Genomic DNA, 55,587 nt, shown 5'->3' with positions numbered 1-55,587 from the left:
GGGGGCCGCCTCGGCCCGGCTGCCGAGCCTGGCCTGGACCACCGCGCGGGACGCGCTCCGTGCCGACCTGCCGGTGCTGGTGCAGGTGCCCCGCCGCGGCTACCTGCCCTCGGTGGCCTGCGCCGAGTGCCGGGCCCCGGCCCGCTGCCCGCACTGCGCCGGGCCGCTGGCCCTGCCGTCGGCCGACGGGGTGCCCGCCTGCCGCTGGTGCGGGCGCGTCGCCGCCGCGTACGCCTGCCCCGAGTGCGGCGGGCGGCGGCTGCGGGCGTCGGTCACCGGCGCCCGGCGGACCGCCGAGGAGCTGGGCCGGGCGTTTCCCGGGGTGCCGGTGCGCACCTCGGGCCGGGAGGAGGTGCTCGCGGCCGTGCCGGCCGGCGCCGGTCTGGTGATCGCCACCCCGGGCGCGGAGCCGGTGGCCGAGGGCGGCTACGGGGCGGTGCTGCTGCTCGACTCGTGGGCCCTGCTCACCCGGGCCGACCTGCGGGCCGGGGAGGAGGCGCTGCGCCGCTGGCTGGCCGCCGCCGCGCTGGCCCGGCCCGGCCCGGCCGGCGGCCGGGTGGTGGTGGTCGCCGACGGCGCGCTCGCGCCCGTGCAGGCGCTGCTGCGCTGGGACTCGGCCTGGTTCGCCACCCGCGAACTGGCCGAGCGCCGCGAGCTGGGCTTCCCGCCGGCCGTGCGGATGGCCAGCGTCACCGGCGTGGCCGACGCGGTGGCCGACCTGCTGGCCGGCACCCGGCTGCCGGACGGCGCCGAGGTGCTCGGCCCGGTGCCGGCCGACGAGGGGCGGGAACGGATGCTGGTCCGGGTGCCCCGGGCCCGGGCCGCCGCCCTGGCCGGGGCGCTGCACGCGGCGGCGGGGCAGCGCAGCGCCCGCAAGGCGGCGGACCCGGTCCGGCTCCAGATCGACCCGCTCAGCCTGTTCTGAGCCCACCGGCGGCCCGTGACGTGCCGCACCCGGGCCGTCGCGTACGGTCGTGAGCAGCGGTTTGTCGCACACCTCGTGCGGCAAATGGGTGGAAGACGCGTGATAGCATCGCCCGTCATGCCCAGGCGCACGACGGCTCACGGTCGCGGCGCGGCGAAGCGGGAGCGCGTCGAGCCGACGCGGATTCGATGATGTCAATCAGCCGGTGATCAGGGGTGGACCAGTCGTGACCGTTCGTCAGTCGATCGTCTTCAACGGTGACCTCGGCAGCGGCAAGAGCACCGTTTCCGTCGAGATCGCCAAGCGGCTGGGGCTGCGCCGGGTCAGCGTCGGCGACCTCTACCGCCAGATGGCCCAGGAGCGGCAGATGACCGCCCTCCAGCTCAACCTGCACGCCGAGCTGGACCAGGCCGTCGACGGCTACGTCGACCAGCTCCAGCGCGACATCGCCGCCTCCGGCGAGAGCCTCGTCATGGACTCCCGGCTGGCCTGGCACTTCTTCACCGACGCGCTCAAGGTGCACATGATCACCGAGCCGACCGAGGCGGCCCGGCGGGTGCTGGCCCGCCCGTCCGGCCCGGCGGAGAGCTACACCTCGATGGAGGAGGCGAAGGCCAAGCTCCGCGAGCGCAGCGAGAGCGAGCGCAACCGGTTCATCGTGCGCTACGGCGTCGACAAGGCCCGCCTGCGCAACTACGACCTGGTCTGCGACACCACCCGGGCCACCCCCGAGCAGGTGATCCAGCACGTGATCGACGTCTACGAGGGGCGGCTCGGCGCGGAGGTGCTGCGCGACGGCCAGCCGCTGCTGCTGCTCGACCCGGCCCGGATCTACCCGACCGAGGACATCGCCGCCCTCCGCGGGCTGTGGGACTCGGAGTTCGTCGGCGAGGTGGCCGGGTCCGGCGACGAGGCCCTGGAGCCGCTGACCATCGGCTACACCGGGGAGTACTTCTTCGTGGTCGACGGCCACCGCCGGCTCAGCGCCGCCCTGCAGAGCGGCTTCCCGCTGGTCCCCGCCCGGCTGGTCGCCGAGGTCGACGAGCCGGTGGTCGGCGGGCTGAGCGCCGTCGACTTCTTCACCGCCCAGGCCCGGCCCAGCCTGATCCACGACTGGGAGGCCGCGCACGGCCTCGCGCTGCCGCTGCCCGAGCACGCCCTGCTGGGCGGGGACGCGGTACTGGCCGGGGAGCCGGGCACCGGCGTCTGACCGGCCGCGGGCGCGGCGACCGGGATCGCCCGATCCGGCGGACCGGAGCATGATGAAGGTCTCCGATGCCTGGGGAGGCCGACCGTGGATCCTGCCGACGCCCTCGCGCTGCTCATGTCGCCCTCGGGGCGGGTCGACCCGTACCCGACATACGAGCGGCTGCGCGCGCACGGCCCGGTGGTCCAGGCCGGGCCGGTCTTCTACGTGGTGACCGGCTACACCGAGGCCGACGCGATCCTCCGCGACGCCCGGTTCGGGGTGATGGACGACGACCTGCGCGACCAGTTCCTCCCGGGGTGGCGGGAGAGTCCCGCTGTCCTGTCGATCTCCCGGTCGATGCTGCGCACCAACCCGCCCGACCACAGCCGGATGCGCCGGCTGGCGGCCGGCGCCTTCACGCCGCGCCGGATCGCCGCCATGCGGGACGTGGTCGAGGCGCAGGCCGACCGGCTGGTCGACGGGATGCTGGCCCGCGGCCGGGACGGCGCACCGGTCGACTTCATGGCCGAGTTCGCGTACCCGCTGCCGGTGGGGGTGATCTGCGCGCTGCTCGGGGTGCCGGCGGCCGACCGCCCGCTGTTCCGGCGCTGGGCCACCGACCTGACCGGGGTGCTGGAGCCCGAGATCACCCCCGAGGAGCTGGCCGTGGCCGACCGGGGCGCGAGCGAGCTGCGCGACTACTTCACCGAGCTGGTCGCCGCCCGCCGGCGCGCCCCGGCCGACGACCTGACCACGGCCCTCGTGCAGGCGCACGACACCGACGGTGGCCGGCTCTCCGGCGACGAGCTGCTGGCCAACCTGATCGTGCTGCTGGTGGCCGGGTTCGAGACCACCACCAACCTGCTCGGCAACGGTCTCGTGGTGCTCCTCGACCATCCCCGCGACGCGGCGGCGCTGCGCGACCACCCCGAGTTCGCCCCCGGCTACGTCGAGGAGCTGCTGCGCTACGACTCCCCGGTGCAGCTCACGTCCCGGATGAGCACCGAGCCGAGCCGGCACGGCGGCGTGGACGTGCCCGCCGGGAGCTGGCTCATCGTGATGCTCGGCGCGGCGAACCGGGACCCGGGCCGCTACCCGGAGCCGGCGCGGTTCGACCCGTGGCGCCCGCAGGTGCACCCGCTGTCCTTCGGCGCCGGCCCGCACTACTGCCTCGGCGCGGGGCTGGCCCGGCTGGAGGCGCAGGTGGCGTTCCCGCTGCTGCTGCGCCGGCTGCCCGGTCTCGCCCTGGCCGGGCCGGGGGAGCGGCGGGTCCGGCTCACCCTGCGTGGACACGCCACCCTGCCGGTCACCGTGGGTGACGGAGCGTCGCCGGTCACCGATCGCGGTACGCCGGCCGGGGCGACCGGATCGACTCCGTAGACTGGTACGGCACCAGCCGTCCCAGACAAGGAGCCACTCCGCGTGACCGTCCAGCCCATCCGTCTGTTCGGCGATCCGGTGCTGCGCACGCCGGCCGACCCGGTCGTCGACTTCGACGCGGAGCTGCGCAAGCTCATCGCCGACCTGACCGACACGATGCGCGAGCAGAGCGGCGCCGGCCTGGCCGCGCCGCAGCTCGGGGTGGGCCTGCGGGTGTTCACCTTCGACGTCGACGACGTCCTGGGGCACCTGGTCAACCCGGTGCTGGAGTTTCCCGACTCCGAGGAGCAGGACGGCCCGGAGGGCTGCCTGTCCATCCCGGGGCTCTACTTCGACACCAAGCGCCGGCAGAACGTGATCGCCAAGGGCTTCAACGGCTACGGCGACCCGCTGCAGATCGTCGGCACCGGCCTGATGGCCCGCTGCGTGCAGCACGAGACCGACCACCTCGACGGGGTGCTCTTCGTCGACCGGCTCGACCCGGCCGGCCGCAAGGAGGCCATGAAGGCGATCCGCCAGGCCGAGTGGTACGACGAGGCCGCCCCGCCGACCGTCAAGCTCAGCCCGCACGCCGCCGGCAACCCCTTCGGCCTGGGGCGGTGACCCGGATGCGCCTGGTCTTCGCCGGCACGCCGGCCGTCGCCGTTCCCGCGCTGGACGCGATCGCCGCCTCCGGTCACGACCTGCTCGCCGTGGTCACCCGCCCCGACGCGCCCGCCGGGCGGGGCAGGGGCCTGGTCCGCTCCCCGGTCGGGGCGTGGGCCGACGCGCACGGCGTCGAGGTGCTCACCCCGGCCCGGCCGCGCGAGCCCGAGTTCCTCGACCGGCTCCGCGAGCTGGCCCCGGACTGCGTGCCGGTGGTCGCGTACGGGGCGCTGGTGCCGCCGGCGGCGCTGGAGATCCCCCGGCTCGGCTGGATCAACCTGCACTTCTCGCTGCTGCCCGCCTGGCGCGGCGCGGCGCCCGTGCAGCACGCCGTGCTGCACGGCGACGAGCTGACCGGGGCCAGCGTCTTCCAGTTGGAGGAGGGGCTCGACACCGGCCCGGTCTACGGCACCGTCACCGACGAGGTGCGGCCCGCCGACACCTCCGGCGACCTGCTGGAGCGGCTGGCCCACTCCGGCGCCGGGCTGCTGGTCGCGGTGCTCGACGCGCTGGCGGCCGGCACCGCCCGCGCCGAGCCGCAGCCGGCCGACGGGGTCTCCCTGGCGCCGAAGCTGACCGTCGAGGACGCCCGCGTCCGCTGGGCCGACCCGGCCTTCGCGGTCGACCGGCGGATCCGCGCCTGCACCCCGGCCCCCGGCCCGTGGACCACCTTCCGGGGCGACCGGGTCAAGCTCGGCCCGGTCACCGGGGTGGCCGACGGCCCGGAGCTGAAGCCCGGTGAGCTGCTGGTGGAGAAGTCGCGGGTGCTGGCCGGCACCGGCACCGTCCCGGTGCGGCTCGGCGAGGTGCGCGCGGCCGGCAAGAAGGCCATGTCGGCCGGCGACTGGGCGCGGGGCGCCCGGGTCGCCGCCGGCGAGGTGCTCGCGTGACCGGGCCGTCCGAGTCCGCCGGCGGTCCCCGCGGCGGCCGCTCCGGCGACGCCGGGCGGTTCACCGGCGGCGAGCGGTCCCGGGACCGTGGCCGGCCGGAGCGCGGTGAGCGTCCGGGTCGCCGGGGCGACGGCCCGCCGCGCGAGGGGCGCTTCGGCGCGGACCGGCGCGGCGGCGCCCGGCGTCCGGCCCGGCCGGCCGTCGACCTGCCCCGGCAGGTCGCGTTCGAGGCGATCGCGGCGGTGCACCGGGACGACGCGTACGCCAACCTGGTGCTGCCGGCCATGCTCCGGGACGAGGGGCTCACCGGCCGGGACGCCGCCTTCGCCACCGAGCTGACCTACGGCACGCTCCGCCACACCGGCACCCTGGACGCGATCATCACCGACGCGGCCGGCCGGGAGGTGCAGCGGATCGACCCGCCGGTGCGGGACGCGCTGCGGCTCGGCACGTACCAGCTCCTGCACACGCGGGTGCCGGCGCACGCGGCCGTGTCGTCCACCGTGGACCTGGTGCGCACCGTGGGGCCCGGGGCCACCGGCTTCGCCAACGCGGTGCTCCGCGAGGTGGCGAGCCGCGACCTCGACGGCTGGGTGGGGAAGCTCGCCCCGTCCGAGGAGACCGACCCGATCGGCCACCTCGCGCTGGCGTACAGCCATCCGCAGTGGATCGTGCGGGCCTTCGCCGAGGCGCTCGGTGGCGACCTGCGCGAGACGGCCCGCCTGCTCATCGAGGACAACGAGCGCCCGCCGGTGCACCTGTGCGCCCGGCCCGGTCTGGCCGACCCGGTGGCGCTGGCCGACGAGGTCGGCGGCGCGCCCGGCGCCTTCTCGCCGTACGCGGTCTACCTCTCCGGCGGCGCGCCGGGTGAGCTGGCGGCGGTGACCGAGGGGCGGGCGCACGTCCAGGACGAGGGCTCCCAGCTGGTGGCGAACGCCCTCGCGGTGGCGCCGCTGGAGGGCCCGGACGGCCGCTGGCTCGACCTGTGTGCCGGCCCCGGCGGCAAGGCCGGCCTGCTCGGCGCCCTGGCCGCGGAGCGCGGCGCGCGGCTCACCGCGGTCGAGGTGGCCGAGCACCGGGCCCGGCTGGTCGAACAGGCCACCCGCGGCTTGCCGGTCGCCGTGCTGCACACCGACGGGCGCACGGTGGGCGCGGATCCGAAGCTGCCGGAGGGGCACTTCGACCGGGTGCTGGTCGACGCCCCGTGCACCGGCCTCGGGTCCCTGCGCCGCCGGCCGGAGTCGCGCTGGCGCCGCCAGCCGTCGGACCTGCCGCCGCTGACCCGGTTGCAGCGGGAGCTGCTCACCGCCGCGCTGCGCGCGGTCCGGCCGGGTGGCCTGGTCGCGTACGTGACCTGCTCGCCGCACACCGTCGAGACGCACGTGACGGTGACCGAGGCGTCCCGCCGGTGCGGCTTCCCGGTCGACTTCGTCGACGCCCGCCCGCTGCTGCCGGCCGGCATGCCGGGGCTGGGGGACGGCCCGACGGTCCAGTTGTGGCCGCAGCGGCACGGCACGGACGCGATGTTCCTGGCGGTGCTGCGCCGGGGCTGAGGGCGGGCCCGGTCGACGGGTCGAATGTCCAAGGTGAACTTAAAAGCGGGACCGGCGACGCCGGTCCCGCTTTGTGTCATGTGACATCCCCGTTGACTCTTACATCGATACATGTAACTGTTCCGATCAGTTCGACGCCGGGGCTCCCACCGGGGTCCCGGGGTCGCGCCACCCCCGCCAGCACGTCCCGCCGACCCCCACGAGGAGTCACCATGAGACGCAGAACGCCGACCGCGGGCCTCGCGCTCGCCCTCTTCGCCGCCGTGACGGCGGCCCTGGCCGCCCCCGCACCGGCCGGCGCCGCCCCCGCCGGTGCCGCCGCCCCCGCGCTCGCCGCCGCGGCGCCGGACATCTCGGTGACCAACGTCCAGGCCCACCTCACCCAGCTCAACAGCATCGCCAGCAGCAACGGCGGCAACCGGCGGGCCGGCTCGGCCGGCTACACCGCCTCCGTCGCCTACGTGAAGGGCAAGCTCCAGGCCGCCGGCTACACGGTCTCCGAGCAGGTCTGCACGACCTGCACCTACCGGTCGAACAACCTGATCGCCGAGTGGCCGCAGGGCCCCGCCGACCAGGTGGTCATGTTCGGCGCGCACCTGGACAGCGTCTCCGCCGGCCCGGGCATCAACGACAACGGCTCCGGCTCGGCCACCCTGCTGGAGAACGCGCTGGTTCTGGCGAGCCAGAACCCGAGCATGACGAAGCGGGTTCGGTTCGCCTGGTGGACCGACGAGGAGCAGGGCCTCAACGGCTCGGAGTTCTACGTCAACTCGCTCACCGCCACCCAGCGGAGCGCCATCAAGGGCTACTACAACTTCGACATGGTCGGCTCGACCAACGGCGGCTACTTCATCAACCGGCTCACCTCCACCACGGCGGCGCCGCTCAAGGCGTACTGGGACTCGCTGAACCTCCAGCCGGAGGAGAACGTCGAGGGCCAGGGCCGCTCCGACGACTACTCCTTCCAGCAGGCCGGCATCCCGACCTCCGGGTACGCCGCCGGCGCCAGCGCGCGCAAGACCAGCGCCCAGGCGAGCAAGTGGGGCGGCACGGCCAACTCGGCGTACGACTCCTGCTACCACCGCTCCTGCGACACCACCGCCAACGTCAGCGCCACGGTGCTCAACCGCAGCGCCGACGGCGTGGCGTACGCGATCTGGCAGCTCGCGGTCGGCGGCGGCACCCCGACCAACGACTTCTCCGTCGCGGTGAGCCCCACCTCCGGCAGCGTCGCCCGGGGCGGCTCCACCACCGCGACGGTCAGCACCGCCACCACCAGCGGCAGCGCCCAGACGGTGAGCCTGTCGGCCACGGGCGCGCCCAGCGGGGTGACGGTGAGCTTCAGCCCGTCCTCGGTCACCTCGGGCGGCTCGGCCACCATGACGGTCAGCGCCTCCGCGACGGCAACCACCGGCACCTTCACCATCACGGTCACCGGAGCCGGCTCGGTCACCCGCACCACCGGCTACACCCTCACGGTGACCGGCACCGGCGGCTGCGCCGGCGGCCAGCTCATCGGCAACAGCAGCTTCGAGTCGGGCACCACGCCGTGGACCGCCAGCTCGGGCGTCATCACGAACTCGTCGAGCCAGGCCGCCCGGACCGGCTCCTACAAGGCGTGGCTGGACGGCTACGGCAGCACCCACACCGACACGCTGTCGCAGTCGGTGAGCATCCCGGCCGGGTGCGCCAGCTACACGCTGTCCTTCTGGCTGCACGTCGACACCGCGGAGACCACCACGAGCACCGCGTACGACAAGCTGACCGTGCAGGTCGGCACCACCACGCTGGCGACGTGGTCGAACCTCAACGCGGCGAGCGGCTACGCGCAGCGCAGCTTCAACCTGGCGGCGTACGCCGGGCAGACCGTCACGCTGAAGTGGACCGGTGTGGAGGACTCCTCGCTCCAGACCAGCTTCGTCGTCGACGACGTGACGCTCCAGGTCGGCTGAGCGAGCCGGGCGGGGTGGGCTCGCCGGCCCACCCCGCTCCCGCTCAGGTGACCGGCAGCGCCCTGCTGCCGCCGCCCTTGAGGGAACGGGTCAGCGTCCGGTCCGAGACCCACAGGAAGCACTGCACGCCGCGGTCGCCGTCCTGCCACTCCTCCTCGTAGGGGTGGTAGATGATCGTGCCGGCCCGGTAGACCATGTCGCTGTTGTTCGGCACCTTCACGTACTTCGCGATCAGCCCCCGGCAGCCCTTGTGCGCCCGCAGCGTGGTGCGCTGGAACTCGGCGTAGCTGAGGTCGGGGAAGCGGTAGACCCCGACGAACTCGGCGTGGTGCCTGGCGGTGCAGGCGACCGGCCGCATCTCCTCCACCTCGTCCTTGCTCAGCTTCGGGTTGAAGCAGCCGAGCGTCAGCGGCGAGCCCGGCTTCAAGGCGTTGCGCAGGCTGCCCCGGCGCGCGACGACGCTGCCGTCGTCCACGCTGGTCACCTCGGAGGCGTCGCAGCGGAACCAGCGGGCCCCGCCCGTCCAGGCCAGGGCCGAGGGGAAGACCACCGACAGCCGCAGCCGCCCCGAGCGCCACTCGGCGCCGACCGCCTTGTTGACCTGCGTGGTGCACTGGGCGTGCGCGGTCCGAACGCCGGACGACCCGGCCCGCGGGGGAGTGCCGCGTCCGGCGTCCGGGCCGGTCAGGGTGCCCACGTACAGCGTCTCGGCGCGGTGCGCGGCGGCGCAGTCCACCGGGTTCCAGCCGCTGAGGTAGCCGACGTCCTGGACGGTGGGGTGGCAGGTGCCGGCCTGAGGGACGAAGGCCACCGGGGCGCCGAAGGCGGGCCAGTCGTCGGCCAGGTCGCGGTCGACCCCGGCCGGCGCGCCACAGCCGCCGAGCGCCAACACCGCCGTGACACCCACGGCGACCGCCGCCCACCATCGCCGCATCCCGACCGACCTCCCCGTCGTCCGTGGTCGCCCGACCGGCGCGGAGCACCGGGTACGCCTCGGCGGTGCAGCATACGACACCGGGGCTCAGCTGACGGGGAGTCCCTCGGGGCCGGCCCCGCGCATGGACCGGGTCAGCTTCCGGTCGTCGCTCCACAGGAAACAGCGCACCCCCCGGTCGCCCTCCTCCCACTCCCGCTGCGACGGCGGGTAGAAGATCGAACCGGCCCGGTACGGCAGGTCGGCGTTGTTCGGCACCGCGGCGAACGCGGCGATCAGCGCCATGCAGCGGCGGTGCACCTGCGCGGCGGACCGGCTGAAGTCCGCCCAGCTCATGTCGCGTTCTTCGAAGACGCCGACGAACTCGGCCCGGTGCGGCTCGGTGCAGAGCACCGGGGCCATGTAGTTCAGGTTGTCACCGATCAGCTTCGGGTCGAAACAGCGGTGCACCAGCGGGCTGTCGCCCACCATGGCGCCCCGCAGGCTGCCGACCCGGTTGACGGGCCGGGTGTTGTCGATGCTGTCGGTCTCGGCCAGGTCGCAGCGGAACCAGCGGGCCCCGCTCACCCACGCGGTCACCGGGGGCAGCGCGATGTTCAAGGTGAGGCGGGCCGAGTGCCAGTCCCCGCCGATCACCTCCCGGGCCCGCTGGTCGCACTCGGCGCGGGCGGTGCGCAGCCCGGGCGAGCCCGGCTCCGGCCGCGCGCCCTGCGCCGCCGGCCCGGTGAAGGTGCCGACGTGCACCGTCTCGGCCAGGTGGCTGCCCGCACAGTCGACCGTCTCGTAGGTGGCGGCCTGCACCACGGCGGTGAGCCGGGACAGGCAGGCGTCCGTGGCGGGAACGAACAGTCGCGGCGCCGGCAACGCGGCCCAGTCGTCGGTGAGGTCCCCGTCGGCCCGGTGCGGTGGGACACAGCCGGTCAGGACCACCGTCGCCGTGCCGGCCAGCGCCAGCGCCAGGAGCCACCGTCGCATCGTCCGCCCTTCCCGGGAGATGACAGCCGGCCGCCGCGGCCCGTGCGGAGTTCCGCGCGACCGGGCGTGCAGCATATGTGACAGTCCCTGTAGGAGTTTCGTCCTGTTTCGATCGTTCGGCCAGTCGCGGATGACTTTTCGTGCCGACTTTCCGCGCCCGGCCGGCCGATTCTGCACGGGTGGTCACGGCCGGGTCACAGCGGGCTGCGGGCGGAGCCGCGCTGCGGACGCCGGGTGACCGCCTTCGTACACTGGCCCGGTGACCGTACCGCCGCTGATCGTCGCGCCCAGCATCCTGGCCGCCGACTTCGCCCGCCTCGCCGACGAGGTCCGCGCCGTCGAGCACGCCGCGGACTGGTTGCACGTGGACGTCATGGACAACCACTTCGTGCCCAACCTGACCATCGGGCTGCCGGTGGTGCAGAGCCTGCGGGCGGCCACCCAGCTTCCCTTCGACGTGCACCTCATGATCGAGGATCCGCGCCGCTGGGCGCCGGGCTACGCCGACGCCGGTGCCTACAACGTGACGTTCCATGCCGAGGCGTGCGACGACCCGGTGGCGCTGGCCAAGGACCTGCGCTCGGCCGGCGCGAAGGCGGGGCTGGCGATCGACCGGGACACCCCGATCGAGCCGTACCTGGACCTGCTGCCGAGCTTCGACACGCTGCTGATCATGACGATCAAGGCCGGCTTCGGCGGCCAGCGGTTCATCCCCCAGCTGCTCGACAAGGTGCGCGCCGCCCGGCGGCACGTCGCGAGCGGCCACCTGGAGCTGCGCATCGAGGTGGACGGCGGGATCGCCGCGGACACCATCGAACAGGCCGCCGCGGCGGGCGCCGACGCCTTCGTGGCCGGCACCGCGGTCTACGGTGCCGACGACCCGGCCGAGGCGGTCCGCCGGCTGCGCGGCCTGGCGGAACGCGCGACGACCGGGGCCTGAGGTGGACCCGGCCGGCGACCGACCCGACGTGATCCTGGTCGTCGACGACGACGAGGACATCGCCCGCTTCGTCGAGTTCAACCTGCGGTTGCACGGCTTCGAGGTGCTGCACGCCGGCGACGGCCAGGAGGCCCTGGAGGTCATCGAGCGGCACCGGCCGGACCTGGCCGTGGTGGACCTCATGATGCCGCGGATCGACGGGCTGGAGCTGACCCGCCGGCTGCGCGCCGATCCGATGACCTCGGCCCTCCCGGTGATCATGCTGACGGCCAAGGGGATGACCTCCGACAAGGTCAACGGCCTCAGCGCCGGCGCCGACGACTACCTGGTCAAGCCCTTCGACACCGCCGAGCTGGTCGCCCGGGTCAGCTCCACGCTGCGCCGCAACAAGGAGTTCCGGGAGGTCTCCCCACTGACCGGGCTGCCCGGCAACAGCCGGATCCGGCGGGAGATCAGCGACCGGGTGCGCAGCGGCGTCGACTACGCCGTCGGCTACATCGACATCGACCGCTTCAAGAGCGTCAACGACCGCTACGGCTTCGTCCGCGGCGACGAGTTCATCTCGGCGCTGGCCCGCAGCCTGCACCGGGCGGTGGTCTCGATCGGCCTGCCGCCGGCCTTCCTCGGCCACGTCGGCGGCGACGACTTCGTCATCGTGTGCACCCCGTCCCAGGTCCGGCCGCTGACCAGCCGGGCCGTGGTCGACTTCGAGAAGGCCGCCGACGCCCTCTACGACCCGACCGACCGGGAACGCGGCTTCGTCGAGCTGAAGGACCGCCGGGGCAACATCCGCCGGGCCGCGCTGGTGACCCTCTCGATCGGGGTCTCCCTCTCCGACGCGGGCAAACGCTTCACGGACCCCCTGGAGGCGATCGCCGTGGCCTCCGAGATGAAGACGGTCGCCAAGAGCCAACCCGGCTCGTACGTCGCGGTCGACCGCCGCCGGGGTGTGACGTGACGATCCGTCCTTCGTTGTGAGGTAGCTCGCGTCTGTGGCGCGACCCGCCGCCCGCCGTGTAAGACTTCCGGTGTACCCACCACGCGCTGGCGGGGCTCGGTGAAATTCCGAACCGGCGGTGATCCACGGTCCGACCGTGGTAAGCCCGCGACCCGGACGGCTTCGGCCGGACGGTGGACCTGGTGAGAATCCGGGGCCGACGGTTGGGGTGCGGCTCGTCCGCCCCCAGAAAGTCCGGATGGGAGACAGCGCGCGGGACGGGGGAGAGCCCTGCCGGGCGCTGAGCACCCTCAGCCGCCGCGTGGGCTCCCCGGGGTCGGCTGTGCCGTCCCCGGATCTCCGCCGCCGCGTGTCCGCGGCACCCGTGCCGTTCTGTCCCCGACCCGCCCGCGCGCTACCGGCGAGCGGAAGGGCAGGGCTGGCGATGGCGAGCGTCTCCGTGGACGAGGCGATGCGTCGCGCGATCGCGCTGGCCGCCCGCGGCCTCGGCGCCACCAGCCCCAACCCCGTCGTCGGCTGCGTCCTGCTGGACGCCGACGGCGAGGTCGTCGGCGAGGGCTTCCACGCCTACGCGGGCGGTCCGCACGCCGAGATCGTCGCGCTGGCCCAGGCCGGCCGGCGCGCCCGCGGCGGCACCGCCGTGGTCACCCTGGAACCCTGCGACCACACCGGCCGCACCGGTCCCTGCAGCCACGCCCTCATCGCCGCCGGCGTCGCCCGCGTGGTGGTCGCCGTCCCGGACCCCAACCCGGTCGCCTCCGGCGGCGCGGCCACCCTGCGCGCCGCCGGCGTCCAGGTGAACCTGGGGGTACGCGCCGACGAGGCCGAGGCCGGCAACATCGCCTGGCTCACCTCGATGCGCCGCGGCTGGCCGTACCTCATCTGGAAGTACGCGGCCACCCTCGACGGGCGCTCCGCCGCGGCCGACGGCACCAGCATGTGGATCACCTCCGAGGCGGCCCGGATCGACGTGCACGCCCTGCGCGGCACCGTCGACGCGGTGATCGCCGGGGTGGGCACCGTGCTCGCCGACGACCCCCGGCTCACGGCCCGCAACCTGCGCGACGGCACCCTGGCCATCCGGCAGCCGCTGCGGGTGGTGGTGGACAGCTCGGGGCGTACCCCGGCGCAGGCCCGGGTCCGCGACGGCGCCGCCCGCACCTGGGTGGCCACCGCCGCGGAGGTCGGCGCCGGCCCGGACGGCCGAGTCGACCTGGCGGCGCTGCTCGCGGAGCTGCACCACCGCGGCGTGCGGGCCGCGCTGCTGGAGGGCGGCCCCACCCTGGCCGGCGCGTTCCTCGCCGCCGGCCTCGTCGACAAGATCGTCGGGTACGTCGCGCCGAAGCTGCTCGGCGCCGGCCCGACCGCGCTGCTGGACGCCGGCGTGACCACCATCGCCGACGCCATCGACCTGGAGCTCACCGACGTTACGCAGGTCGGCCCCGACCTGCGGATCACCGCGCTGCCCCGGAAGAGGGAGGCCTGACATGTTCACCGGCATCGTCGAGGAACTGGGCGAGATCGTCCGGACCACGGAGACCGGGGATGACTCGGCGCTGGTCGCGGTCCGCGGCCCGCTGGTCACCTCGGACGCCCGGCACGGCGACTCCATCGCGGTCAACGGGGTCTGTCTCACCGTGGTCGACGTCGACGGCGGGACCTTCACGGCCGACGTGATGGGCGAGACGCTGCGCCGCACCGCGCTCGGCGCGCTGCGCCCGGGGGACCCGGTCAACCTGGAGCGGGCCGCCGCGCTGAACAGCCGACTCGGCGGCCACCTGGTGCAGGGGCACGTCGACGGGGTCGGCGAGCTGCTGTCCCGGGAGCCGGCCGCCCAGTGGGAGACGGTCCGCTTCCGGCTGCCCGCCGGGCTGTCCCGCTACGTGGTGGAGAAGGGCTCGATCACCGTCGACGGCATCTCGCTGACCGTCGCGGAGGTCGGCGACGACTGGTTCTCGGTCGGCCTGATCCCCACCACCCTCAAGCTCACCACCCTCGGCGCCAAGGGCGTCGGCGACCCGGTCAACCTCGAGGTGGACGTGCTGGCCAAGTACGTCGAGCGGCTGCTCGGCGAGCGCGCGGCCGGAGGTGCCCGATGACCGGCCCGCTCGGCTGGCTGCTCGACGCCCAGGTGCACGTGGCCGGCTCGCCGGTGCTGGTGCGGGAGATCGTCGGCAACGTCTTCGGCCTCGCCTCGGCGCTGCTCGGGCTGCGCCGGGTGGTCTGGGCCTGGCCGGTCGGCATGATCGGCAACGCGCTGCTGTTCACCGTCTTCCTGGGCGGGGTGTTCGCCACCCCGCAGGCGCACGACCTCTACGGCCAGGCGGGCCGGCAGGTGTTCTTCTTCGCGGTCAGCGTCTACGGCTGGTGGCGCTGGTCGCGCAACCGCCGCTCCGGCGGCGGCGAACAGCCGGCGGTCGTCCCGCGCTGGGCCACCTGGCGGGAGCGGCTCGGCCTGCTCGCCGCCGCGGCGGTCGGCACCGCGGCCGCCTACCCGGTGCTCGCCGCGCTCGGCTCGTGGGGGCCGCTGCCGGACGCCTGGATCCTGGTCGGCAGCCTGCTCGCCACCTACGGCATGGCCCGCGGCTGGGTGGAGTTCTGGCTGATCTGGGTCGCCGTGGACGCGGTCGGCGTGCCGCTGCTGCTCCAGGGCGGCTTCTACCCGTCGGCCGCCATGTACCTGGTCTACGGCGGGTTCTGCCTCGCCGGCCTGTACGCCTGGTGGCGCACCTCCCGGGCGACCCCGCCCGCCCGCACCCCGATCCCGCCGACGTACTCGGAGGCCGTGGCATGAGCAGCACCTTCGGCAGCATCGAGCAGGCGGTGGCGGACATCGCCGCCGGCCGGCCCGTCGTGGTGGTCGACGACGAGGACCGGGAGAACGAGGGCGACCTGATCTTCGCGGCCGAGCTGGCCACCCCGGAGCTGGTCGCGTTCATGGTCCGCTACACCTCCGGCTACATCTGCGTGCCGCTCACCGAGAGCGAGTGCGACCGGCTGGACCTGCCGCCCATGCACCACACCAACCAGGACCGGCGGGGCACCGCGTACACGGTGACCGTGGACGCCCGGGAGGGGGTCAGCACCGGCATCTCCGCGGCCGACCGGTCGCACACCATCCGGCTGCTCGCCGCCGCGTCGACCGGCCCGACCGACCTGGCCCGGCCCGGGCACGTGGTGCCGCTGCGGGCCCGCCAGGGCGGCGTGCTGCGCCGCCCCGGGCACACCGAGGCGGCCGTGGACCTGACCCGGCTGGCCGGGCTGCGCCCCGCCGGGGTGCTCTGCGAGCTGGTCAACGACGACGGCACCATGATGCGCCTGCCCGACCTGGAGAAGTTCTGCGCCGAGCACGGGCTCACCCTGATCACCATCGCCGACCTGATCGCCTACCGGCGGCGCACCGAGAAGCAGGTCGAGCAGGTCGCCGAGGCGCGGATGCCCACCCCGTACGGCGTGTTCCAGGCGCTCGGCTACCGCGCCGAGCACGACACCGCCGAGCACGTCGCGCTCGTCATGGGCGACCTGGGCGACGGCCGGGACGTGCTGGTGCGGGTGCACTCCGAGTGCCTCACCGGTGACGTCTTCGGCTCGTTGCGCTGCGACTGCGGCCCGCAGTTGCAGGCCGCGCTGGCCCGGGTGGCCCAGGAGGGGCGCGGGGTGGTGCTCTACGTGCGCGGGCACGAGGGGCGCGGCATCGGCCTGCTGCACAAGCTCCAGGCGTACCAGCTCCAGGACCAGGGCCGGGACACCGTGGACGCGAACCTCGACCTGGGGCTGCCCGCCGACGCGCGGGACTACGGGACCGGCGCGCAGATCCTCTACGACCTCGGCGTCCGCTCGATGCGGCTGCTGACCAACAACCCGGCCAAGCGGGCCGGCCTGGAGGGCTACGGCCTCACGGTGAGCGGCCGGGAGGGGCTGCCCGTGCGGTCCAACCCGGAGAACGTGCGTTACCTGCGGACCAAGCGGGACCGGATGGGCCACCTCCTGGAGGGGCTGGACGAGGTGACCGAGGCGCCGATGGGCCGCCCGGTCGCCGACGACGAGATCGGAGCGTAGACATGGCGGGATTCGGCGAACCGGGCGTGACCGCGGTGGACGCCGGCGGGCTGACCGTCGGCATCGTGGCCGCACGCTGGCACGGCGACCTCACCGACCACATGGTCGACCGGGCGGTGGCCGCCGCCGAGGCGTGCGGTGCGCGGTCCGTGGTGGCCCGGGTGGCCGGCTCGGTCGAGCTGCCCGTGGTGGCCCAGGCGATGGCCCGCCGGTTCGACGTGGTGGTCGCCCTCGGCGTGGTGGTGCGGGGCGCCACCGCCCACTTCGACTACGTCTGCCAGTCGGTCACCGAGGGGCTGACCCGGGTGGCGCTGGACGAGGGCAAGCCGGTGGCCCACGGTGTGCTCACCGTGGAGACCATCGAGCAGGCCCGGGACCGGGCCGGACTGCCCGGCTCGGCCGAGGACAAGGGCTGGGCGGCCACGGTGGCGGCGCTGGACGCCGCGCTGGCCGTCCGCGGCCTGGACGCCGCGAGCGGCCACCGGGTCGGCTTCGCCTGACCACACCCTGGACCAGGGGCCCCGGGAGAAGGCGTCACCCGGGGCGGCTGGAAGAATCGCCTTCCGTGAAGACGTTCGAGGAGTTGTTCGCCGAGCTGCAGGCCAAGGCCGCTGCCGGCGCCCCGGGCTCGGGCACGGTCGCCGCCCTGGAGAAGGGCGTGCACTTCATCGGCAAGAAGGTCGTCGAGGAGGCGGCCGAGTCGTGGATGGCGGCCGAGCACGAGGGCCCGGAGCGGGCCGCGGAGGAGATCTCCCAGCTGCTCTACCAGGCCCAGGTGCTGATGCTGGCCACCGGCCTCGAGCTGAAGGACGTCTACCGACATCTGTGAGTGCCCCGCCCGCTGATCATCTCGTCGATCGAAGGAGCACTCCCATGCTGCGTGTCGCCGTACCCAACAAGGGCGCCCTGGCCGAGTCGGCCGCCGGGATGCTGCGCGAGGCGGGCTACCGCCAGCGCACCGACCCGAAGGACCTGGTCTGCCGGGACGAGCCCAACGACATCGAGTTCTTCTACCTCCGCCCCAAGGACATCGCCACCTACGTCGGCTCCGGCGACCTGGACGTCGGCATCACCGGCCGGGACCTGCTGGTCGACTCCGGCGCGCCGGCCGAGGAGGTCGTCGACCTCAACTTCGGCCGGGCCACCTTCCGGTTCGCCGCCCGCCCCGGCGACGTGGACTCCGTCCAGCAGCTCGGCGGGCACCGGATCGCCACCGCGTACCCGGGGCTGGTGGAGCGGCACCTGGCCGAGCTGGGCGTCAAGGCGGAGGTGATCCGGCTGGACGGCGCGGTGGAGAACGCCATCCGGCTCGGCGTGGCCGACGTGGTCGCCGACGTGGTGGAGACCGGGGCCACCCTGCGCCAGGCCGGCCTGGTGGTCTTCGGCGAACCGCTGCTGCGGTCCTCGGCGGTGGTGGTCCGCCGGGCCGGCGCGGCCGGCTGCGCCCAGCAGGAGCAGTTGCTGCGCCGGCTGCACGGGGTGCTGGTCGCCCGCCGCTACGTGATGCTCGCCTACGACGTGCCGGCCGGTCTGCTGGACCGGGCCAGCTCGCTGACCCCGGGCATCGAGTCGCCGACCGTCTCCCCGCTGCACCGGGAGGGCTGGGTGGCCGTGCAGGCCATGGTGCTGCGCGACGACGTGCACCGGATCATGGACGAGCTCTACGAGCTGGGCGCCCGCGCCATCCTGGTCACCAACATCCACGCCTGCCGGCTGTGAGGCCGCTGCCGGTCCCGGCCGCCCTGGCCGTGGTCGTCCTGGGCGGGGTGGCGTCGGCCGCGCAGGGCGTGGTCAACGCCGAGCTGGGGGAGCGGGCCGGCGACCCTCTCGTGGGCGCCGTGGTCAACAACCTCGGCGGGTGCCTCGTCGTGCTGCTCGGGCTGGTCGCCGTCCCGTCCATGCGCGCGGGGCTGGCCGGCCTGCGCCGCTCCGGCCTGCCCTGGTGGGCCTACCTGGGCGGGCTGGGTGGCGCCGCCATCGTGGTGATCGGCCCGTTCGTGGTGCCGGCGCTCGGGGTGGCGGTCTTCACGATCGCCCAGGTGGCCGGGGGCAGCCTCGGCGGGCTGGCCGTCGACCGGGTCGGCCTGGCCGCGACCGGCCGGCTGGCGCTCACCCTGCCCCGGGTGGTCGGGGCGCTGCTCGGGATCGCCGCGGTGACCATGGCCCAGCTCGGCCGGCCGGTCGGCGACCTGGCGGTCGGTCTGGTGCTGCTCTCGGTGGCCGGCGGTCTGGCGGTGGCGCTGCAGTCCGCGCTCAACGGTCGGGTCGCCGCGGCGATCGGTCCGGCTGCCGGGCTGGCGGTGAACTTCGCGGTCAGCACCTCGGTGATCGCCGCGGTGGCGGCGCTGGCCGGTGCGCTGGCCACCCGCCCGGCGTGGCCCAGCCAGTGGTGGCTCTACGTCGGCGGCCTGTTCGGGGTCGGCATCGTGCTCGCCCTGCTGGTCGGTGTCCGCGCCGCCGGGGTGCTGCGCACCGGCCTGGCGCTGGTGGCCGGCCAGCTCGGCGGCGCCCTGGTGCTGGACGTGGCGGTGCCCGGCGGCGCCGGGGTGCGGCTGCCGGTGCTGGCCGGGGCGGTGCTCACCGGCGCGGCGGTGGTCGTGGCCGGGGTGCGGCGCCGCCCGCTCCGTGTGGCGGCGGAACGCGAGCCCGAGCCGGATGGCAGACTGGTTTCGTGAGCGAGCGGAGCGAGCGAACCAGCAGGCTCAGCAGCGTGGCGCCTCGCGCCGGTGCGGAGCGAAGCGAGGCAGCGGTTGGAGACGATTCAGTGGTGACCGTGCGGCCGCGGCGGGTCCGGGTGGTCTGCTGGGCGTCGGCCGTCACGCTGCTGGTGGTGTTCAGCCTGGTGGCCACCTCCCTGCGCGGGTCGACCGGCGACGGCTACGGCAGCTTCCAGCGGGGCGACCAGCTCGCCATGGTGGGGCTGGGCGTCTTCGGGGCCCTCGGCTTCCTGCTCTTCACCCGCCCCCGGGTGGTGGCCGACGCCCGCGGTGTCCGGGTCCGCAACGTGATCGGCTCCTACGAGCTGCCCTGGGAGGTGATCCGCGGGGTCCGGTTCGACCGGGGCGCCCCGTGGGCCAGCCTGGAGCTGCACGACGACGACCTGCTGCCGATGGTGGCCCTGCAGGCCGCCGACAAGGAGCGCGCCGTCGAGGCGGTCCGCGCCCTGCGCCGCCTGCACCAGGCCCACCTGGCCGCCCTGGTCGGCGACCCGGCCGCCCCCCGCTGACCGCCGCGCCCCGGTTTGGGGCGGGCTGGTCCGAGGGTGTAGTGTTGCGGAGTCGACCAGACCGTCCTGCGGGCGGTCCTGAAGCGGAGCGCCTGCTCCCACCCGAGTCGCCCCCGTAGGTGGCCGGGTCCCGGTCTCCCGGTTCCGGGCACGTCCCGGATCCGGATGCGCGATCCTGTGATCGTGCCGACCGGTCGAGTGGGCCCTGGCATACGCCGGGGCCTTCTGCTTTCCGGGTCGGCTCCCGTCCGGGAGCCCGCGGAGTCGGCACCACGGAAGACTCGACTCGAGGAGGCCCCATCAGCGTCGAACCACGCGTGAACGAACAGATCCGGGCACGTGAGGTCCGACTGGTCGGCCCTGAGGGTGAGCAGGTGGGCATCGTCCCGCTGGAGCGCGCCCTGCAGCTGGCCGCGGACGTCGACCTGGACCTGGTCGAGGTTGCGCCGATGGCGCGCCCGCCGGTGTGCAAGCTCATGGACTTCGGCAAGTTCAAGTACGAGAGCGCACTCAAGGCGCGCGAAGCGCGGCGTAACCAGCAGCAGACCGTCATCAAGGAGATGAAGCTCCGGCCGAAGATCGACCCGCACGACTACGAGACCAAGAAGGGTCACGTGGTGCGGTTCCTCAAGGCGGGCGACAAGGTCAAGGTGACGATCATGTTCCGCGGTCGCGAGCAGAGCCGCCCGGAGCTGGGTTACCGGCTCCTGCGTCGGCTCGAGTCCGAGATCACGGACCTGGGATACGTCGAGGCCGCTCCGAAGCAGGACGGTCGAAACATGATCATGGTTCTCGCTCCGCACCGGGCCGTGAAGGCCTCCGCGGTCGCCGCCACGGCGTCCCGCGGCGGTCCCCGCGACCGGGCCGCGGAGGAGTCGACCGCCCCGGCAGGTGGCGAGACCCCGGCGGCCGGCGAGACCGCAGCAGCCGGCGAGACCGGCACGACCGCTGACACCAGCGGCCAGTAACAGGGGAGATACGTTCCACATGCCGAAGATGAAGAGCCACACGGGTATGGGCAAGCGGGTCAAGGTGACCGGCAAGGGCAAGATCGTCGCCCAGCAGGCCGGCCTCCGCCACAAGCTGGAGAAGAAGCCCTCCACCCACACCCGCCGGCTGACCGGCACCGTCGAGCTGGCCAAGGCCGACACCAAGCGCATCAAGAAGCTGCTCGGCCGCTGACGCGCGCCACCTGAACCGAAGAAGGAGTTGAGATGGCACGCGTCAAGCGGGCTGTGAACGCCCAGAAGAAGCGTCGTACCCTGCTGGAGACCGCGAGCGGCTACCGCGGTCAGCGCTCCCGGCTCTACCGCAAGGCCAAGGAGCAGGTGCTGCACTCGATGCAGTACGCCTACCGGGACCGCCGCGACCGCAAGGGCGACTTCCGGCAGCTCTGGATCCAGCGGATCAACGCTGGCGCCCGGGCCAACGGCATGACCTACAACCGGCTGATCCAGGGCCTGCGCCTGGCCGGCATCGAGGTCGACCGCAAGATCCTGGCCGACCTGGCCGTCAACGACGCCGCGGCGTTCGCCGCGATCGTCGAGCTGGCCCGCGCCGCCGTGGCGGCCGAGGGCACCGGTGGCGCCGCGGCCCAGGCCGCCTGATCCACCCGCACCAGCAGATCGAGGCGTCTCCCATGCCGTCAGCACCGCACGGGAGGCGCCTCGACGCTGTTCCCGGCCCGTTCACCCCGCGTACCCCGCGGGTGGTCGCCGCCCGCCGGCTCCAGCGCCGGCGGGACCGGGACGCCACCGGCCGGTTCCTGGCCGAGGGGCCGCAGGCCGTCCGGGAGGCGCTCGCCCGCGCCGGCACCGTGGTCGAGCTGTTCGGCACCCCGGCCGCCCTGGACCGGCACGCCGACCTCGCCGCGCTCGCGGCCCGGGCCGACGTGCCGGTCTCCGAGGTCACCGACGAGGCGCTCGCCGCGCTCGCCGAGACCGTCGCCCCGCAGGGCCTGGTCGCGGTCTGCCGGCACCTCGACGTACCCCTGGCCGACGCCCTGGCGCGCGGACCGCGCCTGGTCGCGGTGCTCGCCGAGATCCGCGACCCCGGCAACGCGGGGACCGTGCTGCGCACCGCCGACGCGGCCGGCGCGGGCGCGGTGATCTTCGCCGGTGACGCGGTCGACCCCTACAACGGCAAGTGCGTGCGGGCCTCCGCCGGCAGCCTGTTCCACGTCGACGTGGTCCGCGCCACCGACCCGGTCGCGGTGGTCGCGGCGCTGCGGTCCGCCGGGCTCACCGTCCTGGCCACCACCGGGTACGGCGACAGCGACCTCGACGACCTCACCGACGCCGGCCGGCTGGCCGCCCCGACCGCCTGGCTCTTCGGGTCCGAGGCGCACGGGCTTCCCGAGGAGCTGACCGCAGCGGCCGACGCCCGGGTCCGGGTGCCGCTGCACGGGCGCGCCGAGAGCCTGAACCTGGCTGCGGCCGCGGCCGTCTGCCTGTACGCTTCAGCGAGAGCTCTGCGCCGACCCGCGGGTCCGCGCGGCCACACAGCAGGGGAGTCAGCCGGATGATGAACGCGCCACGGCGTTCGTTTAGCCAGCCCGCCGGTGTCGGCGGGCGGCGGGCCTGACCCTTCCTCCTGCGCGATCTCCCACCGGCGGGCTGCGGCGAAGCCGCGCGTCCGTAGACTCGCCTAGCCGCCCGTGAGGGCCGGCGCCGCCGTGAGGGAGTGCCCGTACGCCATGAGCTACCGCAACGATCCGTACGACCCGAAGCAGGTCGCCCTGCTCGACCCGGACGCCCTGGCCGCGGCCGTGGCCGACGCCGAGAAGGCGTTCGCCGCCGCCGCCGACCCGGACGCGCTGACCGCGCTGCGCCCCGCGCACCTCGGGGACCGGTCCCCGGTGTCCCTCGCGCGCCGGGAGATCGGCGCGCTGCCGCCGGCCGCGAAGTCCGACGCCGGCAAGCGGGTCAACGAGGCCCGCCGCGCCATCGAGACCGCGTACGCGGCCCGGCAGGAGATCCTGGAGCGCGAGCAGGCCGAGCGGGTGCTGGTCGAGGAGCGGGTCGACGTGACCCTGCCCTACGACCGCCGGCCGCGCGGCGCGCGCCACCCGCTGAGCACCCTCATGGAGCAGATCAGCGACCTGTTCGTCGGGATGGGCTACGAAGTGGCCGAGGGCCCCGAGGTCGAGCTGGAGTGGACCAACTTCGACGCGCTGAACATCCCGGCCGACCACCCGGCGCGCGGCCTCATGGACACCTTCCACATCGCACCGCAGGCCGGCGCGGACAGCTCGGGCCTGGTGCTGCGCACCCACACCTCGCCGGTGCAGGCGCGCACCATGCTGACCCGCAAGCCGCCGATCTACGTGGTGGTGCCCGGCCGGGTCTACCGCACCGACGAGCTGGACGCCACCCACGCCCCGGTCTTCCACCAGGTCGAGGGCCTGGTGGTCGACAAGGGCATCACCATGGCGCACCTGCGCGGCACGCTGGACCACTTCGCCCGGGCCATGTTCGGCGAGGGCGCGAAGACCCGGTTCCGGCCGCACTACTTCCCGTTCACCGAGCCGTCCGCCGAGTTCGACGTGTGGTTCCCGGAGCACCGGGACGGTCCGCAGTGGGTCGAGTGGGGCGGCTGCGGCATGGTGAACCCGCGGGTGCTGCGCGCCTGCGGCATCGACCCGGAGGTCTACTCCGGATTCGCCTTCGGCATGGGCATCGACCGGACCGTGATGTTCCGGCACGGGGTCAGCGACATGCGGGACTTGGCCGAGGGCGACGTGCGGTTCACCCGCGCGTTCGGCGTCTGACGGTGCGGGCACGAGTTACGGAGACGGTGGTTTAACAGTCATGCGAGTTTCTGTCAGTTGGCTGCGGGAGTACGTCGACCTCCCGGCCGACCTGCCCACCGGCGACCTGGAGCAGGCGCTTGTCGACCTCGGCATCGAGGTCGACTCCGTGGTGGACCTGCGGGAGACCGTCACCGGCCCCCTGGTGGTCGGTGAGGTGCTGGAGATCGAGGAGCTGACCGGCTTCAAGAAGCCGATCCGGTTCTGCCGGGTGGACGTCGGCGCCGCCAACGGCACCGGCGAGCCGCAGGAGATCGTCTGCGGGGCGCGCAACTTCGCCCCGGGCGACCGGGTCGTGGTGATCCTCCCCGGCGGCGTGCTGCCCGGCGACTTCCACATCGGCGCGCGCAAGACCTACGGGCGCAACTCCAACGGCATGATCACCTCGGCCAAGGAACTGGGCCTGGGCGACGACCACTCGGGCATCATCGTGCTGCCCGAGGACAGCCCGGCCAAGCCCGGCGACGACGCGCGGCCGGTGGTCGGCCTCGACGACGTCGTGGTCGAGCTGGAGATCACCCCGGACCGCGGGTACGCGCTCAGCGTCCGGGGCATCGCCCGCGAGCTGTCGCACGCCCTCGGGGTGCCGTTCCGCGACCCGGCCGACATCCCCGCGCCGGGCGGGACCGCCGAGCCGGCGTACCCGGTCGACGTGCGCGACACCGTCGGCTGCGACCGGTTCGCCGCCCGGATGGTCCGCGGCGTCGACCCGACCGCGCAGACGCCGGGCTGGATGTCCCGACGGCTCAGCGTGGCCGGGGTCCGCAGCATCTCCCTGCCGGTCGACATCACCAACTACCTGATGCTCGAACTCGGCCAGCCGATGCACGCGTTCGACGCCGACCGGATCAGCGGCCCGCTGGTGGTCCGCCGGGCCGAGCCGGGGGAGAAGCTGACCACGCTGGACGGCGTCACCCGCACGCTCGTCGCCGAGGACATGGTGATCTGCGACGACACCGGGCCGATCTCGCTCGCCGCCGTGATGGGGGGCGAGACCAGCGAGGTCGTCGCCTCCACCACGGACGTGCTCTTCGAGGCGGCGCACTGGGACCCGGCCATGGTCGGGCGCACGGCGCGGCGGCACAAGCTGTTCAGCGAGGCGGCCAAGCGCTGGGAGCGGGGCGTCGACCCGGCGCTGCCGCTGGTCGCGCTGGAGAAGGCCGTCCGGCTGCTCACCGAGCACGCCGGTGGCACCGTCGGCGCCGAGATCCTCGACCTCGACCACGTCCGCCCGCGTACCCCGGTGGCCCTGCCGGTGGACCTGCCGTCGCGGCGGGTCGGCGTGGCGTACCCGCCGGAGCGGGTGGTGGAGCTGCTGGAGCAGGTCGGCTGCGCGGTCGCCCGCGGCGCCGACCGGCTCGCCGACGACCCGGGCGAGACCGGTGTCGCCGCCGCGGGCGGCGGTGCCGTGCTGAGCGTCACCCCGCCGAGCTGGCGGCCCGACCTCACCGACCCGGCCGACCTGGTCGAGGAGGTCGTCCGCCTCGACGGCTACGACCGGGTGCCGTCGGTGCTGCCCACCGCGCCCCCCGGCCGCGGCCTCACCGCGCCGCAGCAGCGCCGCCGGGCCGTCGCCCGGTCGCTCGCCGAACGCGGGTACGTCGAGGTCCTGGCGCACCCGTTCGTCGCCGCGGAGCTGGCCGACCAGCTCGGCCTGCCGGCCGACGACCCGCGCCGTCCCGCGGTGCGGGTGGCCAACCCGCTGTCCGAGGAGGAGCCGCTGCTGCGCACCACGCTGCTCGGCCCGCTGCTCGGCATCCTCAAGCGCAACGTCGGCCGGGGCCAGCGGGACGTGGCGATCTACGAGATCGGTGTGGTGTTCCACCCGCGTCCCGGTGCGGGCGCACCGCCGGCCATGGGCGTGGACCGGCGCCCCACCGACGAGGAGTTCGCCCGCGCCGACGCCGTGGTGCCGGACCAGCCGCGGCACGTCGCCGTGGTGCTCACCGGGGAGATGGAGCCGACCGGCTGGTGGGGGGCGGGCCGCGCGGCCGGCTGGGCGGACGCCGTCGAGGCCGGCCGGACCGTGCTCGCCGCCGCCGGCATCCCGGCCGACCGGGTCACCGTGCGGGCCGCCGAGCGCGCCCCCTGGCACCCCGGCCGCTGCGCCGAGCTGCTGGTGGACGGCACCGCCGTCGGGTACGCCGGTGAGCTGCACCCCACCGTGGTGGCCACGCTGGAACTGCCCCGGCGCACCAGCGCCATGGAGCTGAACCTGGACGCGCTGCCCGAGGCGCCGGTGGTGGCCGGCCCGGCCGTCTCCGCCTTCCCGCCCGCCCTCATCGACGTGGCGCTCGTGGTGGACGAGTCGGTCCCGGCCGCCGAGGTGGAGCGGGCCCTCGCCGAGGGAGCCGGTCCGCTGCTGGAGGACGTCCGGCTCTTCGACGTCTACGCGTCCGCGCAGCTCGGCGCGGGCCGCCGGTCGCTGGCGTACAAGCTGACGTTCCGGGCGCCGGACCGCACCCTCGCGGGCGAGGAGGCGGTGGCTGCCCGGGACGCGGCGGTGGCCGAGGCCGCCCGCCGCTTCGGCGCCACCCTGCGCGGCGCCTGACGTGTGGGCGGTCCTCGGCCTGGTGGCGGCCGGCGCGCTCGCGTCGGCCGTCGCCGGCCTGCTCTGGGCCCGGCGGCACCTGCTGCTCGTCTCGGTGGTCGGGCGCAGCATGGAACCGACGCTGCGCGCGGGTGACCGGGTGCTGGCCCGGCGCGTCCCCCTGGACCGGGTCCGGGCCGGTGACGTGGTGGTGGTCCGCGCCCCGGCGGCGATGACCGCCGGGCGGCCCGGCCGGCCAGACGAGGGGCCGGGGCTGCTCATCAAGCGGGCACACGCCGTGCCCGGCGATCCGGTGCCGGTGCGGCGGGTGCCGCTGCTGCGGCAGCGCTCCGAGAGCACGGTGCCGGCGGGGCGGCTGGTGGTGCTCGGCGACAACCCGCCGTTCAGCTACGACTCCCGCGAGTGCGGCTACATCCCCGAGCCGGACGTGCTCGGCGTGGTGATCCGGCCCCGGCTGCGGGGCTGACGAGGACGTGCCGCGCGACCGGGACCGGCCGCGCGGCACACCCGATCAGCAGAGGGTGGTCATCGTGCTGGCCCCGGCCGTGCAGTAGTAGCCGCACCCGCCGCAGTTCACCGCGCACGAGCCGCTGTAGCTGCACCGCTTGAGGTAGCAGGTGCCGCACACGGCGCACCAGGGGTCCGGCGGACAGCCGGCGGCGGCCGTCACCTTCGGGACGAACACGCCGAGCATCCGCTCACCCAGGCTCTCGAGTCGACGGAACATTCGTTCACCTCCTTTCGACACCGATCGATGCCGGGACGCTACGGCCGTCCGGTACACCGGGCCTACAGCGGCCGCCGGCGCTCGCCGGACCCGATGTATCCCGGATGTATCCACCGCTGGCAGCGTGGGCCTCCCCGCGCCGAAGGAGGTGGTACGGATGCGAGCGGTGGAGCTGACCACGCGGCTGCTGCTGGCCCTGGTGTTCCTCACCGCGGTCGTCGGCAAGCTGCGGACCCGGGCGGGCTTCGCCGGGTTCGTCGGCTCGGTCGTGCAGTTCGGTGTGCCGGTCCGGTGGTCCGGTCCCGTCGCCCGGCTGGCGGTGGCCGCCGAGGCGGCCGTGGTGGTGCTGCTCGTCCCGCCCGGCACGGCGCCCGCCGGGCTGCTGCTCGCCGCCGGCCTGCTGGGCGTGCTCACGGCCGCGATCGTCGGTGCGCTCCGCCGCGGCGCCCGCCCGGCCTGCCGCTGCTTCGGCGCCGGTGAGGCCCCGATCGGCGCCCGCCACGTGGTGCGCAACCTGGCCCTCGCCGGGACGGCGCTGCTCGGCCTGCTGGCCGGAGCGGTCGGCGGACCGGCGCCCGGCCCGGCGGGCCTGGTGCTCGCCGCCGGGCTGGCCGTGCCGCTCGCCGCCCTGGTGGTCCGCCTCGACGACCTGGTCGCCCTCTTCGCCCCGAGCCCGCCCCGGGCGGCCCGCCCGGCCGGCCGCTCCTGACCACCCTGAAGGAGACCCCATGCCCCTGTTGACCGTCGCCGTCGTCCTGGTCGCCGCCCTCGGCCTGCTCAACCTCGTGCTGCTGCTCGGCGTGATCCGCCGGCTGCGGGAGCACACCGACCTGCTCAGCGAGCGGCAGTCCGCCCCGCCGGAGGTGATGCTGGAGGTCGGCTCGATCCCCGGCGACTTCGTCTCCACCACCGTGGACGGTCGCGTCCGGACCCGCGCCGACCTCCCGCCGATGACCCTGGTGGCGTTCATCTCCCCGGGGTGCGACCACTGCGAGGAGCAACTGCCGCTGCTGCGCGAGCGCGCCGCCGAGATGCCCGGCGGCGCCGCGCACGTCTGGGTGGTCGTGGTCGGCAAGGGCCCGGAGACCCAGACGTACGCCGACCTGTTCGCCGGGCTCGCCACGGTGTTCGTCGAGCCGGGCAGCGGGCCGCTACCCACGGCGTTCGCGATCAAGGGCTTCCCGGCGTTCGGCCTGCTCGACGAGCGTGGCATCGTGGCGTCCACCGCGTTCGGCATCGCCCGGTTGGACCTGCCGGTGGCGCCGTGACCGAGCCACGGCTGACGCCCCGCCGGGCCGCCCGGCACGCCCGGGCGGCCCTCGGGCTCACCTGGCGGGCGGCCCCGGGCGGCACCCTGGTCGACCTGCTGCTCGCGCTGCTGGCCGGTGCCGCGCCGGTGGCCGTGGCCGGGCTCACCAAGGTCGTCCTGGACCGGCTCACCGGCGCCGCCGGTCGGGACGTGCCGCTGGCGCTGCTCGGAGCCGGCCTGGCCGGGGCGGCCGCGGCCGGCGTGGTCCTGCCCCACCTGCGCCGGTACGTCGAGGCCGAGCGCACCCGCGCGGTGTCCCGGCTGGTGCGCCGCCGCCTGTTCGACGCCGTGTCCCGCCTGGTCGGCCTGGTACGCCTCGAGGACCCGGCGTACCAGGACCGGCTCCAGGCGGCCCAGCAGACCGGGCACCTCGGGCCGACCCAGCTCACCGGGAGCCTGCTCGGGGCGGCGCAGAGTGTGGTGGCGATCGGCGGCTTCCTCGGCGTGCTGCTCGCGCTGAGCCCGCTGACCGGCCTGCTGGTGCTGCTGGCCGCCCTGCCCACCCTGTGGATGCAGCTCCGGCTCAACCGGGCCCGCGCGGCCATGGTGCTGCGGCTGGAGCACTTCCAGCGCCGCGACCTGTTCTTCGCCCAGCTGATCACCGGGGTGCCGGCGGCCAAGGAGGTCCGGCTGTTCGGCCTGGGCCGGTTCTTCGGCGAGCGGATGCTCGACGAGCTGCACGGCATGCACCGGGTGGAGCGTCGGCTGGACGCCCGGGAGACCCGCGCCCAGGCCCTGCTCGCGTTGCTCGGGGCCGTGGTGGCCGGCGTGGGCGTGGTCTGGGTGGTCACCCGCGCCGCCACCGGCCGGGTCGGCGTCGGCGACGTCGCCCTGTTCCTGGCGGCCGTGCCCGGCGTGCAGGGCGCGCTCGGCGCACTCGTCGGCCAGATCGGCTCCGTCCACCAGGCACTGCTCCTGTTCGACCACTACGACGAGGTGGTGCACGCCGAGCCGGACCTGCCGGTCCCCGCCGCGCCGCGCCCGGTGCCACCGCTGCGGCACGGCATCGAGCTGCGCGACGTCTGGTTCCGCTACTCGCCGGAGCACCCGTGGGTGCTGCGCGGGGTGGACCTGCTCCTGCCGGCCGGCGCGACCACCGCGCTGGTCGGGCTCAACGGCGCCGGGAAGAGCACGCTGGTGAAGCTGCTCTGCCGGTTCTACGACCCGGAGCGCGGCGCCGTCCTCTGGGACGGTGTCGACCTGCGCGAGTTCGATCCGGCGGCGCTGCGGGAGCGGCTGGGCGCCGTGTTCCAGGACTTCATGCCGTACGACCTCACCGCCGCCGAGAACATCGCCGTGGGCGACCTCACCGCCCGCGACGACCCCGACCGGCTGCGGGCCGCGGCGCGGCAGGCCGGCGTGGACGGTGTGCTGGCCGGGCTGCCGTACGGGTACGACACCCTGCTCACGCGGGTCTTCTTCGGCGGGCCGGACCGGGACGACCCGCGCGCCGGTGTGGTGCTCTCCGGCGGGCAGTGGCAGCGGGTGGCGCTGGCCCGGGGTTTCCTGCGGGCCGACTGCGACCTGCTCGTCCTCGACGAGCCCAGCTCGGGGCTGGACGCCGAGGCCGAGCACGACCTGCACACCCGCCTGCGCGCGCTGCGCCGGGGGCGGACCAGCCTGCTCGTCTCGCACCGGCTGAACGCGGTCCGGGACGCCGACGTCATCGTGGTGCTCGCCGACGGCCGGGTGGCCGAGCGAGGCGACCACGACACGCTGCTCGCCGCCGGCCGCGGGTACGCCCGGCTGTTCGCCCTCCAGGCCCGCGGCTACCGCCAGGACGGCCCGCCGCCCGATGCCACCCCGGACGCCGTGGCGGCCAGCCCGGTCGGGTAGCGCCACCCGGGAATGCGGTCAGCTGGCGTGCAGGTGGGCGGCGCCGGCCGGACGGCAGCGGTCGGCGCGGAGCAGCCGGGCCAGCCGGGCCAGGGTCCCGCCCTCGCCGAGCCGCCGGGCGGCGGCGCGCAGCGCCCGTGGCAGTCCCCCGCAGAGCGCCACCACGGCGGCGGCCGCGGCCGGCTCGCCGTCGACCCGGCGGTCGCCGACAAGCGCGCGCAGCAGCGCGAGCGCGTCGCACGGCGGCAGCGGCTCCAGCCGCAGGGCCGGCCCGTGCCCGTCGGGCAGCCTCGCGCGGCCGGTCACCAGCAGCGCGCAGCCTCCGCGCGCCGGCAGCAGGCCGTCCACCTGCGCCGGGCCGGCCGCGTTGTCGAGCACCAGCAGCACCCGCCGGCCGAACAGCGCGGAGCGGACCCGGGCCTGCGCCTCGGCCACCGTGGTCGGCTCCGGGTCCGGCGCCGGGCTCAGCGCCCGCAGCACCCGGTCGGCCACCTGGCGCGGCGGCACGGGCTCACCCGCCACCGATCCGCCGAGGTCGAGGTGGAGCTGACCGTCGGGGAAGGCGTCCAGGGCGGCCGTCGCGGCGCGCAGGGCCAGGGCGGACTTGCCGGCGCCGGCCGGGCCGTGCACGGACAGCAGCACCGGTCGCTCCCGGGCCCGGGCCAGCGCGGCGCCGAGCTGGGCCAGCTCGGCGTGCCGGCCCACGAAGGGCCCGAGGGCGTACGGCAGTTCGTGCGGGACCGCCGGGACGCGGTCCACGACGGTGGCGCGGGCGGGCTCCGGTCGCGGCGCCGGTCCGGCGTGCACGACGGCCCGGTACCGCGCGGTCAGCTCCGGCCCGGGCGCCACCCCCAGCTCACCGGCGAGCGCCCGGCAGGCCCGGCGGTACGTGCCCAGCGCCGCGGCGCGGTCGCCGGCCCGCTGCTCGACGCTCATCAGCAGCGCCCAGCCGGTCTCCCGCAGCGGGTTCTCGACCAGGTGCTCGCCGAGCAGGCTCCGCAGCTCCGCGGAGCCGGGGTCGCCCAGCTCCAGCCGACAGGCGGCGTACGCCTCCCGGGCCACGGCCCGCCGCTCGCGCAGCCGGTCGAACGCGGCGGCGGTGCCCGGCCCGTACGCCGGCGGTGGCGTGTCGGACGACCAGAGCGCGAGGGCGCGGCCCAGCCGGTCCACGGCGTGGGCCGCCGCTCCCCGGGCCTGCGCGGCCAGTCCCTCGGCGGTGAGCCGCTCGAACTCGGCGGCGTCGAGTTCGCCCGGGCCGGTGCGCAGCAGGTAGCCGCCGCCCTCCGCCCGGAGCCGGGGCGGCTCGCCCGGCACGGCGAGCAGCCGGCGCAGCTGGCTGGCGTGGCTGCGCAGGTTCGCCACGGCCGACGCGGGCGGCCGCCCGCCCCACAGCTCCTCCCGGAGCCGCTCGACCGGCACCGGCGTGCCGGACTGCAGCAGCAGGACCACCAGCAGGGCGGTCGGCCGACCGGCGGGCAGCCGCAGCCACCGCCCGTCGCGGCAGGCCCGTACCGGACCGAGGATCTGCAGCGTCAGGCCCATGCGTCCTCCGTGCGCCCCCGCGGGCCGGCCGGCCCGACCCCGCACCCCGTGAAACAACAATGTTAATCGATGGAAGCTGCCTGTCATGATATTTGTTCGGACAGTGACGGCTTCGGCGAGAAGAACCTGTCGTCCCGGGGGCGGCCGGCCGCGGGGGCGCCGGCGGTGGGCTCAGCCGGTGTACGGCAGCGTGAGCCGGGAGGAGTCGCCGACGCCCAGCGTGGTCGGGGTGCCGCCGATGGCGTTCCACACCTCGACCCGCACCGTGCCGCCGGTCAGGTCGCCGAGGGTGCCGGTGGCCGAGCGCAGCCCCTGGGTCTGCCGGTAGTGCTCCCAGCCGGGCACCGGGTCGGTGGCGAAGTAGGCGTACGTCTCCACCCGGTCCCAGCCGCCGTCACCGGTCCGGTCGTAGGAGATCCGCACCTGGACCCCGTCGCCCACCGCGGTGCCGGCGTCGACGGAGAGGTCGAAGGCGGTGGACCCGCCGGTCCACCGGCCGGTGAGGCCGCGGGCCGTGAAGACCTGCGGGTTGGTGGGCGTGCCGTCGTGGTTGCCCCCGGCCGCCGCCACGCTCACGGTGCCGGGCGCGCCGGTGGCCGGGTCGAGCGCGCCGCCGGCCCGCAGGTAGCGGGTGGCGTCGAACGGACCCGGGGTGGCCGTGGTGGACGGGCTGGGGGAGGGGCTCGGGCCGCCGCCGGGCCCGAACGGGCTGAGCGTGATGCCGGCGGCCCGCGGGTCGCCGTCGTGCACCAGGGACTCCTGGTTCAGCACGTCGTCGAAGGCGAACCCGTACGCCTTCCCGTCGGCCATGTTGGCGTGCACGATCCGCGAGTAGTGGTTGGTCAGCGCGCCCCGGTAGAAGTCGGCCGGGCCACCGGAGGGCTGCAGGTCGAGGGTGCCCAGCGTGGAGCGGTGCAGCGCGGCGCAGAGGGTCCGGGCGATGGGGCCGACCACCTGGTCGTTCGGGGCGGCCAGCGCGCCGTCGCAGCCCCACACGTCGGCGCTGGACGGCCGGCGGAACGAGGCCACCTGCCGGCCGCCGCCGTCGGTGAAGGCCATCACGTCCCCGCTGGTCCGCCCGTAGTAGCGGACGGCCGGCTGGTCGGTGAAGGGCGCCACGGTCAGCGTCCTCGTCGCGTACGCCTGCCAGGCCGACGCGATGTAGGGGTCGAGGTAGGTGCGGCTGAACAGGCCGGCGTCGGCGGCCTTGCCGGGGGCGAGCACCCGCAGCACCGTGCCGTCGGCACGGGTCTGCACGGCGCCGCTCCAGCCCGACTGGGCGCGGATCGCGGCGATCACCCGGTTGCGCCCGTCGTCGACCGGCTGGCCGGTCCGCCGGGTGGTCCCGGTGGCGCCGGTGACGCTCACCGCGTGCGGCACGGCGAACATGTCCACCTGGGAGCTGTTGAGCCAGAGCCCGGCGTCGTTGTAGGTGAACTCGGACCAGTCGAACAGCAGGTCCCGGTTGGGGTCGCCGGCCGCCCACGGGGCGGGCTGGACCAGGCCGTCCGGGGTGAGGAAGAGCTTCAGCTTGGCGCCGAAGGAGAAGTAGACCCGGCCGGACAGGTTCCGGGGCAGCCGCAGCACGGTGCTCGCCCCGGTGGCCGGGCCGGGTACGGCGACGTCCGGTGCGGGGGTGGGCGGCAGGCCGCCGGCCGGCCACGGCGTGAAGGCGCCGCCGGCGGTGACGTAGCCGAGCCGGCCGGTGGTCAGGTCGGTGCCGAGGACGTACAGCCAGGTGGGCTCGGTGCGACCGGTGGCGTTGGTGACGGTCAGCGGGAGCAGGGCGGGGCCGGTGGCGCGGGCCAGCGAGGCGGCCGCCACCGCGCCGGTGGTGGCCAGCGTGAGCGCGAGCACGGCGCGCAGCAGTGTCCTGGGGGTGGGCACGGGACGCTCCTTCCACCCGCCGCGGCCTGCGGCGGGCGCGGGGTGGTGGGTGTGGTGGTACGCGTACGCGGGCGGGACGGCCCGTGAGAGCGCTCTCTGAGCATGTGACACGCATGGGCGGCTGTCAATGCGACGGACGTCGGCGCAGTTTCATGCGCCACACCGTATGAACTTGCAGGAGCGGATCATCGCTGCTACCGTTCACTGCATAGCCATGCGGAGGTGAGTATGGGCATCCGGGTCGCGGTCGCCGGCGCGAGCGGCTACGCCGGCGGTGAGCTGCTCCGGCTGCTCGCCGGGCATCCCGAGTTCGAGCTGGTCAGCGCCACCGCGCACGCCTCGGCCGGCCGGCCCGTCGCCGCCGTGCACCCGCAGCTCGCCGGGCTGGACCTGGTCCTCGGAGCGACCGACCCGGCCACCCTGTCCGACGCCGACCTGATCTTCCTGGCCCTACCGCACGGCCAGTCGGCGGCCATCGCCGCGGCCCTGCCCGCCGCCGTCAAGGTGGTCGACCTCGGGGCGGACCACCGGCTGCGCGACGCCGACGCCTGGGCCCGCTACTACGGCGGCGACCACGCCGGCGCCTGGACCTACGGCCTGCCCGAGCTGCCCGGCCAGCGGGCGGCCATCGCCGCGGCCGACCGGGTCGCGAGCACCGGCTGCTACGCGGTCGCCACCACCCTGGCGCTCGCCCCACTGATCGCCGCCGGCGCCGTTCTCCCCACCGACGTGGTGGTGGTCGCCGCCTCCGGCACCTCCGGCGCCGGCCGGGCCGCGAAGCCCCACCTGCTGGGCAGCGAGGTGATGGGCGACCTGTCGCCCTACAAGGTCGGCGCCCACCAGCACGTGCCGGAGATCAAGCAGGCCACCGGGGCGACCAGCCTCTCCTTCACCCCGGTCCTGGCCCCCATGCCGCGGGGCATCCTGGCCACCGTCACCGCCGTCCCGACCGGCGCGGCCGACCCCCGCGAGGTGCTCGCGGCGGCGTACGCGGACGCGCCCTTCGTGCATCTGCTGCCCGAGGGGACCTGGCCGCACACCGCCGCCACCGCCGGCGGGAACTCCTGCCACCTCCAGGTCACCGTCGACGCCGACTCCGGCCGGGTGATCGTGGTGAGCGCCATCGACAACCTGGGCAAGGGCGCCGCCGGCCAGGCCGTGCAGAACGCCAACCTGATGGCCGGCCTCCCCGAGACCACCGGACTGCCCGTGTTTGGAGTAGCACCGTGAGCGCGAGGAGTGCAGCGAAGCGGAGCCCCGCAGTCGCGAACGAAAGGACGGCCCAGTGACCGTCACCACCCCCCGGGGCTTCCGCGCCGCCGGCGTGGCCGCCGGCCTCAAGGCCGGCGGCGCGGGCGACGTCGCCCTCGTCGTCAACGACGGCCCCGACGCCGGTGTCGCCGGCGTCTTCACGGCCAACCGGGTCAAGGCCGCCCCGGTGCTCTGGACCCAGCAGGTCGTCCGCGGCGGCGTGGTCCGCGCCGTGGTCCTCAACTCGGGCGGCGCCAACGCCTGCACCGGCCCGGCCGGATTCCAGGACACCCACGCCACCGCCGAGCACACCGCCGCCGCGCTCACCGCCAGCAGCCCCCGGCTCATGGTCGGCGCCGGCGAGGTCGCGGTCTGCTCCACCGGCCTGATCGGCGAGCGCCTGCCCATGCAGAAGCTCCTCCCGGGCGTCCGCGGGGCGGTGCGCGGCCTGTCCCGCGACGGCGGTCACCCGGCCGCCGAGGCGATCATGACCACCGACACCCGGCCCAAGACCACGGTGGCCCGGGGCAGCGGCTGGACGGTCGGCGGCATGGCCAAGGGCGCCGGGATGCTCGCCCCCGCCATGGCCACCATGCTCTGCGTGCTCACCACCGACGCGGTCGCCGGGCCGGAGACCCTGGACGCCGCGCTGCGGGCCGCCACCCGGGCCACCTTCGACCGGATCGACTCCGACGGCTGCATGTCCACGAACGACACGGTGCTGCTGCTGGCCAGCGGCGCCGCCGGCATCGAGCCCACCGCCGCCGAGCTGACCGCCGCGGTGACCGCCGCCTGCCACGACCTCGCCCAGCAGCTGATCGCCGACGCCGAGGGCGCCACCAAGCAGATCGCCATCGAGGTGACCGGCGCCGCCGACGAGGACGACGCGGTCGAGGTGGGTCGCTCGGTGGCCCGGAACAACCTGGTCAAGACCGCGCTGTTCGGCAACGACCCGAACTGGGGGCGGATCCTCGCCGCCGTGGGCACCACCGCCGCCGCCTTCGAGCCGGACGGCGTGGACGTCGCCGTCAACGGGATCTGGGTGTGCCGGGGCGGCGCCGCCGCCGAGGACCGGGCCAAGGTCGACCTCACCGGCCGCCACGTCACCATCCGGATCGACCTGCACGCGGGCGACGCGGAGGCGACGGTCTGGACCAACGACCTGTCGCACGCGTACGTGCACGAGAACTCGGCGTACTCGTCGTGAGCGCGAGGAACGCAGCGCCGCGGAGTCCCGCAGTCGCGAACGGAAGGCTGGTGCCGTGAGCCTCACCGCCGACCTCACCCGGGCCCAGGCCAAGGCCGAGACGCTGATCGAGGCCCTGCCCTGGCTGGCCCGCCTCTCCGGGGCGACCGTCGTGGTCAAGTACGGCGGCAACGCCATGACCGACCCCGAGCTGCAGCGGGCGTTCGCCGCGGACATGGTCTTCCTCCGGTACGCCGGCCTCAAGCCGGTCGTCGTGCACGGCGGCGGCCCGCAGATCTCCGCCATGCTCGGCCGGCTCGGCATCGCCAGCGAGTTCAAGGGCGGCCTGCGGGTCACCACCCCCGAGGCCATGGACGTCGTCCGGATGGTCCTCGTGGGGCAGGTCGGCCGCGAGCTGGTCGGCCTGATCAACGCCCACGGCCCGTTCGCGGTCGGCCTCTCCGGCGAGGACGCCGGCCTGTTCACCGCGGTGCGCCGCCCCGCGTACGTGGACGGGGAGCCGGTCGACGTCGGGCAGGTCGGCGACGTGGAGTCGGTGGACGTCTCGGCGGTGGCCGACCTCATCGCGGCCGGCCGGATCCCGGTCATCTCCACCGTCGCGCCGGACGCCGACGGGGTGCTGCACAACCTGAACGCGGACACGGCCGCCGCCGCGCTCGCCGTCGCCCTGGACGCGCGGAAGCTGGTCGTCCTCACCGACGTGCCCGGCCTCTACGCCGACTGGCCCGACACGGCCAGCCTGGTCAGCGAGATCACCACAGACGACCTGGCGAAGCTGCTGCCGTCCCTGGAGTCCGGGATGGTCCCGAAGATGGAGGCGTGCCTGCGGGCGGTGCGCGGGGGAGTGCCCGCCGCGCACGTCGTCGACGGCCGGGTCGCCCACTCGACGCTCCTCGAAGTGTTCACCTCGGAAGGATTCGGCACGATGGTGGTGGCGGCATGAGCACGCTTGTCGAACGCTGGGGCCAGGCCATGATGGCCAACTACGGCACCCCGCCGCTGGCGCTCGTCTCCGGTTCCGGCGCCGTCGTGGTCGACGAGGCCGGCCGGGAGTACGTGGACCTGCTCGGCGGCATCGCGGTCAACGCCCTCGGGCACGCCCACCCCGCCGTGGTGGCCGCCGTGTCCCGGCAGGTCGCCACCCTCGGGCACGTGTCGAACCTGTTCGTTGCCGAGCCGCCGGTGGCCCTCGCGGAGCTGCTGCTGGCGCTGGCCGGCCGCCCCGGCCGGGTGTTCCTCGCCAACTCGGGCGCCGAGGCCAACGAGGCCGCGTTCAAGCTCTCCCGGCTCACCGGGCGCACCCACGTGGTGGCCACCCACGGCGGCTTCCACGGCCGGACCATGGGCGCCCTGGCGCTGACCGGGCAGCCCGCCAAGGCCGACCCGTTCCGCCCGCTGCCCGGCGAGGTGACCCACGTCCCGTACGGCGACGCCGCGGCCCTGGCCGAGGCGGTCACCGACGCCACCGCCATGGTGATCGTCGAGCCGATCCAGGGCGAGAACGGCGTCGTCGTGCCGCCGCCCGGCTACCTGGCCGAGGCCCGCCGGATCACCGCCGCGCACGACGCGCTGCTGGTGCTCGACGAGGTCCAGACCGGCGTCGGCCGCACCGGCCACTGGTTCGCCCACCAGGCCGACGGCGTCGAGCCGGACGTCGTCACCCTGGCCAAGGGGCTCGGCGGCGGGCTGCCGCTCGGCGCCTGCCTGGCCTTCGGGCGGGCCGCCGACCTGCTCACGCCCGGTTCGCACGGCACCACGTTCGGGGGAAACCCGGTCAGCTGCGCCGCCGCGCTCGCCGTGGTCGCCACCATTGCCAACGAGGGGCTGCTCGACCACGTGAAGCGGGTCGGTGAGCGGCTGCGGCGCGGCATCGAAGGGCTCGGGCACCCGCTCGTCGCCGAGGTCCGCGGCGCCGGCCTGCTGCTCGGCATCGTGCTCGCCGCGCCGGTCTCCGGCGCGGTGACCGGCGCCCTGCGGGAGGCGGGCTTCCTGGCCAACCCGGTGCAGCCGGGCGTGGTCCGGCTCGCCCCGCCGCTGATCCTGGACGCCGGCCAGGTCGACGCCTTCCTCGCCGCGCTGCCGGCCGCCCTCGACGCCGCCGCCCCCGTACCCGCCGCCACGGAGGTCCCCGCATGATCCGCCACTTCCTGCGGGACGACGACCTCGCCCCCGCCGAGCAGGCCGCCGTGCTCGACCTCGCCGCCCGGATGAAGGCCGACCGGTTCGCCCACAAGCCCCTGGCCGGTCCGCGATCGGTGGCGGTGCTGTTCGACAAGCAGAGCCTGCGCACCCGGATCTCGTTCGACGCGGGCATCGCCGAGCTGGGCGGGCACCCGCTCGTGGTGGACACCCAGGTCACCCACTTCGGCCGGGGCGAGTCCCTCGCCGACGCCGGCCGGGTGCTGTCCCGCTACGTCGCCGCGATCGTGCTGCGCACCCACGGCGACGACCGGATCGCCGAGGTCGCCAGCCACGCCACGGTGCCGGTGGTCAACGCGCTCACCGACACCTACCACCCCTGCCAGCTCCTCGCCGACCTGCTCACCGTCCGGGAACGCTGCGGCGGCACCGCCGGGCGCACCCTGGCGTACGTCGGGGACGCGGCCAACAACATGGCGCACTCCTACCTGCTGGCCGGGGCGACCGCCGGGATGCACGTGCGGATCGCCGGGCCGGCCGGCTTCCAGCCGGACGCCGAGATCGTCGCGCGGGCCGAGAAGATCGCCGCCGGCACCGGCGGTTCGGTCCGGGTGCTCACCGACCCGGTCGAGGCGGTCCGCGCCGCCGACGTGGTCGCCACCGACACCTGGACCTCGATGGGTCAGGAGTCCGACGGCCAGGACCGCGTCACGCCGTTCCTGCCGTACCGGGTCGATGACACGCTGCTCGGCCACGCCGCGGCCGAGGTGATCGTGCTGCACTGCCTGCCCGCCCACCGGGGCGAGGAGATCACCGACGAGGTGCTCGACGGGCCGCACAGCGCCGTCTTCGACCAGGCGGAGAATCGCCTGCACGCCCAGAAGGCGCTGCTGACGTTTCTCCTGGAGGCATCATGACCGCCCCGCTGACCCGTGCCGCGCGGCACGGCCGCATCGTCGAGCTGATCCGCGACAAGGCCATCCACTCGCAGACCGAGCTGGCCGACCTGCTCGCCGGTGACGGCATCCAGGTCACCCAGGCCACCCTCTCCCGGGACCTCAAGGAACTGGGGGCGGTCACCGCGCGCGGCGGCGACGGGCGGGGCGTCTACGTGATCCCGGAGGACGGCCACCGGCCGCTGCGCGAGGCCGAGGCCGCACCGGCCCGCCTCGTCCGGCTGCTGCGCGAGCTGCTCAACGGCGTCGACGCCAGCGGCAACATCGCCGTGCTGCGCACCCCGCCGGGCGCAGCCCAGTACCTGGCCAGCGCGTTGGACCGAGCGGGCCTGTCCGAGATCGTCGGCACCATCGCCGGCGACGACACCATCCTCGTCGTGGCCCGCGAGGCCGACGGCGGCGCCGCGTTGGGCGACAAGCTCGCCGCATGGGCCCGCCGGGAAGAGAACGTTGAAGGGAGCACCACACCATGACCGAGCGGGTCGTCCTGGCGTACTCCGGGGGTCTCGACACCTCCGTCGCCATTCCCTACCTGGCCGAGCAGACCGGCGCCGAGGTGATCGCGGTGGCGGTCGACGTCGGCCAGGGCGGCGAGGACCTGAACGCCATCCGGCAGCGCGCGCTGGACTGCGGCGCCGTCGAGTCCGAGGTGGTCGACGCGCGCGACGAGTTCGCCGCCGAGTACTGCCTGCCGGCGATCCGGGCCAACGCCCTCTACATGGACCGCTACCCGCTGGTCTCCGCGCTGTCCCGGCCGCTGATCGTCAAGCACCTGGTGGCCGCGGCCCGCAAGCACGGCGGCACCATCGTGTCGCACGGCTGCACCGGCAAGGGCAACGACCAGGTCCGCTTCGAGGTCGGCCTGAACGCGCTCGCCCCCGAGCTGAAGATCATCGCGCCGGCCCGCGACTTCGCCTGGACCCGGGACAAGGCGATCGCCTTCGCCGAGGAGAAGGGCCTGCCGATCGACGTGTCGGCGAAGTCGCCGTACTCCATCGACCAGAACCTGTGGGGACGCGCGGTGGAGACCGGCTTCCTGGAGGACATCTGGAACGGCCCCATCGAGGACCTCTACTCCTACACGGCCGACCCGGCGCAGGAGCGGGACGCCGACGAGGTGGTCATCACCTTCGACGCCGGCGTGCCGGTCGCCGTCGACGGCGAGACCGTCACCCCGTACCAGGCGATCCTGGAGCTGAACCGGCGCGCCGGCGCCCAGGGCGTCGGCCGGCTCGACATGGTCGAGGACCGCCTCGTCGGCATCAAGAGCCGCGAGGTCTACGAGGCCCCCGGCGCGATCGCGCTGATCGCCGCCCACCAGGAGCTGGAGGCGGTCACCGTCGAGCGGGACCTGGCCCGCTTCAAGCGCGGCGTCGACCAGCGCTGGGGCGAGCTGGTCTACGACGGCCTGTGGTTCTCACCGCTCAAGCGCTCGCTCGACGCGTTCATCGACGACGCGCAGCAGCACGTCTCCGGCGAGGTGCGGCTCACCCTGCACGGCGGCCGGGCCACCGTCACGGGCCGGCGCTCCGAGGCCAGCCTCTACGACTTCGGCATGGCCACCTACGACACCGGCGACACCTTCGACCAGTCCCTGGCCAAGGGTTTCGTCCAGCTCTGGGGGCTGCCCAGCAGGATGGCCGCCGCACGGGACGCCCGGCTCGGCGGAGCGCGGTCTTGACCTTCACAATGGGTGGGGTGGACGACAAGAGCCTGACCGAGAACAGCGCCCCCGCCAACCGGACGAGCCTCTGGGGAGGCCGGTTCGCCGGCGGCCCCGCCGAGGCGCTCGCGCGGCTGTCGGTGAGCGTCCAGTTCGACTGGCGCCTCGCCCCGTACGACATCGCCGGCTCCCGGGCGCACGCCCGGGTCCTGGCCGGCGCGGGCCTGCTCGACCCCGAGGAGCTGGGGAGGATCCTGGCCGCGCTGGACGACCTGGAGGCCGCCTGCGCCGCCGGGACGTTCCGGCCCACGATCGACGACGAGGACGTGCACACCGCGCTGGAGCGGGGGCTGCTGGAGCGGCTCGGCAGCCTCGGCGGCAAGCTGCGGGCCGGCCGCTCCCGCAACGACCAGGTCGCCACCGACCTGCGGCTCTACCTGCGCGACCACGCCCGCGGCGTGGCGGCCCGGCTGGTCGAGCTGGCCGAGGCCCTGGTGGAGCAGGCGGAGCGGCACGTGGACACGGCCGCACCCGGCATGACCCACCTCCAGCACGCCCAGCCGGTCACCTTCGGGCACTGGCTGCTCGCCCACGTGCAGCCGCTGCTGCGGGACCTGGAGCGGCTGCGCGACTGGGACCACCGGTGCGCCGTCAGCCCGCTGGGCGCCGGCGCGCTCGCCGGCTCCGGCCTGCCGCTGGACCCGGTGGCGGTCGCCAAGGAGCTGGGCTTCCGCACGTCCTTCGCCAACTCGATGGACGCGGTGGCCGACCGTGACTTCGTGGCCGAGTTCCTCTTCGTCACCGCGATGATCGGCGTGCACCTGTCCCGCCTCGGCGAGGAGGTGGTGCTCTGGACGTCGCAGGAGTTCGGCTGGGTCGAGCTGGACGACGCGTTCGCCACCGGGTCGTCGATCATGCCGCAGAAGAAGAACGCGGACATCGCCGAGCTGGCCCGGGGCAAGTCCGGCCGGCTGGTCGGCGGCCTCATGAGCGTGCTCACCATGCTCAAGGGCCTGCCCATGACCTACGACCGCGACATGCAGGAGGACAAGGAGCCGGCCTTCGACGCGGTCGACACCCTGGAGCTGCTGCTGCCCGCCCTCGCCGGGATGATCTCCACGATGACGGTCCGGGTCGACCGCCTGGTGCCCGCCGCGCCGGCCGGCTTCTCGCTCGCCACCGAGGTCGCCGACTGGCTGGTCCGCCGGAACGTGCCGTTCCGGGACGCGCACGAGATCACCGGCCGGCTGGTGGCGCTCTGCGTGGCCCGCGACTGCGCCCTGGACGAGGTCTCCGACGAGGACCTGGCCGCGGTCAGCGAGCACCTCGACCCGTCGGTGCGCGACGTGCTCTCGGTGCGCTCCGCCCTGGCCGCCCGGATCACTCCCGGCTCCACCGGCCCCGGTCCGGTCGCCGACCAGCTCGCCACGGCCGCGGACAAGCTGGCCGGCTGGCGGGATTGGACCGCCGAGCGGGTCGTTCCCCGCTGAGCGTGCGACCCCGCGCGGTGGCCCGGCCGCCGCGCGGGGTCAGGCCGTCGGCCGCTCGCGCTTGGGCAGCTTGGCCACCACGGCGTCGTACGACCCGTCGACCGCCTCGATCAGTTCCTCGTCCGGGATGCCCCCACCGAGCCGCAGGGTGTTCCAGCCCGAGCGGCCGATGTAGGGGGAGGAGCGGGCGTCGTCGGGGAACCGGTGCAGCCACTCGTCGGCCACCTCCCGGGACGGGCCGCACTTGACCCCCACCCGGGCCTCGCCGTCGGGCGCGCCCAGGAACGCGAAGATCCGGCTGCCGACCTTCACCACCTCGTCGCCCTCCCACGGCCGGTCCAGCCAGGCGCCCGGCTTGGCCAGGCAGTAGGACAGCATCTCCTCGCGTGTCATCGCATCCCTCCCGTGGCGGTCACCGGCACAGTCTCACCCGCCGCTGTGACAGTCGCCGGGCGCCGCCCCGTCGCCGATCCCGGCCGGGGTCAGTCGCCGGTGCCGGTGCGCAGGGTGAGCCGCTCGTAGCGCTGCCGGGCCGCCTGCGCGCTGCCCAGCCCCAGCCCGAACGCGATCGCCTGCCAGGTCAGACCCCGGCCGCGGGCCACCTGCAGCAGGCCCGCCTCCAGGGCGTCGACCTCGGCGCGAACGTGCGGGATCAGGGTCAGCGCGGCCATCAGGTCGGCCTGGTCGACCGGCTCCTCGCCCTCGGCCAGCTCCGCCCCGCCCGCGAGCGCCATGACCAGCGTCGCCGCCTCGTAGGCGTCGGGGACGTCGGGGTGCGCGTAGCGCCGGCGGCGGGCGTCGCTGCCGGCGTGCCGCTCGGCGATCCGCAGCAGCGCCGCGTAGTTGCGGTGCGCCCGGGCCTGGGCAGCATCCGGAGCGGTGAACGGGTCGTTGTCCATCGTGACCATGTCGTCGATTCCACACCCTTGAACGACACTTTGTCAACAGCCCGTTGAAAGCAATTCGTGCCTCCCGCGCGGATCCCGCTAGGGTTTCCCGGTGACCGCGACCGACCTCTCCGCCCTCTCCGACCTGCTCGCCGGCCCGGTGGTTCCCGCCGCCCGGGGACTGCTCGGCTGCCGGCTCACCGGGCACGGGGTCACCGTCCGGATCACCGAGGTCGAGGCGTACGCCGGCACCGCCGGCGACCCGGCCTCGCACGCCCACGGGGGGCGCACGCCGCGCAACGCGGTGATGTTCGGCCCGGCCGGGCACGCCTACGTCTACTTCACCTACGGCATGCACTGGTGCGTGAACGTGGTGACCGGACCGGACGGCGAAGCCTCGGCCGTGCTGCTGCGCGCCGGCGAGGTGGTCGACGGCCTCGACGTCGCGCGGGAGCGCCGCCCGGCCGTACGCCGGGACGTGGATCTCGCGCGCGGGCCGGCCCGGCTCTGCGCGGCGCTCGGCATCGACCGGTCCGTCTACGGCGCCGACCTGCTCGGCGACGGTCCGGTGCGGCTGCGGCCCCCGCTCGCGCCGGTGCCCGAGGCGGCGGTCTCCGCCGGCCCCCGGGTCGGCGTCACCGGCGCCCACGACGTGCCCTGGCGCTTCTGGCTCACCGGCGACCCGACGGTGAGCGCGTACCGCCGGCACGTGCCCCGGACCCGGCGCTGACCGGGGGCCCGGCGCGGCGGGGCTGAATCCTGTCGGTGGGTGTGGCGATAATCACCGCACCCGTCGATGAGGGAGGACCGGCATGACGACGCTGCTCGCGATCGGCACCGGCAAAGGACTCTTCCTGGCCACCAGCTCCGACCGGCGCGACTGGGCGGTGAGCGGCCCGCACTTCCCGATGACCGGGGTCTACGCGGTCGCCGTCGACAAGCGCCCCGGCCGGCCCCGGCTGCTGGCCGGCATGACCAGCTCGCACTTCGGCCCCAGCGTGGCCACCAGCGACGACCTGGGCGGCTCCTGGCACGAGCCGGACCAGGCGCCGGTCGCGTTCCCGGCCGACACCGGGGCCAGCCTGGGGCGGGTCTGGCAGCTCACCCCGGCCGGCCCGGACCAGCCCGACGTGGTGTGGGCGGGCGCCGAACCGTCCGCGCTGTTCCGCTCCGACGACGGCGGGCGCAGCTTCAGCCTGGTCCGGGCGCTCTGGGACCACCCCCACCGGGAGCAGTGGGGCGCCGGCTTCGGCGGCCAGGCCGTGCACAGCGTGCTACCGCACCCGGGCGACCCGGGCCGGATGGCGGTGGCCATGTCCACCGGCGGGGTCTACCGCACCGAGGACGCGGGAGCGAGTTGGGCGCCGGGCAATACCGGGATCCGGGCCTACTTCCTGCCCGACGAGTGGCCCGAGTTCGGCCAGTGCGTCCACAAGATCGCCCGGGACGCCGGCGACCCCGAACGGCTGTACGCGCAGAACCACCACGGGGTCTACCGCTCCGACGACGACGGGCGCACCTGGACCTCGATCGCCGCGGGCCTGCCCAGCGACTTCGGCTTCCCGATCGTCGCCCACCCGTCCCGCCCGGGCACCGTCTACGCCTTCCCGCTGACCGCCGACGGCGAGCGGTTCCCCACCGACCGGCGCTGCCGGGTCTACCGTTCTTCCGACGCGGGTGAGAAGTGGGAGCCGCTGACCGCCGGGCTGCCCGACGGGCCGTTCTACCCGGCGGTGCTGCGCGACGCCATGTGCGCCGACGACCACGACCCGGCCGGCGTCTACTTCGGCACCCGCTCCGGCGAGGTCTACGCCAGCGCCGACGAGGGTGACTCCTGGTCGCTTGTCGCCGCGCACCTGCCGGACGTGCTCTGCGTCCGGGCCGCGGAGGTCTGAGTGGTCACCGTGCTGCTGCCCGGCCCGCTGCGCGCCGAGACGGGCGGCGAGGGCCGCCTCCGGGTGGCCGCCGCCGGCACGTTGCGGGCGGTCCTCGACGAGCTGGCCACCACGTGGCCCCGGCTGGCCCGCCGGATCCGCGACGAGCGTGGCGACCTGCGCCGCTACGTCAACGTCTACGTCGACGGGGAGGACTGCCGCCACACCGGCGCCCTCGACACCAGGGTCCCCGAGGGCGCCGAGATCCAGATCCTCCCGTCGGTGGCCGGCGGCTGACCCACGGCGTGCGTGCGGTGCGGGTGGCGTGGGCCACCCCGGGGTGGGGGCCGACCGGAATAGTTGCTTCGTCAAATATGTTGTGCGGAGCGATTCCGGGCCGGGGCGGTCCGGACCCACCCCCGAGGAGCTGGTCATGCAGTTCGGAGTCTTCACCGTCGGCGACGTCACGGTCGACCCGACCACCGGGCGGCTGCCGTCCGAGCATGAGCGGATCAAGGCCATGGTGGCCATCGCGCTCAAGGCCGAGGAGGTCGGGCTCGACGTGTTCGCCACCGGCGAGCACCACAACCCGCCGTTCGTGCCGTCGTCGCCCACCACCATGCTCGGCCACATCGCGGCCCGCACCGAGCGGCTCCTGCTGTCCACCGCGACCACGCTGATCACCACGAACGACCCGGTGAAGATCGCCGAGGACTACGCGATGCTCCAGCACCTGGCCGACGGGCGGGTCGACCTCATGATGGGCCGCGGCAACACCGGCCCCGTCTACCCCTGGTTCGGGCAGGACATCCGCAACGGCATCCCGCTCGCCATCGAGCACTACGACCTGCTGCACCGGCTGTGGCGGGAGGACGTGGTCGACTGGAAGGGCCGGTTCCGCACCCCGCTGCAGTCGTTCACCTCGACGCCGCGCCCGCTCGACGGCGTGCCGCCGTTCGTCTGGCACGGCTCGATCCGCAGCCCCGAGATCGCCGAGCAGGCCGCGTACTACGGCGACGGCTTCTTCGCCAACCACATCTTCTGGCCCAAGGAGCACACCCAGCGGATGGTCGCCCTCTACCGGCAGCGCTACGCGCACTACGGCCACGGCACCGCCGACCAGGCCATCGTCGGCCTCGGCGGCCAGGTCTTCATGCGCAGGAACTCGCAGGACGCGGTCCGCGAGTTCCGGCCGTACTTCGACAACGCCCCGGTCTACGGGCACGGGCCGTCGCTGGAGGAGTTCACCCGGGAGACCCCGCTGACCGTTGGCAGCCCGCAGCAGGTCATCGACCGCACGCTGAGCTTCCGCGAGTACGTCGGCGACTACCAGCGCCAGCTCTTCCTCATGGACCACGCCGGGCTGCCGCTGAAGACCGTCCTGGAGCAGCTCGACCTCCTCGGCGAGGAGGTCGTCCCGGTGCTGCGCAAGGAGTTCGACTCGCTGCGCCCCGCGCACGTGCCCGAGGCGCCGACCCACGCCTCGCTGCTGGCCGCGGCCGGTGGCACCAAGGACAGCACGGTCCACGCCGTCGACGACGTGACCGGCAAGGCGCCGGAGGAGGCCCGATGACCCGCCGCACCCTGGCCGTGGTCTCGGCTGGTCTCAGCCAGCCCTCGTCGACCCGGCTGCTCGCCGACCAGCTCGCCGCGGCCACCCGCGACGAGCTGGTCCGGCGCGGCGCCGAGGTGGAGATCAACACGGTGGACCTGCGCGAGCACGCCCACGACGTCGTCAACCACCTGCTCACCGGCTTCCCGCCGGCCGCCCTGCGGGCGGCGCTGGACACCGTCGCGGGCGCGGACGGCCTGATCGCGGTCACCCCGATCTTCAACGCGTCCTACAGCGGGCTGTTCAAGTCGTTCTTCGACGTGGTCGAGAAGGAGGCGCTGGCCGACCGGCCGGTGCTCATCGGGGCCACCGGTGGCACCGCCCGGCACTCGCTCGCCCTGGAGCACGCGGTCCGGCCGATGTTCACGTACCTGCGGGCGGTCGTGCTGCCGACGGCGGTGTTCGCCGCGCCGGAGGACTGGGCCGGCGACGGCGCCGACCGCGCGCTGCGCTCCCGGATCCGCCGGGCCGGCATCGAGCTGGCCGAGCAGGTCGACCGCCGCCCGGCGGCGACCGGGCCGGCCGACCCGTTCGCGCTCACCACCAGCTTCGAGGACCTGCTCGCCGGCCGCGACCCGTCCTGACCCGGCGGCCGGCCGGCGACCTCAGTCGCCGTCCGGCTCGTACGGGTGCGCCACCAGCACCGGGCAGTGGGCGTGCTGCACCAGCGCCTGGCTGACCGAGCCGAGCAGCAGCCCGGCGAAGCCACCCCGGCCCCGGGAGCCCACGACCACCAGCGCCGCCTCCCCGCTCGCCTCGATCAGCGCCTGCTCCGGGGACGCGCCCCGCAACGGCCGCTCGACCACGCCCAGCACGGGGTGGTCCGTGCGGATCCGGGCGGCCGCCCCGGCCAGCAGCTCCGCCGACTCGGCCTGCGCGGCGGCGGTGGCCTCCGCCGCGGCGTCCGGCGCCACCGCGCCCCGCTCCGGCGTGCGGACGTGCACCAGCACCAGGTCGGCGTCCCGGCGGACCGCCTCGTCGGCGGCGATCCGGACGGCGTACGCGGCCGACTCGGACCCGTCCACCCCAACCAGCACCGGCCCCCGCACCGGGATGGGCTGCTCCGCCGGGCGGACCACGAGCACGGGGCAGTGCCCGTGCTGCGCCACCTGGTTGCTCACCGAGCCGAGCAACAGCCCGGCGAAGCCGCCCACACCGCGGCTGCCCACCACCACGAGCTCCGCCCGGCGGGACTCCTCGATCAGGGTGACGCCCGGGCCACCGGCCACCTGGCGCACCTCCACCCGCAGGCCCGGATGCCGGCCGGCCAGATCCGCGGCCACCTGGTCCAGCATCTTCCGCGACTCCTCGGTGGGCGCCGGCACCCCGAGGTCGTACGGGTTGAGCGGCACCCCGTAGCCGAGCGGGTGCAGGTAGCCGTGCACCACGTGCAGCGGCCGGGACCGCGCCACGGCGGCCCGGGCGGCGTGTTCGGCGGCGGTGAGGCTGGTCGACGATCCGTCGACACCCACCACGACAGGTCGGTTCATCGGCATCCCTCCGGTCGGCTCCGCCCATTGTCGACGACGACCCCGCCGGCCGAGCCCGAACGCGGCCGTCCGGCGGCCAGGTCCGGCCGCACGCGTGCCGGATGCGGCTGCCGGAGCTCTACGGGTACCCGGCGGCGCTCCCGCCGACCGGCTGACCTGCCGCGTGCCGGTGGACCACCAGGTCGTCCACCTCCAGCCGGCCGATCCGCAGCTCCCGGATCACCGCCCGGCGGACGGCCAGGCGCGCGATCATCAGCCGGCCGATCGCCACGGCGCCGATCGCCGCCGCCGCGAGCGCCAGGGGCGCGGCCGCCGTCGGGCCCAGGGCGCGCGGGCCGGCCGCCGTCGGACCGACCACGGAGGCGCGGACGGTACGCATGGGGAACGCCCGGCGCCGCGGGCGGTGCAGCATCCTGTTCATCCGTGGATCCTCTGCTCCCAGCCGGTTCGTCCGGCACCGACTTCGGTGCCGGTCCATCGCCCGGGTGACGCGACGCCGCCCGCCGGCGGTTCCTCCCCGGCCGCACGGGAGGACGGCCCGGACATCCCGGTCCTGTCGGTGGGTCCGCGTATCGTCCGCCGGGTGACCAGTGAGGTGCGACTCCGCCCGGTACGCGACGACGACCTGCCGGTGTTCTTCGCCCACGAGCAGGATCCGCAGGCCAACTGGATGGCCGCGTTCGGCCCGAAGGACCCGGCCGACCGGGCCGCCTTCGACGCCCACTGGGCCCGCATCCGGGCCGACCCGCGCATCGTGAACCGCACCGTGACCGTCGACGGCGCGGTGGTCGGGCGCGTGGCCGCCTTCCCGGTGGGGGAGCGCACCGAGGTCAGCTACTGGATCGACTCCGCCCACTGGGGTCGGGGTCACGCCACCGCGGCGCTCGCCGCGCTGCTGCGCGAGCTGCCGCAGCGGCCGGTGCACGCCCGCGCCGCCAAGGACAACGCCGCCTCCCTGGCGGTGCTGCGCAAGTGCGGCTTCGTCGTGGTCGGCGAGGACTCCGGGTACGCGGAGAGCCGCGGCGCCGAGGTCGAGGAATACGTGCTGGAGCTGCCCGCCGAGGCGACTGACCAGGGCGACCACTAGTCTCCCCGGGGTGAACTGGCTGGAACTCGTCGGCTGGGCCGGCTCCGCGCTGCTGGTCTGGTCGCTGCTGCAGACCCGCATCCTGCGGCTGCGCGCGCTCAACCTGGTCGGCTGCCTCATCCTGATCGGCTACAACGCCGCCGTGCACGTGTGGCCCATGGTCGGGCTCAACGTGGTGCTCGCCGTGATCAACGTCTGGTACCTGCGGACGATGCTCGCCACCCGCCACGACGCGCAGACCTACGAGGTGGTCGAGGTGGGCACCGGCGACGCCTTCCTGGCCCACACCCTGCGGGTGCACGCCGCCGACATCGCCCGGTTCAACCCCGACTTCCGCTGGGACCCGGCCGCCGCCGACCGCTCGGCGTTCCTGGTGGTCCGCGCCGACGAGGTGGTCGGTGTGGTGGTCTCGCACGCCGAGGCCGGCGGGGTGGCGCAGATCGACCTCGACTACGTGACCCCGCCGTTCCGCGACTTCACCCCCGGCGAGTTCGTCTACCGGCGCAGCCGGCTGTTCACCGACCGCGGCTTCCGCCGGGTCGTCAGCCCGCGCGGCATGGTCGCCCCCTACTACCACCGGCTGGGCTTCCGGCCGGAGGGCGACGCGTACGTGCTGGACCTGCCCACGCCCGCCTGACCCGCGACCGGAGGATTGCGCGGCCCGCCCGCGGGGCACAGAGGGGCGACGCCGGCCGGGCCACGGTCGGCGACGGGTCGGCCACGGCGGCCGGCCCGGGTCGGGCCGAGGGAGAGAACCACGCGTGCAGAGCTACTGGAGCCAACTGGCCCTGGTCGGAGTTCTGGTGATCGTCAACGCGGCCTTCGCCGGCAGCGAGATGGCCCTGGTGTCGCTGCGCGACAGCCAGCTCCAGCGCCTGGAACGCGGCAGCCGCGCCGGCCGCACCCTGGCCCGGCTGGCAAAGGACCCCAACCGGTTCCTGGCCACCATCCAGATCGGGATCACCCTGGCCGGCTTCCTGGCCTCGGCCGCCGCGGCGGTGTCCCTCGCGAAGCCCCTCGTCCCGCTGCTCGGGGTGTTCGGTGACGCCGCCGAGACGGTCGCCATCGTCGGGGTCACCCTGGCGCTGACGTTCGTGACCCTGGTCTTCGGCGAGCTGGCCCCCAAGCGGATCGCCATGCAGTCCGCCGAGCGGTGGGCCCTCGTCGTGGCCCGCCCGCTCGACGTGCTGGCCAGCGTGACCCGCCCGGCGGTCTGGGCGCTCGGCGCCACCAGCGACCTGGTGGTCCGCCTGTTCGGGCTCAACCCGAAGCACGAGCCGGACGAGATCGGCCCCGACGAGCTGCGCGACATCGTGGCCGGCAACCACGGCTTCACCAAGGAGCAGCGGACCATCATCGCCGGCGCCGTGGAGATCGCCGACCGGCAGTTGCGCGCGGTGCTCGTACCCCGGTTGCAGGTCTTCACCCTGGACAGCGGAACGACCGCGGAGGCCGCGCGGCTGGTCCTCGCCGCGACCGGCCACTCCCGGGCGCCGGTGGTGCGGCACGGCGGCCTGGACGACGCGGTCGGGGTGATCCACCTGCGCGACCTGGTCGGCGTCCCCGACGATCGGCCGGTCGACGAGATCGCGCGACCCCCCATGCTGCTGCCCGACTCGCTGTCGGTCGTCGACGCCCTGCGCCAGTTCAAGGCGGAACGCCAGCACATCGCACTGGTGGTCGACGAGCGTGGCGCCGTGGACGGCATCGTCACCCTGGAGGACATCCTCGAAGAGATCGTCGGCGAGATCTACGACGAGACCGACCGGGACCTCGGCTCGGTCCGCACGGAGGAGGACGGCACGCTGGTGCTGCCCGGCACCTTCCCGGTGCACGACCTCACCGACCTGGGCGTCGAGCTGCCCAACCGGCCGCCGGGCGACTACACCACGATCGCCGGGCTCGTGCTCATCTGCCTCGGGCACATCCCCACCGTGGCGGGGGAGCGGGTCCGGGTCGACGGCTGGGACCTGGCCGTGGGCGGCGTCGACCACCACGCCATCACCGAGGTCCGGGTCCGCCGGCACAGCCGCCGCGACCACGTCGAGGACGCCGAGGACGCCGGCGCCGACGGCACGCCCGTGCTCGACGAGGCCCGGAGCTGACCGACGGCACGGCCGTGCTCGACGAGGCCCGGAGCTGACCTCAGCGGCCGGACGGCGGGCCGAACGGGAAACCGGGCACCGGTGGGAGCAGCTGCACCGCGTCGGCGGGCACCTGGAGCGTGCTGCGCCCCAGCACCCGGGTGATCGCGCGCAGCAGCCACGGCCCCGACGGATGCCGCTCCGGCCCGATCAGCCGGCTCGTGACCCGGGTCCACCAGTGGCCGGCGACGATCACGTCAGTGATCCGCAGCCGCTCCGGCGGCCAGCCGCCCCGCACCACCACGTCGACGACCCGGCCCAACCGCCGCCCGTGCAGGTCGTACGCGGTCCGGCCGAGCAGTTCACCCGCTCGCACGGCCCGCTCCGGGAATGCGGTCGATCAGGTGCCGGCGCAGCCAGGACTCCACGGGCGAGGGCGGCAGGTCGGCCGCCGGACAGCGCAGCCGCACCACGCTGTCGACCCGGTCGACCTGGGCGAGCGGGACCCGCAGCGGTGGCACCGGCGGGTCGTCGGTGAACCGGTCGGCGACGGCCACCAGCAGCCGCCCGATCCGGCCCCCGATCCGCTGCCCGAGCGCCGCCTGCCCGGTGAGCAGGGAGTCCACGTACGGGTAGCCCTCCTCGTCGACGGCGAACGCGACGTCGTCGACCCGCCCGACCAGCCGGCCGTCGACGTCGACGATCTGCCGGTCGAGCAACTGCTTGGCGAGCTGGATCCTCATCGCCCCATCCTCGTGATGATCGCCAACGGGAGCGCCGCCACCGAGGCGGCGACGATGAGCACCAGGAACAGGGTCCCGAGCAGGTTCGTCCACCACCCGTTGACCCGGTCGCCGAGGTAGTTGCGGTCGTTCGCCACCACCAGGATCGGCAGGTACGTCAGCGGCAGCACCACGGCGCTGAGCACCAGCATGTACTCGGTGAGCCGGATCGGGTCCACGCTGGTCATCAGCAGCAGCACCCCGAGCAGCAGCCCCACCAGCAGCACGCTGTGGAACCGGGCCGCCTCCCGGGGGCTGACCCGCTTGCCCCACTGCCAGCCGAAGTACTGCGACGCCGCGTACGCGGCGGACAGGCCCGTCTCCAACGCCGCGCCGAAGGTCACCGCGAAGAACGCCAGCACCACCGTGGCCAGGCCGGCCCCGCCCAGCGCGGTCACCACCGGCCGGGCCACCTGGTCGAGGGTGTCCAGCGACGCCCCCGACGGGTGGTACGCCACCGTCGCCACGGCGATCAGCGACAGCGCCAGGAAGCCCCCGACGGGAAACCCGATCAGCACGTTCGACCGGGCGTGCGCCAGGTCGGCGGCGCTCCACCGCTCCTCGACCCCGCCGGAGGAGAAGAAGAACACCTCGTACGGGCTGACCGTCGACGCGAACAGCGCCACCGCCACGAACCAGTACACCGACCAGCTCTCGCCGGCGGAGCTGACGCGCAGGGCGCCGTGCCCCAGCTCGGCCCAGTCCGTGGGCAGCGCGAACAGCGCGACCGCGAAGACCAGCAGCGCCAGCCCGGCGAGGCCGAAGACCCGTTCCATCAGCTCGAAACGCATCCGCCACAGCACCAGCCAGACCGCCACCGCGGCCACCGGCACCCAGAGCAGATGGCTCAACCCGGTCGCGAGCCGCAACGCCAGCGCCACCCCACCCAGCTCGGCGGCCAGGGTGATCACCGTGACCAGCCAGGAGGCGGCCAGGTTGAGCAGCGCCACCCGCGGCCCCAGCCGCTCCCGGACCAGGTCGAACACGGCCCGGCCGCTCACCGCCGCGATCCGGCCGGCCATCTCCGCGTACGCGCAGATGCCCACCACCCCGACGATCAGCACCCAGGCGTGGGCCATCCCGAAGCGGGCGCCGGCCTGGCTCGCCGCCACCAGGTCGCCGATGTCGACGAAGCCGCCGACGGCGGACAGCACGCCGAGCGTGGCCGCGAAGAGCTTCCTCACGTCGGGTCGGGTGTGGCCGGGCTCATCGACGCGACGATATCGGCGTCAGATCCCCGATCTGGGGCGAATCGAGCAGCCCGCGATCAGGCGGAGGTGAGGTTCTGCAGCCGCACCTGGCCGCGCGACACCAGCCGGCCACCCTCGTCGGTGATCTCCACGAGCCAGAGCTGCTGGCTGCGGCCTCGATGGATCGGGGTGCCGACAGCGGTCAGCTCCCCGTCGCGGACCGCGCGCAGGAAGTCGGTCTGGTTGGACACCCCGACGACCTTGCCCCTGTCACCCAGCCACAGGGCGCCGCCGATGCTGGCCGCCGTCTCCACGACCGAGCAGTAGACCCCGCCGTGCTGGATCCCGTACGGCTGGTGCAGTTCCGGACGGACCTGCCAGCGGATGACCACCCGGTCCCCGCTCACCTCGTCGAACTTCAGGCCCAGCAGGGCGACGAAGCCCCCGGTCAGATCCGGCTCCTCCACGGCGACCCCTCCCTCTCGCGCGACGGCGTCGCCAGCCTAGTCGGCGCCCCCGTCGGCAAACCCGGTACGGGTGCCGGCCGCTGATGGGGGAGAATCGGTGACCGTGACCGACAGCAACCTCCCGCAGGGGCGGGACTCCCTGACCGAAGACCTGCTGTGGCGGGGCCTGATCCAGGACTCGACCGGCCTCGACGAGCTGCGCGCGCTGCTCGACGGCGGGAGCACCACCTTCTATGTGGGCTTCGACCCGACGGCGCCGAGCCTGCACGTCGGCAACCTCATGCAGGTCGTCATGGCGCGCCGGCTCCAGCTCGCCGGGCACCGGCCGCTGCTGCTGGTCGGCGGCGCCACCGGTCAGATCGGCGACCCGAAGGAGAGCGCCGAGCGCACCTTGAACCCGCCCGAGGTCATCGCCGGCTGGGTCCAGCGCATCCGCGACCAGCTCGCGCCCTTCGTGACGTACGAGGGGGAGAACGCGGCCCAGCTGGTCAACAACCTGGACTGGACCGGCGAGATGTCGGTGGTGGAGTTCCTCCGGGACGTGGGCAAGCACTTCCCGGTGAACAAGATGCTGGCCCGGGAGGTGGTCAAGGCCCGGCTCGAGACCGGGATCAGCTACACCGAGTTCAGCTACCAGCTGCTCCAGGCGAACGACTTCTTCGAGCTGCACCGCCGGCACGGCTGCCAGCTCCAGTACGGCGGCTCCGACCAGTGGGGCAACATCACCGCCGGGGTGGACTACATCCGGCGCCGTGGCGCCGGGCCGGTGGAGGCCTTCACCACGCCGCTGGTCACCAAGTCGGACGGCACCAAGTTCGGCAAGAGCGAGACCGGTGCGGTCTGGCTCGACCCGGAGATGACCAGCCCCTACGCCTTCTACCAGTTCTGGGTCAACGCCGACGACCGGGACGTCACCCGCTACCTGCGGTACTTCAGCTTCCGTTCCCGCGAGGAGCTGGAGGAGCTGGAGAAGGCCACGGCGGAACGCCCGCAGGCGCGGCTCGCCCAGCGGGCCCTCGCCGAGGAGCTGACCGCGCTGGTGCACGGCGAGCGGGAGATGGCCCAGGCGGTCGCGGCGAGCCAGGCGCTCTTCGGTCGCGGCTCGCTCGACGAACTGGCCCCGGAGACCCTGCGCGCCGCGCTCACCGAGGCGGGCCTGGTGCACCTCGACGAGCTGCCCGACGTGGCGGGCCTGCTCAAGGAGTCGGGCCTGGTGCCCAGCATGAAGGAGGCGCGGCGGGTCATCGCCGAGGGCGGCGCGTACGTCAACAACGTGCGCATCGCCGAGGTGGACGCGACGGTGTCGCCGGCGGACCTGCTGCACGGCCGCTACCTGGTGCTGCGCCGGGGCAAGCGCAACTTCGCCGGCGTCGAGCTGGGCAGATAGCCCTCGGTCGACGGTGTGACGCGGGACGCGCCCGGCGGATTTGACGATCAATCCGCCGGGCGCGTAACTTTCTCTCTGCCAGCGCGGAACGGACGAAACAGGGCGAAAGACCTGGAGGCCGGAGCGCGGGAATGACAACCGGGTGAGGATGGTTGATCCCATCGGACCCTGGACCGGGCGGTGCCCCGGATTCGCCGGGAGGCGGATTTGGTGAGGCGGAACCGACCGGGTAAGGTTGTCGACCGGCAGGGACACGGACGAGCGAGCGGGAAACCGCGGCGGCCGTCCTGCCAAACCCACGAAGCGCCCGGCGCGAGCCGGTCGAATTGTGGTGCCCGGTTAAAAGGGTGGAAGCATGACAAACCGCGAAACACCGGTTTGACACCGCAGAAACCAGCGGGTAACGTAGTAAAAGTGCCCGGCGCGAGAGCGGCGGGTGCGGGATGAACGAAATGCCCCGGATGGGGGCTCCACGGTGTGGGGTTTCCGGATGGTGTGTGGTTGTTCTTTGAGAACTCAACAGGGTGCTTGATAAGCCAGTGCCAAATTGATTTATACCCCGGACTGGTCAGGCTTCGGTTTGGCTGGTTGGGATTCCTTTGGCAACACTTTTGTTGTCAGGATGATTGTTCAACAAAGATTTTTGTTGGAGAGTTTGATCCTGGCTCAGGACGAACGCTGGCGGCGTGCTTAACACATGCAAGTCGAGCGGAAAGGCCCTTCGGGGTACTCGAG

The 55,587-nt window shown here is 74.6% G+C and carries 58 protein-coding genes, 1 rRNA gene and 1 riboswitch (1 of these 60 only partly in view); of the genes, 46 read left to right on the top strand and 13 right to left on the bottom strand.

Translation table 11 applies throughout. The features are described from left to right. The 7 genes from ACZ6PY_RS24350 to ACZ6PY_RS24320 all read left to right on the top strand — a co-directional run. Positions 1-925, top strand: the end of a protein-coding gene (locus tag ACZ6PY_RS24350) for a primosomal protein N' (RefSeq protein WP_466075352.1). 1,181 nt of this gene lie to the left of the window's left edge; 925 of the gene's 2,106 nt are visible here — the last part of the coding sequence; its start codon lies off the left edge, out of view; its stop codon occupies positions 923-925. Between the two features lie 226 nt (positions 926-1,151). Further along, positions 1,152-2,135: an AAA family ATPase gene (locus tag ACZ6PY_RS24345; protein WP_466075350.1), complete on the top strand. Its 984-nt coding sequence runs from the start codon at positions 1,152-1,154 to the stop codon at positions 2,133-2,135. Between the two features lie 114 nt (positions 2,136-2,249). Then, complete coding sequence (locus ACZ6PY_RS24340) at positions 2,250-3,494, top strand: cytochrome P450 (RefSeq protein ID WP_466075903.1); 1,245 nt, start codon at positions 2,250-2,252, stop codon at positions 3,492-3,494. Positions 3,495-3,536: 42 nt separating this feature from the next. Beyond that, positions 3,537-4,097 (top strand): peptide deformylase, encoded by a 561-nt coding sequence (gene def, locus ACZ6PY_RS24335; RefSeq protein ID WP_262287256.1) that lies wholly within the window; start codon positions 3,537-3,539, stop codon positions 4,095-4,097. A gap of 5 nt (positions 4,098-4,102) precedes the next feature. After that, positions 4,103-5,029, top strand: coding sequence for a methionyl-tRNA formyltransferase (gene fmt, locus ACZ6PY_RS24330; protein WP_466075900.1), 927 nt, complete (start codon positions 4,103-4,105; stop codon positions 5,027-5,029). Beyond that, complete coding sequence (locus ACZ6PY_RS24325; RefSeq protein ID WP_466075347.1) at positions 5,026-6,582, top strand: RsmB/NOP family class I SAM-dependent RNA methyltransferase; 1,557 nt, start codon at positions 5,026-5,028, stop codon at positions 6,580-6,582. The genes fmt and ACZ6PY_RS24325 overlap by 4 nt, the downstream gene beginning before the upstream one ends. A 212-nt stretch (positions 6,583-6,794) precedes the next feature. Beyond that, positions 6,795-8,534, top strand: coding sequence for a M28 family metallopeptidase (locus ACZ6PY_RS24320; RefSeq protein WP_466075344.1), 1,740 nt, complete (start codon positions 6,795-6,797; stop codon positions 8,532-8,534). A 43-nt stretch (positions 8,535-8,577) separates the two neighbouring features. Here the strand turns inward: ACZ6PY_RS24320 and ACZ6PY_RS24315 are convergent, their stop codons facing one another. Together ACZ6PY_RS24315 and ACZ6PY_RS24310 are read right to left on the bottom strand one after the other, a co-directional pair. Further along, positions 8,578-9,468 (bottom strand): septum formation family protein, encoded by an 891-nt coding sequence (locus ACZ6PY_RS24315; RefSeq protein WP_466075342.1) that lies wholly within the window; start codon positions 9,466-9,468, stop codon positions 8,578-8,580. A gap of 87 nt (positions 9,469-9,555) precedes the next feature. Then, complete coding sequence (locus ACZ6PY_RS24310) at positions 9,556-10,443, bottom strand: septum formation family protein (RefSeq protein ID WP_466075340.1); 888 nt, start codon at positions 10,441-10,443, stop codon at positions 9,556-9,558. A 259-nt stretch (positions 10,444-10,702) separates the two neighbouring features. On the opposite strand from ACZ6PY_RS24310, the gene rpe reads away from it, so the two are divergent. The 18 genes from rpe (at position 10,703) to ACZ6PY_RS24220 (ending at position 26,451) form a co-directional block, all read left to right on the top strand. After that, positions 10,703-11,383, top strand: a complete 681-nt coding sequence (rpe, locus tag ACZ6PY_RS24305; protein WP_387115477.1) for a ribulose-phosphate 3-epimerase — start codon at positions 10,703-10,705, stop codon at positions 11,381-11,383. Then, positions 11,313-12,341 carry a GGDEF domain-containing response regulator gene (locus tag ACZ6PY_RS24300; RefSeq protein WP_466075338.1) on the top strand — a complete coding sequence of 343 codons (1,029 nt, stop codon included), beginning with the start codon at positions 11,313-11,315 and terminating at the stop codon, positions 12,339-12,341. Before rpe ends, ACZ6PY_RS24300 begins: the two co-directional genes overlap by 71 nt. 81 nt (positions 12,342-12,422) lie before the next feature. Continuing rightward, positions 12,423-12,595, top strand: a riboswitch (FMN riboswitch). Between the two features lie 170 nt (positions 12,596-12,765). After that, positions 12,766-13,827 carry a bifunctional diaminohydroxyphosphoribosylaminopyrimidine deaminase/5-amino-6-(5-phosphoribosylamino)uracil reductase RibD gene (gene ribD, locus ACZ6PY_RS24295; RefSeq protein ID WP_466075336.1) on the top strand — a complete coding sequence of 354 codons (1,062 nt, stop codon included), beginning with the start codon at positions 12,766-12,768 and terminating at the stop codon, positions 13,825-13,827. A 1-nt stretch (position 13,828) separates the two neighbouring features. Further along, entirely contained in the window at positions 13,829-14,440 is a 612-nt protein-coding gene (locus ACZ6PY_RS24290; protein ID WP_466075334.1) for a riboflavin synthase, read from the top strand. Further along, positions 14,437-15,135: a nicotinamide riboside transporter PnuC gene (pnuC, locus tag ACZ6PY_RS24285; protein ID WP_466075332.1), complete on the top strand. Its 699-nt coding sequence runs from the start codon at positions 14,437-14,439 to the stop codon at positions 15,133-15,135. Before ACZ6PY_RS24290 ends, pnuC begins: the two co-directional genes overlap by 4 nt. Beyond that, a complete protein-coding gene (locus tag ACZ6PY_RS24280; RefSeq protein WP_466075330.1) occupies positions 15,132-16,400 on the top strand; it encodes a bifunctional 3,4-dihydroxy-2-butanone-4-phosphate synthase/GTP cyclohydrolase II in 1,269 nt (422 codons plus the stop codon). The genes pnuC and ACZ6PY_RS24280 overlap by 4 nt, the downstream gene beginning before the upstream one ends. 2 nt (positions 16,401-16,402) lie before the next feature. Continuing rightward, positions 16,403-16,900 (top strand): 6,7-dimethyl-8-ribityllumazine synthase, encoded by a 498-nt coding sequence (gene ribH, locus ACZ6PY_RS24275; RefSeq protein WP_466075329.1) that lies wholly within the window; start codon positions 16,403-16,405, stop codon positions 16,898-16,900. A gap of 65 nt (positions 16,901-16,965) precedes the next feature. After that, positions 16,966-17,229, top strand: coding sequence for a phosphoribosyl-ATP diphosphatase (locus ACZ6PY_RS24270; RefSeq protein WP_091263821.1), 264 nt, complete (start codon positions 16,966-16,968; stop codon positions 17,227-17,229). Positions 17,230-17,273: 44 nt separating this feature from the next. After that, complete coding sequence (hisG, locus tag ACZ6PY_RS24265; RefSeq protein ID WP_466075327.1) at positions 17,274-18,119, top strand: ATP phosphoribosyltransferase; 846 nt, start codon at positions 17,274-17,276, stop codon at positions 18,117-18,119. Further along, on the top strand, positions 18,116-19,075 hold the full coding sequence (locus ACZ6PY_RS24260; protein WP_466075326.1) for a DMT family transporter: 960 nt from the start codon (positions 18,116-18,118) through the stop codon (positions 19,073-19,075). Before hisG ends, ACZ6PY_RS24260 begins: the two co-directional genes overlap by 4 nt. An 89-nt stretch (positions 19,076-19,164) precedes the next feature. Next, on the top strand, positions 19,165-19,626 hold the full coding sequence (locus ACZ6PY_RS24255; protein ID WP_466075324.1) for a PH domain-containing protein: 462 nt from the start codon (positions 19,165-19,167) through the stop codon (positions 19,624-19,626). Between the two features lie 317 nt (positions 19,627-19,943). Next, positions 19,944-20,594 (top strand): translation initiation factor IF-3, encoded by a 651-nt coding sequence (gene infC, locus ACZ6PY_RS24250; RefSeq protein ID WP_313721743.1) that lies wholly within the window; start codon positions 19,944-19,946, stop codon positions 20,592-20,594. A gap of 19 nt (positions 20,595-20,613) precedes the next feature. After that, positions 20,614-20,808 (top strand): 50S ribosomal protein L35, encoded by a 195-nt coding sequence (rpmI, locus tag ACZ6PY_RS24245; RefSeq protein WP_466075322.1) that lies wholly within the window; start codon positions 20,614-20,616, stop codon positions 20,806-20,808. A 32-nt stretch (positions 20,809-20,840) separates the two neighbouring features. Next, positions 20,841-21,233, top strand: a complete 393-nt coding sequence (gene rplT / locus ACZ6PY_RS24240) for a 50S ribosomal protein L20 (RefSeq protein ID WP_030335718.1) — start codon at positions 20,841-20,843, stop codon at positions 21,231-21,233. Between the two features lie 32 nt (positions 21,234-21,265). Beyond that, positions 21,266-22,150: a TrmH family RNA methyltransferase gene (locus tag ACZ6PY_RS24235; protein ID WP_466075320.1), complete on the top strand. Its 885-nt coding sequence runs from the start codon at positions 21,266-21,268 to the stop codon at positions 22,148-22,150. Between the two features lie 171 nt (positions 22,151-22,321). Continuing rightward, entirely contained in the window at positions 22,322-23,395 is a 1,074-nt protein-coding gene (pheS, locus tag ACZ6PY_RS24230) for a phenylalanine--tRNA ligase subunit alpha (protein WP_466075317.1), read from the top strand. Positions 23,396-23,435: 40 nt separating this feature from the next. After that, positions 23,436-25,985 (top strand): phenylalanine--tRNA ligase subunit beta, encoded by a 2,550-nt coding sequence (pheT, locus tag ACZ6PY_RS24225; protein WP_466075315.1) that lies wholly within the window; start codon positions 23,436-23,438, stop codon positions 25,983-25,985. A gap of 1 nt (position 25,986) precedes the next feature. Then, on the top strand, positions 25,987-26,451 hold the full coding sequence (locus ACZ6PY_RS24220) for a S26 family signal peptidase (protein WP_466075313.1): 465 nt from the start codon (positions 25,987-25,989) through the stop codon (positions 26,449-26,451). A gap of 45 nt (positions 26,452-26,496) precedes the next feature. On the opposite strand, the gene ACZ6PY_RS24215 is transcribed toward ACZ6PY_RS24220, so the two are convergent. Continuing rightward, positions 26,497-26,712 (bottom strand): hypothetical protein, encoded by a 216-nt coding sequence (locus ACZ6PY_RS24215; protein WP_151461614.1) that lies wholly within the window; start codon positions 26,710-26,712, stop codon positions 26,497-26,499. 157 nt (positions 26,713-26,869) lie between these two features. Here ACZ6PY_RS24215 and ACZ6PY_RS24210 point away from each other — a divergent pair, with 157 nt between their 5' ends. The 3 genes from ACZ6PY_RS24210 to ACZ6PY_RS24200 are packed head-to-tail and all read left to right on the top strand — an operon-like array spanning position 26,870 to position 29,857. Beyond that, entirely contained in the window at positions 26,870-27,421 is a 552-nt protein-coding gene (locus ACZ6PY_RS24210; protein ID WP_466075311.1) for a MauE/DoxX family redox-associated membrane protein, read from the top strand. Positions 27,422-27,440: 19 nt separating this feature from the next. Next, entirely contained in the window at positions 27,441-27,980 is a 540-nt protein-coding gene (locus ACZ6PY_RS24205) for a TlpA family protein disulfide reductase (RefSeq protein WP_466075309.1), read from the top strand. Further along, positions 27,977-29,857, top strand: coding sequence for an ABC transporter ATP-binding protein (locus ACZ6PY_RS24200; protein WP_466075307.1), 1,881 nt, complete (start codon positions 27,977-27,979; stop codon positions 29,855-29,857). Before ACZ6PY_RS24205 ends, ACZ6PY_RS24200 begins: the two co-directional genes overlap by 4 nt. Positions 29,858-29,875: 18 nt before the next feature. Here ACZ6PY_RS24200 and ACZ6PY_RS24195 read toward each other — a convergent pair whose 3' ends face one another. Together ACZ6PY_RS24195 and ACZ6PY_RS24190 are read right to left on the bottom strand one after the other, a co-directional pair. Further along, positions 29,876-31,399, bottom strand: a complete 1,524-nt coding sequence (locus tag ACZ6PY_RS24195) for an AfsR/SARP family transcriptional regulator (protein WP_466075305.1) — start codon at positions 31,397-31,399, stop codon at positions 29,876-29,878. Between the two features lie 171 nt (positions 31,400-31,570). Then, positions 31,571-33,286, bottom strand: coding sequence for a beta-1,3-glucanase family protein (locus ACZ6PY_RS24190; protein ID WP_466075303.1), 1,716 nt, complete (start codon positions 33,284-33,286; stop codon positions 31,571-31,573). 228 nt (positions 33,287-33,514) lie between these two features. Here ACZ6PY_RS24190 and argC point away from each other — a divergent pair, with 228 nt between their 5' ends. From argC to argH, 8 genes are read left to right on the top strand one after another with little or no spacing between them, the layout of a single operon-like run. Then, complete coding sequence (argC, locus tag ACZ6PY_RS24185) at positions 33,515-34,516, top strand: N-acetyl-gamma-glutamyl-phosphate reductase (RefSeq protein WP_466075897.1); 1,002 nt, start codon at positions 33,515-33,517, stop codon at positions 34,514-34,516. A 55-nt stretch (positions 34,517-34,571) separates the two neighbouring features. After that, positions 34,572-35,744 (top strand): bifunctional glutamate N-acetyltransferase/amino-acid acetyltransferase ArgJ, encoded by a 1,173-nt coding sequence (gene argJ / locus ACZ6PY_RS24180; RefSeq protein WP_466075301.1) that lies wholly within the window; start codon positions 34,572-34,574, stop codon positions 35,742-35,744. Positions 35,745-35,799: 55 nt separating this feature from the next. Continuing rightward, positions 35,800-36,687, top strand: a complete 888-nt coding sequence (gene argB / locus ACZ6PY_RS24175; RefSeq protein ID WP_466075299.1) for an acetylglutamate kinase — start codon at positions 35,800-35,802, stop codon at positions 36,685-36,687. Next, complete coding sequence (locus ACZ6PY_RS24170; protein ID WP_466075297.1) at positions 36,684-37,880, top strand: acetylornithine transaminase; 1,197 nt, start codon at positions 36,684-36,686, stop codon at positions 37,878-37,880. The genes argB and ACZ6PY_RS24170 overlap by 4 nt, the downstream gene beginning before the upstream one ends. Then, positions 37,877-38,800 carry an ornithine carbamoyltransferase gene (gene argF, locus ACZ6PY_RS24165; protein WP_466075295.1) on the top strand — a complete coding sequence of 308 codons (924 nt, stop codon included), beginning with the start codon at positions 37,877-37,879 and terminating at the stop codon, positions 38,798-38,800. Before ACZ6PY_RS24170 ends, argF begins: the two co-directional genes overlap by 4 nt. Then, on the top strand, positions 38,797-39,312 hold the full coding sequence (locus ACZ6PY_RS24160) for an arginine repressor (RefSeq protein WP_466075293.1): 516 nt from the start codon (positions 38,797-38,799) through the stop codon (positions 39,310-39,312). The genes argF and ACZ6PY_RS24160 overlap by 4 nt, the downstream gene beginning before the upstream one ends. After that, positions 39,309-40,520, top strand: a complete 1,212-nt coding sequence (locus ACZ6PY_RS24155; protein ID WP_466075291.1) for an argininosuccinate synthase — start codon at positions 39,309-39,311, stop codon at positions 40,518-40,520. The genes ACZ6PY_RS24160 and ACZ6PY_RS24155 overlap by 4 nt, the downstream gene beginning before the upstream one ends. 8 nt (positions 40,521-40,528) lie before the next feature. Next, positions 40,529-41,992: an argininosuccinate lyase gene (argH, locus tag ACZ6PY_RS24150; protein ID WP_466075895.1), complete on the top strand. Its 1,464-nt coding sequence runs from the start codon at positions 40,529-40,531 to the stop codon at positions 41,990-41,992. A gap of 39 nt (positions 41,993-42,031) precedes the next feature. Here the strand turns inward: argH and ACZ6PY_RS24145 are convergent, their stop codons facing one another. After that, the gene (locus ACZ6PY_RS24145; protein ID WP_466075289.1) at positions 42,032-42,385 is read right to left on the bottom strand and encodes an MmcQ/YjbR family DNA-binding protein; all 354 of its coding nucleotides are present in this window, start codon (positions 42,383-42,385) and stop codon (positions 42,032-42,034) included. Between the two features lie 89 nt (positions 42,386-42,474). Beyond that, positions 42,475-42,900, bottom strand: a complete 426-nt coding sequence (locus tag ACZ6PY_RS24140) for a DNA-binding protein (RefSeq protein WP_313721727.1) — start codon at positions 42,898-42,900, stop codon at positions 42,475-42,477. Between the two features lie 91 nt (positions 42,901-42,991). On the opposite strand from ACZ6PY_RS24140, the gene ACZ6PY_RS24135 reads away from it, so the two are divergent. From ACZ6PY_RS24135 to ACZ6PY_RS24115, 5 genes are all read left to right on the top strand, one after another. Continuing rightward, complete coding sequence (locus ACZ6PY_RS24135; RefSeq protein ID WP_466075287.1) at positions 42,992-43,609, top strand: DNA-3-methyladenine glycosylase; 618 nt, start codon at positions 42,992-42,994, stop codon at positions 43,607-43,609. An 82-nt stretch (positions 43,610-43,691) separates the two neighbouring features. After that, positions 43,692-44,774: a WD40/YVTN/BNR-like repeat-containing protein gene (locus tag ACZ6PY_RS24130; RefSeq protein ID WP_466075285.1), complete on the top strand. Its 1,083-nt coding sequence runs from the start codon at positions 43,692-43,694 to the stop codon at positions 44,772-44,774. Beyond that, positions 44,775-45,050 (top strand): ubiquitin-like small modifier protein 1, encoded by a 276-nt coding sequence (locus ACZ6PY_RS24125; RefSeq protein WP_466075283.1) that lies wholly within the window; start codon positions 44,775-44,777, stop codon positions 45,048-45,050. Positions 45,051-45,186: 136 nt separating this feature from the next. Then, positions 45,187-46,326, top strand: a complete 1,140-nt coding sequence (locus ACZ6PY_RS24120) for an LLM class flavin-dependent oxidoreductase (protein WP_466075281.1) — start codon at positions 45,187-45,189, stop codon at positions 46,324-46,326. Next, entirely contained in the window at positions 46,323-46,949 is a 627-nt protein-coding gene (locus ACZ6PY_RS24115) for an FMN reductase (protein ID WP_466075279.1), read from the top strand. The genes ACZ6PY_RS24120 and ACZ6PY_RS24115 overlap by 4 nt, the downstream gene beginning before the upstream one ends. Before the next feature lie 21 nt (positions 46,950-46,970). Here the strand turns inward: ACZ6PY_RS24115 and ACZ6PY_RS24110 are convergent, their stop codons facing one another. Both ACZ6PY_RS24110 and ACZ6PY_RS24105 read right to left on the bottom strand, forming a co-directional pair. Next, complete coding sequence (locus ACZ6PY_RS24110) at positions 46,971-47,861, bottom strand: universal stress protein (protein WP_466075277.1); 891 nt, start codon at positions 47,859-47,861, stop codon at positions 46,971-46,973. A gap of 112 nt (positions 47,862-47,973) precedes the next feature. After that, on the bottom strand, positions 47,974-48,276 hold the full coding sequence (locus ACZ6PY_RS24105) for a hypothetical protein (RefSeq protein WP_466075275.1): 303 nt from the start codon (positions 48,274-48,276) through the stop codon (positions 47,974-47,976). A gap of 162 nt (positions 48,277-48,438) precedes the next feature. Here ACZ6PY_RS24105 and ACZ6PY_RS24100 point away from each other — a divergent pair, with 162 nt between their 5' ends. The 3 genes from ACZ6PY_RS24100 to ACZ6PY_RS24090 all read left to right on the top strand — a co-directional run bounded on the left by ACZ6PY_RS24100 (position 48,439) and on the right by ACZ6PY_RS24090 (position 51,047). Further along, positions 48,439-48,942, top strand: coding sequence for a GNAT family N-acetyltransferase (locus tag ACZ6PY_RS24100; RefSeq protein ID WP_466075273.1), 504 nt, complete (start codon positions 48,439-48,441; stop codon positions 48,940-48,942). Between the two features lie 10 nt (positions 48,943-48,952). Continuing rightward, on the top strand, positions 48,953-49,579 hold the full coding sequence (locus tag ACZ6PY_RS24095; protein WP_466075271.1) for a hypothetical protein: 627 nt from the start codon (positions 48,953-48,955) through the stop codon (positions 49,577-49,579). Positions 49,580-49,703: 124 nt separating this feature from the next. Continuing rightward, positions 49,704-51,047: a hemolysin family protein gene (locus tag ACZ6PY_RS24090; RefSeq protein ID WP_466075268.1), complete on the top strand. Its 1,344-nt coding sequence runs from the start codon at positions 49,704-49,706 to the stop codon at positions 51,045-51,047. A gap of 40 nt (positions 51,048-51,087) precedes the next feature. On the opposite strand, the gene ACZ6PY_RS24085 is transcribed toward ACZ6PY_RS24090, so the two are convergent. From ACZ6PY_RS24085 to ACZ6PY_RS24070, 4 genes are all read right to left on the bottom strand, one after another. After that, positions 51,088-51,402: a PRC-barrel domain containing protein gene (locus ACZ6PY_RS24085; RefSeq protein ID WP_466075266.1), complete on the bottom strand. Its 315-nt coding sequence runs from the start codon at positions 51,400-51,402 to the stop codon at positions 51,088-51,090. Then, the gene (locus ACZ6PY_RS24080; protein WP_466075264.1) at positions 51,389-51,769 is read right to left on the bottom strand and encodes a hypothetical protein; all 381 of its coding nucleotides are present in this window, start codon (positions 51,767-51,769) and stop codon (positions 51,389-51,391) included. The genes ACZ6PY_RS24085 and ACZ6PY_RS24080 overlap by 14 nt, the downstream gene beginning before the upstream one ends. Further along, complete coding sequence (locus tag ACZ6PY_RS24075; protein ID WP_466075262.1) at positions 51,766-52,992, bottom strand: NRAMP family divalent metal transporter; 1,227 nt, start codon at positions 52,990-52,992, stop codon at positions 51,766-51,768. Before ACZ6PY_RS24075 ends, ACZ6PY_RS24080 begins: the two co-directional genes overlap by 4 nt. A gap of 83 nt (positions 52,993-53,075) precedes the next feature. After that, complete coding sequence (locus ACZ6PY_RS24070) at positions 53,076-53,465, bottom strand: PaaI family thioesterase (protein WP_466075259.1); 390 nt, start codon at positions 53,463-53,465, stop codon at positions 53,076-53,078. A gap of 103 nt (positions 53,466-53,568) precedes the next feature. On the opposite strand from ACZ6PY_RS24070, the gene tyrS reads away from it, so the two are divergent. Together tyrS and ACZ6PY_RS24060 are read left to right on the top strand one after the other, a co-directional pair. Then, positions 53,569-54,852: a tyrosine--tRNA ligase gene (gene tyrS / locus ACZ6PY_RS24065; protein WP_466075256.1), complete on the top strand. Its 1,284-nt coding sequence runs from the start codon at positions 53,569-53,571 to the stop codon at positions 54,850-54,852. A 643-nt stretch (positions 54,853-55,495) separates the two neighbouring features. Next, positions 55,496-55,587 (top strand): 16S ribosomal RNA (locus ACZ6PY_RS24060); the annotation flags it as partial.

Source organism: Micromonospora sp. NPDC048907, assembly GCF_055586885.1.
Note: the sequence above shows the minus strand (reverse complement) of the source record. Positions and strands in the feature narration are given on the sequence as shown.

Bases quoted from the DNA above. Each gene is read 5' to 3' on its own strand.
- ACZ6PY_RS24340 (WP_466075903.1), top strand. From the start codon at position 2,250: ATGTCGCCCTCGGGGCGGGTCGACCCGTACCCGACATACGAGCGGCTG.
- ACZ6PY_RS24080 (WP_466075264.1), bottom strand. From the start codon at position 51,769: ATGAGGATCCAGCTCGCCAAGCAGTTGCTCGACCGGCAGATCGTCGAC.
- pnuC (WP_466075332.1), top strand. From the start codon at position 14,437: ATGACCGGCCCGCTCGGCTGGCTGCTCGACGCCCAGGTGCACGTGGCC.
- ACZ6PY_RS24105 (WP_466075275.1), bottom strand. From the start codon at position 48,276: ATGAACAGGATGCTGCACCGCCCGCGGCGCCGGGCGTTCCCCATGCGT.
- ribD (WP_466075336.1), top strand. From the start codon at position 12,766: ATGGCGAGCGTCTCCGTGGACGAGGCGATGCGTCGCGCGATCGCGCTG.
- ACZ6PY_RS24210 (WP_466075311.1), top strand. From the start codon at position 26,870: ATGCGAGCGGTGGAGCTGACCACGCGGCTGCTGCTGGCCCTGGTGTTC.
- ACZ6PY_RS24145 (WP_466075289.1), bottom strand. From the start codon at position 42,385: ATGACACGCGAGGAGATGCTGTCCTACTGCCTGGCCAAGCCGGGCGCC.
- ACZ6PY_RS24205 (WP_466075309.1), top strand. From the start codon at position 27,441: ATGCCCCTGTTGACCGTCGCCGTCGTCCTGGTCGCCGCCCTCGGCCTG.
- ACZ6PY_RS24155 (WP_466075291.1), top strand. From the start codon at position 39,309: ATGACCGAGCGGGTCGTCCTGGCGTACTCCGGGGGTCTCGACACCTCC.
- ACZ6PY_RS24170 (WP_466075297.1), top strand. From the start codon at position 36,684: ATGAGCACGCTTGTCGAACGCTGGGGCCAGGCCATGATGGCCAACTAC.
- fmt (WP_466075900.1), top strand. From the start codon at position 4,103: ATGCGCCTGGTCTTCGCCGGCACGCCGGCCGTCGCCGTTCCCGCGCTG.
- rpmI (WP_466075322.1), top strand. From the start codon at position 20,614: ATGCCGAAGATGAAGAGCCACACGGGTATGGGCAAGCGGGTCAAGGTG.
- argC (WP_466075897.1), top strand. From the start codon at position 33,515: ATGGGCATCCGGGTCGCGGTCGCCGGCGCGAGCGGCTACGCCGGCGGT.
- argH (WP_466075895.1), top strand. From the start codon at position 40,529: ATGGGTGGGGTGGACGACAAGAGCCTGACCGAGAACAGCGCCCCCGCC.
- ACZ6PY_RS24235 (WP_466075320.1), top strand. From the start codon at position 21,266: ATGCCGTCAGCACCGCACGGGAGGCGCCTCGACGCTGTTCCCGGCCCG.
- pheS (WP_466075317.1), top strand. From the start codon at position 22,322: ATGAGCTACCGCAACGATCCGTACGACCCGAAGCAGGTCGCCCTGCTC.
- ACZ6PY_RS24310 (WP_466075340.1), bottom strand. From the start codon at position 10,443: ATGCGACGGTGGCTCCTGGCGCTGGCGCTGGCCGGCACGGCGACGGTG.
- ACZ6PY_RS24320 (WP_466075344.1), top strand. From the start codon at position 6,795: ATGAGACGCAGAACGCCGACCGCGGGCCTCGCGCTCGCCCTCTTCGCC.
- ACZ6PY_RS24130 (WP_466075285.1), top strand. From the start codon at position 43,692: ATGACGACGCTGCTCGCGATCGGCACCGGCAAAGGACTCTTCCTGGCC.
- ACZ6PY_RS24195 (WP_466075305.1), bottom strand. From the start codon at position 31,399: ATGGGCCTGACGCTGCAGATCCTCGGTCCGGTACGGGCCTGCCGCGAC.
- ACZ6PY_RS24315 (WP_466075342.1), bottom strand. From the start codon at position 9,468: ATGCGGCGATGGTGGGCGGCGGTCGCCGTGGGTGTCACGGCGGTGTTG.
- ACZ6PY_RS24140 (WP_313721727.1), bottom strand. From the start codon at position 42,900: ATGGTCACGATGGACAACGACCCGTTCACCGCTCCGGATGCTGCCCAG.
- ACZ6PY_RS24290 (WP_466075334.1), top strand. From the start codon at position 13,829: ATGTTCACCGGCATCGTCGAGGAACTGGGCGAGATCGTCCGGACCACG.
- ribH (WP_466075329.1), top strand. From the start codon at position 16,403: ATGGCGGGATTCGGCGAACCGGGCGTGACCGCGGTGGACGCCGGCGGG.
- rplT (WP_030335718.1), top strand. From the start codon at position 20,841: ATGGCACGCGTCAAGCGGGCTGTGAACGCCCAGAAGAAGCGTCGTACC.
- ACZ6PY_RS24110 (WP_466075277.1), bottom strand. From the start codon at position 47,861: ATGCCGATGAACCGACCTGTCGTGGTGGGTGTCGACGGATCGTCGACC.
- ACZ6PY_RS24115 (WP_466075279.1), top strand. From the start codon at position 46,323: ATGACCCGCCGCACCCTGGCCGTGGTCTCGGCTGGTCTCAGCCAGCCC.
- argF (WP_466075295.1), top strand. From the start codon at position 37,877: ATGATCCGCCACTTCCTGCGGGACGACGACCTCGCCCCCGCCGAGCAG.
- hisG (WP_466075327.1), top strand. From the start codon at position 17,274: ATGCTGCGTGTCGCCGTACCCAACAAGGGCGCCCTGGCCGAGTCGGCC.
- ACZ6PY_RS24160 (WP_466075293.1), top strand. From the start codon at position 38,797: ATGACCGCCCCGCTGACCCGTGCCGCGCGGCACGGCCGCATCGTCGAG.
- ACZ6PY_RS24280 (WP_466075330.1), top strand. From the start codon at position 15,132: ATGAGCAGCACCTTCGGCAGCATCGAGCAGGCGGTGGCGGACATCGCC.
- ACZ6PY_RS24120 (WP_466075281.1), top strand. From the start codon at position 45,187: ATGCAGTTCGGAGTCTTCACCGTCGGCGACGTCACGGTCGACCCGACC.
- pheT (WP_466075315.1), top strand. From the start codon at position 23,436: ATGCGAGTTTCTGTCAGTTGGCTGCGGGAGTACGTCGACCTCCCGGCC.
- ACZ6PY_RS24215 (WP_151461614.1), bottom strand. From the start codon at position 26,712: ATGTTCCGTCGACTCGAGAGCCTGGGTGAGCGGATGCTCGGCGTGTTC.